The sequence below is a fragment of the Ammoniphilus resinae genome (assembly GCF_017873965.1).
Lineage (GTDB): Bacteria > Bacillota > Bacilli > Aneurinibacillales > RAOX-1 > Ammoniphilus_A > Ammoniphilus_A resinae.
Genome location: NZ_JAGGKT010000024.1, coordinates 1 through 48,186 on the forward strand (window position 1 = coordinate 1; position 48,186 = coordinate 48,186).

Annotated in this window: 55 protein-coding genes and 1 pseudogene; 18 read left to right on the top strand and 38 right to left on the bottom strand. The window is 41.7% G+C overall.

What is annotated here, in order from left to right:
- Nucleotides 1-114 precede the first annotated feature (114 nt).
- Together J2Z37_RS22605 and J2Z37_RS22610 are read right to left on the bottom strand one after the other, a co-directional pair.
- Entirely contained in the window at nt 115-384 is a 270-nt protein-coding gene (locus J2Z37_RS22605; protein WP_209812599.1) for a YuzB family protein, read from the bottom strand.
- Between the two features lie 12 nt (nt 385-396).
- A complete protein-coding gene (locus J2Z37_RS22610) occupies nt 397-723 on the bottom strand; it encodes a DUF1462 family protein (RefSeq protein ID WP_342453870.1) in 327 nt (108 codons plus the stop codon).
- A gap of 127 nt (nt 724-850) precedes the next feature.
- On the opposite strand from J2Z37_RS22610, the gene J2Z37_RS22615 reads away from it, so the two are divergent.
- Nucleotides 851-1,087, top strand: coding sequence for a NifU family protein (locus tag J2Z37_RS22615; RefSeq protein WP_209812600.1), 237 nt, complete (start codon nt 851-853; stop codon nt 1,085-1,087).
- A 44-nt stretch (nt 1,088-1,131) separates the two neighbouring features.
- Here the strand turns inward: J2Z37_RS22615 and J2Z37_RS22620 are convergent, their stop codons facing one another.
- The 6 genes from J2Z37_RS22620 to J2Z37_RS22645 all read right to left on the bottom strand — a co-directional run bounded on the left by J2Z37_RS22620 (nt 1,132) and on the right by J2Z37_RS22645 (nt 5,698).
- The gene (locus tag J2Z37_RS22620) at nt 1,132-2,181 is read right to left on the bottom strand and encodes a protein kinase family protein (RefSeq protein ID WP_209812601.1); all 1,050 of its coding nucleotides are present in this window, start codon (nt 2,179-2,181) and stop codon (nt 1,132-1,134) included.
- A gap of 39 nt (nt 2,182-2,220) precedes the next feature.
- Nucleotides 2,221-2,706 (bottom strand): NUDIX domain-containing protein, encoded by a 486-nt coding sequence (locus tag J2Z37_RS22625; protein WP_209812602.1) that lies wholly within the window; start codon nt 2,704-2,706, stop codon nt 2,221-2,223.
- Between the two features lie 152 nt (nt 2,707-2,858).
- A complete protein-coding gene (locus J2Z37_RS22630; protein ID WP_209812603.1) occupies nt 2,859-3,602 on the bottom strand; it encodes an HAD family hydrolase in 744 nt (247 codons plus the stop codon).
- Between the two features lie 73 nt (nt 3,603-3,675).
- Entirely contained in the window at nt 3,676-4,446 is a 771-nt protein-coding gene (locus tag J2Z37_RS22635) for a TIGR01457 family HAD-type hydrolase (protein ID WP_209812604.1), read from the bottom strand.
- A gap of 40 nt (nt 4,447-4,486) precedes the next feature.
- A complete protein-coding gene (locus tag J2Z37_RS22640; protein WP_209812650.1) occupies nt 4,487-5,122 on the bottom strand; it encodes a helix-turn-helix transcriptional regulator in 636 nt (211 codons plus the stop codon).
- Nucleotides 5,123-5,260: 138 nt separating this feature from the next.
- Nucleotides 5,261-5,698, bottom strand: coding sequence for a DUF86 domain-containing protein (locus tag J2Z37_RS22645; protein ID WP_209812605.1), 438 nt, complete (start codon nt 5,696-5,698; stop codon nt 5,261-5,263).
- Nucleotides 5,699-5,913: 215 nt separating this feature from the next.
- Between J2Z37_RS22645 and J2Z37_RS22650 the strand changes: the two genes are divergently transcribed.
- A complete protein-coding gene (locus tag J2Z37_RS22650) occupies nt 5,914-6,183 on the top strand; it encodes a DUF3055 domain-containing protein (protein ID WP_209812606.1) in 270 nt (89 codons plus the stop codon).
- Nucleotides 6,184-6,202: 19 nt separating this feature from the next.
- On the opposite strand, the gene J2Z37_RS22655 is transcribed toward J2Z37_RS22650, so the two are convergent.
- Nucleotides 6,203-6,526, bottom strand: coding sequence for a YutD family protein (locus J2Z37_RS22655; protein WP_209812607.1), 324 nt, complete (start codon nt 6,524-6,526; stop codon nt 6,203-6,205).
- A 131-nt stretch (nt 6,527-6,657) separates the two neighbouring features.
- Here J2Z37_RS22655 and J2Z37_RS22660 point away from each other — a divergent pair, with 131 nt between their 5' ends.
- Nucleotides 6,658-7,371, top strand: a complete 714-nt coding sequence (locus J2Z37_RS22660; protein WP_209812608.1) for a YhcN/YlaJ family sporulation lipoprotein — start codon at nt 6,658-6,660, stop codon at nt 7,369-7,371.
- Nucleotides 7,372-7,571: 200 nt separating this feature from the next.
- Here the strand turns inward: J2Z37_RS22660 and lipA are convergent, their stop codons facing one another.
- Complete coding sequence (gene lipA / locus J2Z37_RS22665) at nt 7,572-8,435, bottom strand: lipoyl synthase (RefSeq protein ID WP_209812609.1); 864 nt, start codon at nt 8,433-8,435, stop codon at nt 7,572-7,574.
- Between the two features lie 151 nt (nt 8,436-8,586).
- Here lipA and J2Z37_RS22670 point away from each other — a divergent pair, with 151 nt between their 5' ends.
- Both J2Z37_RS22670 and larE read left to right on the top strand, forming a co-directional pair.
- Nucleotides 8,587-9,786 carry an ornithine cyclodeaminase, nickel-pincer nucleotide-dependent gene (locus tag J2Z37_RS22670; RefSeq protein ID WP_209812610.1) on the top strand — a complete coding sequence of 400 codons (1,200 nt, stop codon included), beginning with the start codon at nt 8,587-8,589 and terminating at the stop codon, nt 9,784-9,786.
- Nucleotides 9,787-9,815: 29 nt separating this feature from the next.
- Nucleotides 9,816-10,643, top strand: coding sequence for an ATP-dependent sacrificial sulfur transferase LarE (larE, locus tag J2Z37_RS22675; protein WP_209812611.1), 828 nt, complete (start codon nt 9,816-9,818; stop codon nt 10,641-10,643).
- 42 nt (nt 10,644-10,685) lie between these two features.
- Here larE and larC2 read toward each other — a convergent pair whose 3' ends face one another.
- Nucleotides 10,686-11,177, bottom strand: coding sequence for a nickel pincer cofactor biosynthesis protein LarC2 (larC2, locus tag J2Z37_RS22680; RefSeq protein WP_209812612.1), 492 nt, complete (start codon nt 11,175-11,177; stop codon nt 10,686-10,688).
- A 79-nt stretch (nt 11,178-11,256) separates the two neighbouring features.
- On the opposite strand from larC2, the gene J2Z37_RS22685 reads away from it, so the two are divergent.
- Complete coding sequence (locus J2Z37_RS22685) at nt 11,257-12,276, top strand: M23 family metallopeptidase (protein ID WP_425340346.1); 1,020 nt, start codon at nt 11,257-11,259, stop codon at nt 12,274-12,276.
- Between the two features lie 14 nt (nt 12,277-12,290).
- Here the strand turns inward: J2Z37_RS22685 and yunB are convergent, their stop codons facing one another.
- The 3 genes from yunB to J2Z37_RS22700 all read right to left on the bottom strand — a co-directional run bounded on the left by yunB (nt 12,291) and on the right by J2Z37_RS22700 (nt 14,416).
- Nucleotides 12,291-13,007 carry a sporulation protein YunB gene (gene yunB / locus J2Z37_RS22690; protein ID WP_209812613.1) on the bottom strand — a complete coding sequence of 239 codons (717 nt, stop codon included), beginning with the start codon at nt 13,005-13,007 and terminating at the stop codon, nt 12,291-12,293.
- A gap of 135 nt (nt 13,008-13,142) precedes the next feature.
- A complete protein-coding gene (locus tag J2Z37_RS22695; RefSeq protein ID WP_209812614.1) occupies nt 13,143-13,625 on the bottom strand; it encodes a dihydrofolate reductase in 483 nt (160 codons plus the stop codon).
- Nucleotides 13,622-14,416, bottom strand: a complete 795-nt coding sequence (locus J2Z37_RS22700) for a thymidylate synthase (RefSeq protein ID WP_209812615.1) — start codon at nt 14,414-14,416, stop codon at nt 13,622-13,624. Before J2Z37_RS22700 ends, J2Z37_RS22695 begins: the two co-directional genes overlap by 4 nt.
- A 562-nt stretch (nt 14,417-14,978) precedes the next feature.
- On the opposite strand from J2Z37_RS22700, the gene J2Z37_RS22705 reads away from it, so the two are divergent.
- Nucleotides 14,979-16,463: an aldehyde dehydrogenase family protein gene (locus J2Z37_RS22705; RefSeq protein WP_209812616.1), complete on the top strand. Its 1,485-nt coding sequence runs from the start codon at nt 14,979-14,981 to the stop codon at nt 16,461-16,463.
- A 43-nt stretch (nt 16,464-16,506) separates the two neighbouring features.
- Nucleotides 16,507-17,649, top strand: coding sequence for a saccharopine dehydrogenase family protein (locus J2Z37_RS22710; RefSeq protein ID WP_209812617.1), 1,143 nt, complete (start codon nt 16,507-16,509; stop codon nt 17,647-17,649).
- A gap of 45 nt (nt 17,650-17,694) precedes the next feature.
- Here J2Z37_RS22710 and J2Z37_RS22715 read toward each other — a convergent pair whose 3' ends face one another.
- The 8 genes from J2Z37_RS22715 to sufC all read right to left on the bottom strand — a co-directional run bounded on the left by J2Z37_RS22715 (nt 17,695) and on the right by sufC (nt 25,107).
- Entirely contained in the window at nt 17,695-17,997 is a 303-nt protein-coding gene (locus tag J2Z37_RS22715) for a YunC family protein (RefSeq protein ID WP_209812618.1), read from the bottom strand.
- Nucleotides 17,998-18,068: 71 nt separating this feature from the next.
- Entirely contained in the window at nt 18,069-18,329 is a 261-nt protein-coding gene (locus J2Z37_RS22720) for a DUF6154 family protein (protein WP_209812619.1), read from the bottom strand.
- Nucleotides 18,330-18,353: 24 nt separating this feature from the next.
- Nucleotides 18,354-19,784 (bottom strand): bifunctional metallophosphatase/5'-nucleotidase, encoded by a 1,431-nt coding sequence (locus J2Z37_RS22725; protein ID WP_209812620.1) that lies wholly within the window; start codon nt 19,782-19,784, stop codon nt 18,354-18,356.
- Nucleotides 19,785-19,934: 150 nt separating this feature from the next.
- A complete protein-coding gene (sufB, locus tag J2Z37_RS22730) occupies nt 19,935-21,332 on the bottom strand; it encodes a Fe-S cluster assembly protein SufB (RefSeq protein WP_209812621.1) in 1,398 nt (465 codons plus the stop codon).
- 19 nt (nt 21,333-21,351) lie between these two features.
- Nucleotides 21,352-21,786 (bottom strand): Fe-S cluster assembly sulfur transfer protein SufU, encoded by a 435-nt coding sequence (sufU, locus tag J2Z37_RS22735; RefSeq protein ID WP_209812622.1) that lies wholly within the window; start codon nt 21,784-21,786, stop codon nt 21,352-21,354.
- The gene (locus J2Z37_RS22740) at nt 21,770-22,996 is read right to left on the bottom strand and encodes a cysteine desulfurase (RefSeq protein ID WP_209812623.1); all 1,227 of its coding nucleotides are present in this window, start codon (nt 22,994-22,996) and stop codon (nt 21,770-21,772) included. Before J2Z37_RS22740 ends, sufU begins: the two co-directional genes overlap by 17 nt.
- Entirely contained in the window at nt 22,996-24,303 is a 1,308-nt protein-coding gene (gene sufD / locus J2Z37_RS22745) for a Fe-S cluster assembly protein SufD (RefSeq protein ID WP_209812624.1), read from the bottom strand. The genes J2Z37_RS22740 and sufD overlap by 1 nt, the downstream gene beginning before the upstream one ends.
- Nucleotides 24,304-24,318: 15 nt before the next feature.
- The gene (sufC, locus tag J2Z37_RS22750) at nt 24,319-25,107 is read right to left on the bottom strand and encodes a Fe-S cluster assembly ATPase SufC (protein ID WP_209812625.1); all 789 of its coding nucleotides are present in this window, start codon (nt 25,105-25,107) and stop codon (nt 24,319-24,321) included.
- A gap of 302 nt (nt 25,108-25,409) precedes the next feature.
- Here sufC and J2Z37_RS22755 point away from each other — a divergent pair.
- Both J2Z37_RS22755 and J2Z37_RS22760 read left to right on the top strand, forming a co-directional pair.
- A pseudogene (locus J2Z37_RS22755) lies at nt 25,410-25,711 on the top strand (4a-hydroxytetrahydrobiopterin dehydratase).
- A 15-nt stretch (nt 25,712-25,726) separates the two neighbouring features.
- Nucleotides 25,727-27,463 (top strand): aromatic amino acid hydroxylase, encoded by a 1,737-nt coding sequence (locus J2Z37_RS22760; RefSeq protein ID WP_245204148.1) that lies wholly within the window; start codon nt 25,727-25,729, stop codon nt 27,461-27,463.
- Nucleotides 27,464-27,567: 104 nt separating this feature from the next.
- Here the strand turns inward: J2Z37_RS22760 and pckA are convergent, their stop codons facing one another.
- The 10 genes from pckA to cyoE form a co-directional block, all read right to left on the bottom strand.
- Nucleotides 27,568-29,145: a phosphoenolpyruvate carboxykinase (ATP) gene (gene pckA, locus J2Z37_RS22765; protein ID WP_209812626.1), complete on the bottom strand. Its 1,578-nt coding sequence runs from the start codon at nt 29,143-29,145 to the stop codon at nt 27,568-27,570.
- 174 nt (nt 29,146-29,319) lie between these two features.
- A complete protein-coding gene (locus J2Z37_RS22770; protein WP_209812627.1) occupies nt 29,320-30,603 on the bottom strand; it encodes an anti-sigma factor domain-containing protein in 1,284 nt (427 codons plus the stop codon).
- Nucleotides 30,600-31,379 (bottom strand): RNA polymerase sigma-I factor, encoded by a 780-nt coding sequence (gene sigI, locus J2Z37_RS22775; RefSeq protein ID WP_209812628.1) that lies wholly within the window; start codon nt 31,377-31,379, stop codon nt 30,600-30,602. The genes J2Z37_RS22770 and sigI overlap by 4 nt, the downstream gene beginning before the upstream one ends.
- A 158-nt stretch (nt 31,380-31,537) precedes the next feature.
- Nucleotides 31,538-31,954: a hypothetical protein gene (locus tag J2Z37_RS22780; RefSeq protein WP_209812629.1), complete on the bottom strand. Its 417-nt coding sequence runs from the start codon at nt 31,952-31,954 to the stop codon at nt 31,538-31,540.
- Nucleotides 31,955-32,102: 148 nt separating this feature from the next.
- Complete coding sequence (locus tag J2Z37_RS22785) at nt 32,103-32,342, bottom strand: DUF2553 family protein (RefSeq protein WP_209812630.1); 240 nt, start codon at nt 32,340-32,342, stop codon at nt 32,103-32,105.
- A 33-nt stretch (nt 32,343-32,375) separates the two neighbouring features.
- A complete protein-coding gene (gene gcvH / locus J2Z37_RS22790) occupies nt 32,376-32,759 on the bottom strand; it encodes a glycine cleavage system protein GcvH (protein ID WP_209812631.1) in 384 nt (127 codons plus the stop codon).
- 66 nt (nt 32,760-32,825) lie between these two features.
- On the bottom strand, nt 32,826-33,614 hold the full coding sequence (locus J2Z37_RS22795; RefSeq protein ID WP_209812632.1) for a DUF2797 domain-containing protein: 789 nt from the start codon (nt 33,612-33,614) through the stop codon (nt 32,826-32,828).
- 27 nt (nt 33,615-33,641) lie between these two features.
- Nucleotides 33,642-34,373 carry an amino acid ABC transporter ATP-binding protein gene (locus J2Z37_RS22800; protein WP_245204145.1) on the bottom strand — a complete coding sequence of 244 codons (732 nt, stop codon included), beginning with the start codon at nt 34,371-34,373 and terminating at the stop codon, nt 33,642-33,644.
- A gap of 78 nt (nt 34,374-34,451) precedes the next feature.
- Complete coding sequence (locus tag J2Z37_RS22805) at nt 34,452-35,597, bottom strand: MFS transporter (protein WP_209812633.1); 1,146 nt, start codon at nt 35,595-35,597, stop codon at nt 34,452-34,454.
- 84 nt (nt 35,598-35,681) lie between these two features.
- Entirely contained in the window at nt 35,682-36,602 is a 921-nt protein-coding gene (gene cyoE / locus J2Z37_RS22810) for a heme o synthase (protein ID WP_209812634.1), read from the bottom strand.
- A 484-nt stretch (nt 36,603-37,086) separates the two neighbouring features.
- Here cyoE and proB point away from each other — a divergent pair, with 484 nt between their 5' ends.
- From proB to J2Z37_RS22840, 6 genes are all read left to right on the top strand, one after another.
- Entirely contained in the window at nt 37,087-38,229 is a 1,143-nt protein-coding gene (proB, locus tag J2Z37_RS22815) for a glutamate 5-kinase (protein ID WP_209812635.1), read from the top strand.
- A complete protein-coding gene (locus tag J2Z37_RS22820) occupies nt 38,226-39,473 on the top strand; it encodes a glutamate-5-semialdehyde dehydrogenase (RefSeq protein ID WP_209812636.1) in 1,248 nt (415 codons plus the stop codon). Before proB ends, J2Z37_RS22820 begins: the two co-directional genes overlap by 4 nt.
- A 12-nt stretch (nt 39,474-39,485) precedes the next feature.
- Nucleotides 39,486-40,328 carry a pyrroline-5-carboxylate reductase gene (proC, locus tag J2Z37_RS22825; RefSeq protein WP_209812637.1) on the top strand — a complete coding sequence of 281 codons (843 nt, stop codon included), beginning with the start codon at nt 39,486-39,488 and terminating at the stop codon, nt 40,326-40,328.
- A 13-nt stretch (nt 40,329-40,341) separates the two neighbouring features.
- Nucleotides 40,342-41,172 carry an AAA family ATPase gene (locus J2Z37_RS22830; protein ID WP_209812638.1) on the top strand — a complete coding sequence of 277 codons (831 nt, stop codon included), beginning with the start codon at nt 40,342-40,344 and terminating at the stop codon, nt 41,170-41,172.
- Nucleotides 41,173-41,285: 113 nt separating this feature from the next.
- On the top strand, nt 41,286-41,564 hold the full coding sequence (locus tag J2Z37_RS22835; protein WP_342453871.1) for a hypothetical protein: 279 nt from the start codon (nt 41,286-41,288) through the stop codon (nt 41,562-41,564).
- A gap of 15 nt (nt 41,565-41,579) precedes the next feature.
- Nucleotides 41,580-41,927, top strand: coding sequence for a spore coat protein (locus J2Z37_RS22840; RefSeq protein ID WP_209812640.1), 348 nt, complete (start codon nt 41,580-41,582; stop codon nt 41,925-41,927).
- A gap of 65 nt (nt 41,928-41,992) precedes the next feature.
- Here J2Z37_RS22840 and J2Z37_RS22845 read toward each other — a convergent pair whose 3' ends face one another.
- Nucleotides 41,993-42,286, bottom strand: coding sequence for a DUF2573 family protein (locus tag J2Z37_RS22845; RefSeq protein ID WP_209812641.1), 294 nt, complete (start codon nt 42,284-42,286; stop codon nt 41,993-41,995).
- Between the two features lie 151 nt (nt 42,287-42,437).
- On the opposite strand from J2Z37_RS22845, the gene J2Z37_RS22850 reads away from it, so the two are divergent.
- On the top strand, nt 42,438-42,749 hold the full coding sequence (locus J2Z37_RS22850) for a DUF1811 family protein (RefSeq protein WP_209812642.1): 312 nt from the start codon (nt 42,438-42,440) through the stop codon (nt 42,747-42,749).
- A gap of 80 nt (nt 42,750-42,829) precedes the next feature.
- Here the strand turns inward: J2Z37_RS22850 and J2Z37_RS22855 are convergent, their stop codons facing one another.
- From J2Z37_RS22855 to pepF, 4 genes are all read right to left on the bottom strand, one after another.
- Complete coding sequence (locus J2Z37_RS22855) at nt 42,830-43,774, bottom strand: 4-hydroxy-3-methylbut-2-enyl diphosphate reductase (RefSeq protein WP_209812643.1); 945 nt, start codon at nt 43,772-43,774, stop codon at nt 42,830-42,832.
- Nucleotides 43,775-43,878: 104 nt separating this feature from the next.
- The gene (locus J2Z37_RS22860) at nt 43,879-44,031 is read right to left on the bottom strand and encodes a DUF2759 family protein (protein ID WP_209812644.1); all 153 of its coding nucleotides are present in this window, start codon (nt 44,029-44,031) and stop codon (nt 43,879-43,881) included.
- 122 nt (nt 44,032-44,153) lie between these two features.
- A complete protein-coding gene (locus tag J2Z37_RS22865; protein WP_209812645.1) occupies nt 44,154-44,816 on the bottom strand; it encodes a YigZ family protein in 663 nt (220 codons plus the stop codon).
- Between the two features lie 66 nt (nt 44,817-44,882).
- Nucleotides 44,883-46,784, bottom strand: coding sequence for an oligoendopeptidase F (pepF, locus tag J2Z37_RS22870; RefSeq protein WP_209812646.1), 1,902 nt, complete (start codon nt 46,782-46,784; stop codon nt 44,883-44,885).
- Nucleotides 46,785-46,889: 105 nt separating this feature from the next.
- Between pepF and J2Z37_RS22875 the strand changes: the two genes are divergently transcribed.
- Nucleotides 46,890-47,222 carry an ASCH domain-containing protein gene (locus tag J2Z37_RS22875; protein ID WP_209812647.1) on the top strand — a complete coding sequence of 111 codons (333 nt, stop codon included), beginning with the start codon at nt 46,890-46,892 and terminating at the stop codon, nt 47,220-47,222.
- Nucleotides 47,223-47,370: 148 nt separating this feature from the next.
- Here the strand turns inward: J2Z37_RS22875 and J2Z37_RS22880 are convergent, their stop codons facing one another.
- Nucleotides 47,371-47,991, bottom strand: a complete 621-nt coding sequence (locus J2Z37_RS22880) for an NUDIX hydrolase (protein WP_209812648.1) — start codon at nt 47,989-47,991, stop codon at nt 47,371-47,373.
- Nucleotides 47,992-48,186: the final 195 nt, after the last annotated feature.

Here is a 48,186-nt window from a genome sequence, read left to right on the forward strand (position 1 = left end):
GTTTAAAAAAGATGACCCCTGTTCAATTCAGAGATCATCTTCTTAGAGCTGCCTAGACTTTTTTATAGCGTCCTTTACAAAGGGTACATTTTATTTTTTGGGATAGCCTTTTATTCAGAAGCCAAGCTTTTTCCACATTTCGTCTTCTTCTTCCTTTTTCTTCACAGCCTCGAGAATCTTTTCGTATAGGTCATCAGGATTTTCCCCAACAACCACTTCCCCACCCACAAGGGCATAAGGGTGAAGCAAACAAAGTTCACAATGGCTTAAACAGCCATATTCCATGACTTCCACATCGATTTCAGGGTTTTCCAGCAAGCGAAGTCTTACTTCCTCTGTACCCGCTGAAAGGTTGCTTTCGCAAAATTCTACCATTACACTCATTTGTTGGGTCACCTACTCGATTCGAGAAAGGCCTAATTCATCCAGCTTTCGATATATGTCCTTTAAATTAGGATTTCCTTCTGTAATAATTAAGTCATTAATGACTACGACGGGATACCAAAGATCTTCCTCTATCACCCTCATGGAAAATAACTTGTCCTCTTTCGTTTGAGGTTCTTTTATATCGATATAAACAACCTCAAAGTTGCCACCATTATATACCCGACGCAAGGCGGCATCAAGCCAGCTTGCTGTTTCTATAGAGGATGGGGCATTTATGCAACTGGCACAAAGATCGTCTGTACCGTACACTTTTATTGTAACCATGATTTCATTCACTCCATTACAGGTGTTCATTATATATTTTACCATGTTTATTTGTGGAATCGGCATTACAATGTGTCTTGCTCATGGAATTATTCCTAAAAGGATATTATAATAGAAGTATGAAAGGGGTGCAAAAGCGATGGAAAATGAGAACCTTTTTGAAGAAGTTGAGGACGTTCTAAATAAACTTCGTCCGTTTTTACAACGTGATGGAGGAGATTGTGAACTCGTTGATGTTGAAGACGGAGTGGTAAAACTTCGCTTAATGGGAGCCTGTGGAAGTTGCCCAAGTTCCACGATTACACTAAAAGCTGGTATTGAACGAGCACTCATGGAAGAAATTCCAGAAATCACTGAAGTCCAGCAAGTATTCTAATTTTCTCCAAAAAAGATCCCTATTATTAGGGATCTTTTTTATTCCTAAAAAGTAACAGTTGGAATCACAACCCCGAAAGCATCTTCCACAAAACCTGGAAACTCCCTCAGTAAAACATCGTTTCTTTTCAATTCCCTATAAGCGCTATACGGCGTCAAAATTTCTGTTTCCTCTCGGAACAGTTCAACCTCGGGATTGTCGCCTATAATTGAGGATGGTTGATAATATAATGCTTCATATTTTTTTATCATTCGACCAGGTAGTAAGAACATGGCATACATAATAGCAAATTCCTCCGGGAGCAGTGGGGAGCGTTGATGGTAAGCTGATAAAAACGGGTAAACTCGTCTTGGGTCCCAACCGTTTTCCCGGACATCAGCTTTTATCCATTGCCCGATATCCCTTACTCGCATGTCATCTATCCAAGAGAGCATATCTGCAAAGTAGAACCTGCCCTGAACACTTACAAATTGATCGGGGCCAAAATGAACGTAAGTCAACCTGCCATATTTTTTCGTCTCTTTACATACGAGAGGATAATTAGAATCCTGCAAGTAAGCCAAGGCTGACAACCCGCTATGATATAAGTACTTAAAGTTTTCTAGAAAGAATTGATCAAAATCGTCAGCTTCGTTTCTTTCTGCACGATTTGCGGCCACTCTTTCAAAATTGGGAAGAAGACTCACCCTCTTTTTCCAATCTCTCGGCCAAGTATTCCAACCTCTATATTTATTGTCAAAACGTTTGATCCGCTTTGCTGAGGTTAAATGAAAAGACGCTAACGAATGGCCCAGTAAGGCGTAATCTATTCGCTCATCTTCTGTGTAAGGCCAATAGGTCACAAGACCACCTTGCTCACCTAGCTGTGCAATGATTCTACCCTCTTGATCCACAGGGATGGGTAGCAAAAGACGGGAATTCATCTGCTCATACATACTTGCTACATAGTTATCTTTACCCCTAAAAGCTAAGGGAACGGGGTATAAAAAATAGGTTCCTTTACTGGTTTCTAACCAAAATCCTTTTGGCCTTTCTTCGTAGCGATATACCACCACCTGATATTGCCGCTGAAATTCTTGAATCCACCCGTTCACGTGTAGTCAACTCCCGCCCATAGAAATACTTACTTCATCCTATGTGCGATGAATGGATTGGGTTCCCTTTAGGATTTTCTGGATTTCTATAAAAACCTGATCCTGCATGATTGGACTAAACCCTGGCTGCATGGGATTGATAGGTATTGTAAAGAGACTGCTGTCTGTTGTTTCAAACCCCTCAGGGCGTTTGTCCAGGCGTAGCACCTTGGCAAACATAATCGCTTTACAGAACTGTTCTTGACTTTTCGCTCTTACCCGATACTCACCAACATGTTCCAGCTCGGCTATTTTTGCCCCTGTTTCCTCCCAGACCTCACGAATAGCAGCCTGATAGATCGTTTCACCCGCTTCAACTTTTCCTCCTGGCAGCTCCCACCCTCTAGTTTGATGGCGTGTCAAAAGTAATTTCCCCTGGTAAATAGGTACGACGAGGACATGCCTAGGATCTTCAGAAAATGAGTGTGAATCAAAGGTGAGAAAGATATCTTGCCCCCTGCTATTTGAAAAGGAACTATTTAACATACTCTTAACATCCCCTTTTCTCAAGCTATCGGATCACCTTACCTTGCTTTTCCGTATAGCCTTTCAAAACCTTTTTATTTTAACACGATTAAGAATTTAAAACATCCTTCAAAAGAAAAAAGAGAAGCAGAATGATGCTTCTCGGGAACCAGTTAAGTAACTTGATATATCTCCTTTTGGATTGCCTCTGGAACGTGGCATAAAGATTCTAATTTTAAAAATGCCCCTTTTGGTTGTATATCCATTTTACTAAAATCGATCTTATTATATTCCCATTCCACCTGTGCAGGAATGTAGATCACATTTATCCCATGTATCAAGCCTGGCACAATATCCGTTCTTAATGAATTCCCGATCATCCATGTACGATCCCGGTCAAATTTCATTTTCTTTAAGATTTTCTGTAAGGCTTCATCATCTTTATGATTGGAGACGAAAACCCGATTTTCAAAATACTCGGCTAGTTCCAATTGAATAATCTTTCTGCGTTGATTTTCTTCATCCCCACCGGTATGAATATACAGCTCATGGCCTTCATTTTTTAGCTGCTCAAGCGTTTCATGCATGCAGGGTAACGCTTCTACCTCCATTTCAAAAACGCTTTTGCCTAACATTCTTAAACCCTCTATTTCTTCTTCATGCTTTTTCTTTCCTGTCTCGTTTACAAAGTGTAAATAAGTATGAACAAATGATTCTGGAAAGCGCTCAGAGGATAATCCATGTCGATCAATAGCAGCCAAATCAATTTCCAACTGTTTCTTGCGAAACTCTTCAAGTGGAACATCGGGAAACCATTTTCCCATTTGGTTTGTAAATTGGTTTATGACTTGAGAAAAATATTTATTGCAATGAATAAGTGTGTCGTCCAAGTTAAAAAGAATAAATTGCTTTTGCATTTTCTTCTCCCTTTTAAAATGGCTTGATTTCATGTATTTTTTATTATGCCATTAATAAAAAGGTCTATGACACCTAGGCAAATTTCCACTCCTGCAGATGGTTAGCCTCATAGGTAGGAAGAATTTTACTCCCCGTCAAATCTTCCTTGGTTGTAATTCCCGTATAAACCAATAGTGTATCAACATTCGCCCTCACACCAGCTGCAATATCGGTATGTAAATTATCGCCGACGAGCAAGACTTCTTCAGCAGAACAGCCTAGTTTTTGCAAGGCCAACTCGACAATCAATGGTTCCGGTTTCCCGACAAATTGCGGCTCCACCCCACTGGCATAGGAAATCGCCATCGTGATCGCTCCGTTTCCTGGCACTAGTCCTCTTTCCGTAGGAATTGCCCGGTCAGGATTGGTGGAAAGGAACAGTGCACCCTTTTGAGCAGCTAAAGAGGCACACGCCAATTTTTCATAACTAATCTTCCTATCAATCCCAACGACAACAATCTCAGGTTCTTCTTCAGTTACAGTTAACTGGTTATCTTGAAGTGCTTGGATTAACCCTGTTTCTCCAATTGTAAAAACTCTCCTTGCTTCAGGTTTTACACGCCTTATATACTCCGCCGCGGCTAGACTTGTTGTATAAACTTCAGCTGGCTCACAGGAAACTCCCATTCCATTTAATTTCTCTGCAATTTGTTCCGGAGTTAAAGAAGAATTATTGGTTAGAAATAAAAAGGGAAGATTCCTTTCTCGAAGTGATTGAATAAATGCAGGTGCCTCTTTAATCACTTGGTTTCCCCTGTACATGGTTCCATCTAGATCAATCAGGTAAGCCTTATACGATTTCATCAATTTCCTCCAAACAAATAAGCAACCGGATGGGGTTGCTCTACTTTTGATCTTCTTGATTTTTAATAATATAAACACATTTATCTTCACCTTTTGAGATGCATTCCCTCTGTTCAATCTCTACATCCAAGACCCGTTTGAAAAGGGACAGTTCACAATCACAGGCATGGGTATATTCCTTGGCAACCTGAGAAATAGGACAATTCATTTCTTTAAAAACGAAATCGCCTGTTTCCGGATCCCTTTCAAATTCCACCATATAACCACGCTGATTTTGCAAAACGGCCAGTTGTTCAACCTTTTGCTCTAACGTTTCCCCCTTCATTTCCTGTTTATACAGTTTGAGCATTCGTTCTTCTCTTCTGCGAAACAAGGAAGAAACCTTATCATTCCCTTCATTTTCCTCAATATCCTGCAAAAAGTCTAAAGCAAAGTCAGAATAATGCTTGGGAAATAAATGCTCCGATTCTTCGGTAAGGGAATAAACATTTGTAGGACGTCCCATAGATTGGCGGACTAAATGTGATTCAATTAAACGATCGCGCTCTAATGTATTTAAATGACGCCGCACAGCCATTTCTGTAATCTTCAGTTCAGCGGCCATTTCACTGACAGTAAGAGATCCGTGTTTTTTCAACATTTGCAAAATTTCATTGCGAGTGGATGAATTTCGCATATTTGCCAAGAGAACTCACCGCCCTTCTTCTTCTATTGTACCCGATTTAAACAGATAAGTAAATTTCTAAACAATATTATATAAAAAATACGAAAAACACGTAAATAGGGAAAAAATATAACCATCAAAGTTTGATGGTTACCATAGCTCTTTTTCCAGATAGCTCCGGATGATTGTTGTATACTGGCGGAAGGTTTGATCGTATTGTTGATATACATCATACAAGCTCTCACTTATGTTGTCAGTATATTGACCAACAAGGGATTTACGAAACAACACAAAACGTTTAAAGATTTCCGCTTGTTCAGGACTATAAACTTTTTCGTCCGCCATAATATCCACAATATCTTCATAGCTTCCTGGGTCGCGCATAATAAAGCCATCGATCAAAAGGTTTCCGATATCTGTCATTGCTTCAATAAAAAGCTGGGAGATTCGCTCCAAGGCAAAACGATCGATCGGGTCGTTTAAGCACTCTTCCCTTGGAATCAACAAGATTTTTTCAACGCCAACGATCAATTCACTGTCTATAAAGTCTAAAAGATGATTAATCTGATTTGTATCCACATTATACATTATAAATCAACCTACTTTTTGTTTTTCTTTATTTTAGCGTAAAGTACTGTAATTCCAAAAGTAAAGACCAAGGCCATTAAAATGACAAGAACATGTCCCGTATTTTCATCCACTTCTTTCACCTTCTTTAGAGCAACGAATTATTCGGCAAGACGATTGCACTTGCGTTTGGTTATGCTAAAATAATGTAAGCAATATTAACGAGGAGGGAAACCTTGGAAGCCGAATTTTTTTATTTATACGATGATACCGAAGACACTAAGACGCGCTTTGTCAGCTTCTCAGGAGATGAAGGCCGCTATGACTTGGCGATAACAATAACCGATCGCTTTTACGGAAAAAAGCTTGTCATTAATCTTCAAAACAACCGTGCAGCCATCATTGGAGAAGATGACCTTAACGAAGAAGGCTATCTAGAATATGCCTTTGGTGTTTCAGAGAAAGAAGCCGAAGAATTAAAGCATTTCTTTAATACAATTGCTTAAGTCCCTTTTGGGGCTTTTTTTATTCGTCTTCTTCCAATTCCTCATCACCTTTTCCTTCCTTCGCTACCTTGTCCTTCACTTTTTTCAGCACAAAATAGGAACACCCAAAATTGCAGTATTCTTCAATATACTCATCGAGAAAACTAATGCGATTATCAAATGTAGCTTTGCGAAAATGGTCATCAAAAAAACCTTTCAATCGAAGCTGTCCGTATCCCCAGTCGCCAACAATATAGTCAAATTTATTTAAAACTTCGCTGTACCGATTTTTGAACGCCTCAGCATTCCAGCCATTCCGATAATTTTCCAGCAGCTCAAAGGTCTGTCCTTGAACACGGAACATATTCCTTCCCCCGTTATCCCTTAGATTTCTAAGAATATATATTACCACATTTCCCTGAAATCCACACGGTGTTTCGTGAAAGATCAGGAACCATTCAGGAAAAGCTACTCACAGGGAGGTGTGTAATCAAGATGAAAAAGTGGAAATCCTTGCTTGCAGTCTCAGCGCTTTCTGTTGGACTTGTTGGATGTACTCCAGCAATGAATGACAATGCCCAAAATAGAAACACGAATCAATATGGCACAACCACTGTTCAAAATACCAATGATTACTGGGCTAACGCCAACCTGAATGATCAAAACCAGGCCAATCCAAGAAACTATGTGCAAAATTCCGTCATTAGAGATGGAAATTATGGCACCCTTTCGCATGGCGCTCCTAATACCCGTGACTTTGGATATGCGACATACAATAAGAGAGACATGCATTTGCAGCAGGCGAATACATTCTATCTTGATCGAAATGTTTTGGCCCGCGCTGTCGGGACAGTAGTTACCTCAATGCCAGGTGTTGAAAAGTCATCTGTTTTGGCAACAGATGAAGAATTATTTGTCGGTGTACCAGGTGTCAAAAATAACAGTACCATCAATAAGGTGAAATTGGCCGCTTGGAGTATGAGCCCACGTTATTACAAAGTCTATGTTTCCGGCGATCAGAAAACGATTGACGAAGTACAGAGTTTAGTGGCCAACACCAAAACAAAGATCGACCACCGAAAATTGGAGAATATCTTAAAGAAAAATTCGGTGGACATGACCGGGACAAATGTCAAAGACAATGGCCAAAACAAAACGAATTACCAGATGGATCGCGTGTTTCCGAATACAAACGGAATGCACCGGTAGCACCGACAATTGGGGGCACTCGTGAAAATAGCAGAAAAGTCTTCCGCTATTTTTGTTGTCCGACGAATTTAGGAAGTAATAACGGAAAACCTTTTCGCTTTTTGTAGTTTCTTTTAAGCATAAAAAGGTGGATTAACGGAATTTTTTTCCGCTATTCCACCTTTCTTTATCCTGTTTCTTGAATAACGGACAGTTTTCCGTTAAATCCGACCAGCTGCCTGCCCTTGCTCATGGGCATGGTAAGAGCTACGCACAAGTGGGCCCGATTCTACATGGTCAAATCCCATTCTCACACCCTCTTCTTTCAACTTGGCAAACTCATCGGGGTGCCAGAATTTCTCAACCTTTAGATGTTTTTTCGTTGGTTGTAGGTATTGTCCAATGGTCAGGATGTTTACATCCACGTTGCGTAAATCCTGCATCGTTTGAAGGATTTCATCGTACGTTTCCCCTACTCCAATCATAATGCTTGATTTCGTAGGGATCTTAGGAGCCATTTGCTTGGAAACCTTTAGCAATTCCAAAGACCGTGGATATTTGGCCTTAGAACGAACACGATCAGATAATCGCTCCACAGTTTCGATATTATGGTTTAAAATATTGGGGTTGGCATCTAAGACAACCTTCAAGGCGCCCCAATTTCCCTGAAAATCGGGAATAAGCACCTCTACACTGCATAAAGGCGTCCGGTTGCGAATCGCCCGAATGGTCTCAGCAAAGACGGAGGCACCTCCATCTTTTAAATCATCTCTCGCTACCGCCGTAACTACAGCGTGCTTTAAACCCATTTGTTCAGCGGTTTCCGCAACTTTTTCTGCTTCCTGCAAATCTAGTTCAGTGGGAAGGCCGGTTGTCACTGCACAAAAACGGCAGCCTCTCGTACAAATACTTCCGTTTATCATAAAGGTGGCCGTCCGATTAGACCAACATTCAAAGATATTTGGACATTTCGCCTCTTCACAAACTGTATGTAAAGTCTTACCCCGCATCATTTTTTTTATGTCTTTAAAGTTTTCGTCGGTCGTCAGTTTTATTTTTAGCCATTCTGGCTTCCGTTGGTGCATTCCGTTCACTCCCTTATGGAACCCTTTACCTCATTTTAGAGGCAAAAAAAATAAATTGCAACAAAGCAAAGACTTTCGGTGCTTGGAGATTTTAACATTTAACTTTATACTATACATTAGGTAGGATAAAAGCAGGAGGGAGCCATTCTCCATGGAACGAATACTTGAGATTAAAGGACACATCATCCGTGATGATATCCTTAAAAAAATTGATACTTCTGTTGAACAATACCACGGGAAATATAAGGTTTTGGAACTCATTGTCGGGGATCGCGTCGATGATGAATCAACGGCGAAGATTTCCATCGATGTTCCAGAAGGAAAAGATGAATGGATTTATAATGAGTTATTGAATCTTGGCTGTACCATCCCTAAAATGAATGAAGAGGCAACGATTAAATATTCCGATAAAAACAAAACGGTTCCCGATGATTTTTATTCGACAACCAATCACCCAACTTTTATTTATTCACAAGGGAAATGGATACGTGTACAGCATCAACGAATGGATGCTTGTATTATCAAACGGGGCGAAGAATTCCATTGCGTAAAGTTGCGCGATATTAAAAAAGGGGATGCCATTGTTTGCGGGCATGCAGGCATTCGAATAGAAGCACCTCAAACACCTGAGTCCAATGATTTTGCCTTTATGGTGAATGATGTAAGTTCAGAACGAAGGGTGCAAATTGGTGTTCAGCGTCTTGCCGAAGAGATGAAAGAAATTAAGGCTAAAAAGGGTAAAATTGTCGTTGTTGCAGGACCTGTTGTGATACATACAGGGGGAATTGATTCGTTATGTAATATGATTCGTGGCGGCTTTGTCCATTGCCTGCTTTCTGGAAACGCTTTAGCAGTACACGATACTGAACGTAGTTTATACGGCACATCGCTTGGGATTGACTTGGAAACCGGTACAGCGATTCAAGGTGGCCATAAGAACCATATGCGCGCGATCAATACTATCAATCGTTCAGGGAGCATTCGACAAGCTGTAGAGGATGGAACCTTAACCTCCGGGATTATGTATGAATGTGTGAAGAATGATGTTTCGTTTGTTCTAGCAGGATCGATCCGTGATGATGGCCCTCTACCGGATACCATTATGGATTTGATAGTTGCCCAGGAAAAATACGCAGAAGCCGTTGCCGATGCAGATCTGGTGATTATGTTATCAACTATGCTCCATGCCATTGGAACGGGAAATATGCTTCCCAGCTGGGTGAAAACGGTATGTGTTGATATTAATCCTGCCGTTGTCGCTAAACTTGTTGACCGGGGCTCTGCGCAAACTCAGGGGCTTGTCACTGATGTTGGTCTATTCTTAAGCATGCTTGATCAAAAATTACAATAAATACGCTTTTTCAGAGGGGAGAAAAGAAAATGATTGACGAAAAATTGGTAAGAAGTAAAGACGAATTACTAGGGGAAATTCTTCGCAGTATGGATAAAACATTAATCGCTTTCTCAGGTGGAGTAGACAGTGCGTTTTTGGCTGTGCGCGCCTATCAAGAATTGGGAGATAAAGCATTATGTGTGATCGCTGCTTCGGAAACCTTTCCTACCAGAGAATTTAATGCAGGGGTAGAATTAGCCAAGGAATGGAATCTGCCGCTCATCCAGACACAGATCACTGAGTTTGCCAATGAAAGTTTCGTCGCAAATAACCCGGATCGGTGTTATCATTGTAAAACCGGATTATATGTTCACTTAATCCCCATGGCCCTGGAAAAAGGGTATGATTATATTCTGAATGGCGCCAACATGGATGACATGGGTGACTACCGCCCTGGGATGAAAGCTGCGAAGGAAAAAGGTGTTCGCAGTCCTCTACAAGAAGCAGGATTTTTTAAAGAAGAGATTCGCTTCCTTTCCAAAGAAATAGGATTAAGAACATGGAATAAACCTTCCTTTGCCTGCTTATCGTCACGGATTCCTTATGGCACACGAATCACTCAGGATAAAATCGATAAATTAGATCTTGCTGAAGAATTTTTAAACACCCTTGGGTTGTATCAAGTTCGCGTACGATATCACGAAAAAATTGCTCGTATTGAAGTAATGCCTGAGGAATTTCCAAAAATCTTAAAACATCATGAACACATTGATGCGAAGTTGAAAGAAATCGGCTTTAGCTATGTTACTCTTGACCTACAGGGCTATCGGACAGGAAGTATGAATGAAGTCTTAGCATCAAAAAAGCAAGCCTAGATAGTGAGCTGAAAGCATAATAGAGGGTTTATTGCCCTGCTATTATGCTTTTTTATTTACTTCCCATTCGGGATATTGATTCCGAAAAGCTTGCTGTACCTGATTAAACACCTGTTTCAAAGGAATTCCGCTATTTCTCGCGATCATTGCACACTCCTCATATTCCGGGGCAATCTGGACAACTACACCGTCCCGCCTTCCAACTTTTACCGATACTTCTCCTAACGGAAGCCTAACTTTTAAAAATTGCCTCTCCAAACGGTGGCACGTCACGGGATAGTAACGAACCCCTAGCGTGGTCGTTTCTTTAAAAAGAAGATCCAGGATCGTGGCTAAATCTTGTTCCTTTGCTAGAACCGATAATTTTTGCGCGGGGCGGTTTTTTTTCATGTAAATAGGCGTATAGAACGCATCCTTCGCACCGGTTTCAAATAGACGGTCCATGACATATCCCATCCATTCCCCGCTCATATCATCCAAATTCGTTTCGATCATGACCATGGAGTCATCCTGATGTTCCTGATCTTGTCCCAATGTTCCTCCTCCTTTCTTTCCCCTTATTTTACCATAGTATCGAAAAATTCCATGCAGCGAAAACTACATCTAGATCCGTATGTTGGAGGTAATCAATGTGTCAAGATTTCTTGTCTTTCTTCTGATCCTAAGTTTGGCATTTTCACCGTCGTCCACAGTTATGGCGCAAGAACCACAAGCTAAAACAAAAACCGCAGACCCTGAACAAGAAAAATTCGAATTATATCAACGCATTGGGACCCTGACTGGCATTCCCTGGTATTTCTTAGCCGGTGTAGATCAATATGAAAGAAATATAAAGAAAAAAGATTCAGAAGCACTCAAAAGACTGATTTCCATCGATATACCCTCGGGAAAATGGGCAGGTTTTCTTAACCCGAACCCGGAAGATCAATGGATCAATTCGATTAGTTTTTTCAATGGAATGGGCAAGGATGGGTCAGGTGATCAGCTTGCTGATCGGCAAAACAACGAGGATATCCTCTATTCTTTTGCTGTATTTTTAGCTAGTTACGGATACACCGAAGATGATATACGGATTGGACTTTGGGAATATTACAAGCGCGACAAAGCCGTTGAAATAATTTCCGAATATGCGCAGATATACCAAACAATGGGGACAACCAAATTAAGCGGAAATGCCTTCCCTCTCCCCTTACATGCTAATTATTCCTATCGCAGTACATGGGGGGACTCACGCGGCTGGGGTGGTAGACGAATTCATGAAGGATGCGATCTTTTCGCGGGTTACGGGACTCCTGTTCGAAGTGTCGCTTATGGTTATGTAGAAGTTAAGGGGTGGAATCGATACGGCGGATGGCGCGTTGGGATACGGGATTTAAACAATGTTTATCATTATTACGCACATTTAGGCGGCTTTAATAAAAGCGTGAAAATTGGCGATGTGGTCAAGCCCGGTGATGTTATTGGCTGGGTTGGCAGTTCCGGATATGGAAATCCAGGGACCTCAGGAAAATTCCCGCCACATCTTCACTATGGTATGTATAAAGACAATGGGCGTACGGAATGGGCGTTTGATCCTTATCCACATCTCCGGAAGTGGGAACGCGAAGAATACCGAAAGAAAAAGAAGAGATGAAGCTTCATCTCTTCTTACTCATTTAACGGGCCAGTATTAAATTGAATAGGAGGCATCACAGGCGCTCCGTCTTTTTCGGGTGAGCCACTGCCTTTAAAATAAAAATTCGGCACATCTCCCATAAACAAGCCTTGTGTGATGGGGATCTTCGAGCGGATAACAGTTGGTTCTGTGGTGAAAGGAATAACCACTTGTACCTTAGCCTGAATGTCTATGTAAACATTGATATGGACCATATTAATTCCAGCTTCTTTAACTTCCGGGATAAGACTAACCTGCACAGAGCCCATCGGGACCATTGTAATCGGAACATCCGGCCCAATCATAGCAAGGATATTACTATCCAGCGCTTGCCCAAGGGGAATTTCCAATGGTACGGATTCTAATTCCTTTAAGGTATTGCTGACCCGATTTGTGGCAACCCCCACTATTCGGGTTTGTTCATTGTAATTAAATAAAATGGCTTTAATTTCCCCATTGCCATCTTCTCGAAAATACACGAGCTCCTTAAAGTCTATCCCTTCTGCAATATGTTTACTAATCGCACCATTAATCGCATCTGCAGCCAACTGCTCTACTTTTGTCTTCGAAATTCGCATCATTGCTGGCTCAAGCTTCTGTTCAATATATAAAAAGGTTTGTATAGATATAAGACTAAAAATGACGAGCGAAGTAATAAAGGCCGTCTTAAAGCTAAGCGGCTTCACTCGTTTCCGGGACCGAAAGGCCATATTCTTCCCCCCTCCTACTTATCCATATGCAGTGAGGAGGAAGGTTAGGAGCAATTCGGACATGTTTTTTGGATTTGGCGGGGTACCTAGATGTGACCTAATTCGAAACAGACAGAGGATCCGCTATAGGCTACCTTATGCCCTCCGTTCGAATACAAAGAATCGGTAGGGATATGGATTTTTCTCATCCGTTATACCCGGCGTTTCTGACACGACCATCCATTCATCCAAGTTTAACTCCGGAAGGAAGGTATCCCCCTCGAATTCATGATCTATCCATGTTAAATGGATGCGATCGGCATCCGGTAGGAATTCCTTTATGATTTCCGCACCACCAATAACGTACAAATCCTCCTCAGCAAAGCGGGTAAGCGCCTCTTCCTTGGAGTGTACGATGGTACAGCCTTCCTGCTGGTAATTAGGATCTCTTGTCATAATTACGTTTTCTCTTCCTGGAAGGGGCCTACCGATGGCTTCATAGGTTTTCCGCCCCATAAGAATGGGATGTCCCATTGTTACCTTTTTAAAATAAGCCAAATCGGCTGGAAGATGCCAAGGCAGTGCGTTATCTTTTCCGATCACGCGATTTTTTGACATCGCTACAACAATCGCAATCATACGGAAACTTCTCCTTTTATGTGTGGATGTGGATCATAATTTAGCAAAGTAAAATCATCAAACGTAAAGTCAAAGATGGATTTAACTTCTTTATTCAGTAACATCGTTGGCAGTGGACGCGGTTCCCTTGAAATCTGAAGTTTCACCTGTTCAACATGATTTTTATAGATATGAACATCACCAAAAGTATGGACAAAATCCCCCGGTTCCAAGTCGCACACTTGTGCAATCATTAAGGTAAGCAACGCGTAGGAGGCAATGTTAAAAGGCACTCCAAGGAATACATCTGCTGACCGTTGATAGAGCTGACAAGAAAGCTTTCCATCTGCCACGTAAAATTGGAAAAGAGTATGACACGGAGCTAGGGCCATTTTCGGGAGATCGGCCACATTCCAAGCACTGACAATCAAACGGCGGGAATCAGGATTTGTCTTAATGTCATGGATTACCTGGGAAATCTGGTCAATTGTTGTTCCGTCAGGACAGGACCAGGATCTCCACTGTTTACCGTAGATCGGACCAAGTTCTCCGTTTTCCCCTGCCCATTCACGCCAAATCCTTACTCCAACATCTTCCAATTCATTGTTATTAGTCGAACCTTTTAGAAACCAAAGCAGTTCATGAATAATCGATTTCAGATGAAGTTTTTTCGTTGTCACCAAAGGAAAACCGGCAGCTAAATCAAATCTCATCTGATGGCCAAATACGCTGATTGTTCCTGTCCCCGTACGATCAGCTTTATAAGTTCCATGGTCTAAAATATGTTGACATAAATCAAGATATTGCTGCATATACTTTCGCCCCTAATTTCGTACTTTTAACTGATTGTACCTAAAAAAAAAGAATATAGAAAGGGTTCCGGACATATCCCGTCGATTTCTGACTAAGTTACCGCTTTTTACCCCTATCCTGTCATAATCGGAGTACTCTTCCTTTGGAAAGCGTTATTATTAAGTCCGATCACAAAATAAAGGGGACCTCAGAACCCCTATTTCTTAACAAATGCTAAAATTCGAGGGTGACCCGGACCCAAAAGCCCTTATTTTGCGGTTAAGCATCAAATATCTTAAGATTTAAAGTAAATAAGGTCTTTTGAGTCCACTTCAGCCAAAAAAAGGAGGTTTTTAGCCAAATAAGGTCTCTCCAGTCCGATTACAAAAGCGAGGAAGTTTTCCCCAAGGGGACAACAGTCCCTTTCGAACAAGACGCAATTCGACTAGTTCAGAAGGAAGCTGATGCTGTCATGCCGATGGGATCCTCTATCATATTCCTCCTACCATATTTCCATCATCCATCGCATATATATTGCCTACACGGGTAAGTAGCATAAAACAGAGGAGGGCTTGGTCAAAAGTGGCGATCCATAGATTACAAAACTACATTGATGGCAAATGGACGGCCGATGGCGTTGTTAACTATGCTGCTGTCATTAATCCTGCCACTGGTGTAAACATTGCTGAAGTACCTTTATCCCCCGGGAACGAAGTTGATAAAGCGGTAGTGGCTGCAAAACAAGCACAAAAGGAATGGGCATTGGTGCCAGCACCGCTACGTGCTGAAATGTTATACCGTGTGGGTTATTTATTAAAAGAACGAAAAGAAAAAATTGCCCAGCTGTTAACCCAGGAAAACGGTAAGGTGATTGAGGAAGCCCGTGGCGAAGTCCAAGAAGGAATCGATATGGCCTTTTATATGGCCGGCGAGGGACGGCGTTTATTCGGGCAAACAACTCCTTCTGAACTAAAGGATAAGTTTGCCATGAGTGTCCGTGCTCCCGTTGGCGTAGTTGGCATCATAACACCTTGGAATTTTCCGATCGCGATTGCTACTTGGAAATCGTTTCCCGCCATTGTGGCAGGAAATGCGGTCGTTTGGAAGCCAGCTACGGAGACGCCCTTGATGGCAAAAGAGCTTGCGCAGATCTTTGAAGAGGCTGGCTTGCCAAAAGGGGTTTTAAATGTCGTATTTGGGTCAGGCTCAATAGTTGGTGAAGCCATGGTTGACCATCCGGATATTCGTGTTATTTCTTTCACAGGCTCTAATGAAGTAGGCAGAAAGATTGCCAGTGCTTGTGGGCAAAACCTGAAAAAGGTCTCACTAGAAATGGGAGGAAAAAACGCTGTCATTGTGATGGAGGATGCTGACATAGAACTTGCTGTGGAAGGGATTTTATGGAGTGCCTTTGGAACGAGCGGGCAAAGATGTACAGCATGCAGCCGGGTCATAGTCCATGAAAAAGTAAAAGAGCAACTGGAAGCTCGATTACTAGCAGAAATGGAAAGGCTAACCATTGGAAATGGTTTGGATGAAAAAATCAAAGTGGGCCCGATCATTAATCAAACTTCCTTACAAAAAATCAAAAACTATGTCGACATTGGCGAAGCAGAAGGAGCTAAACTTTTAGTTGGAGGTAAGATACTTAATGAGGGAGATTATGCTAAAGGCTATTTCTTTGCTCCTACTCTCTTTACAGATGTAAAAGCCAATATGCGCATAGCCCAAGAGGAGATTTTCGGGCCCGTTGTTTCATTAATTCCCGTGAGAAGTTTTGAAGAAGCGATTGCCGTCAATAATGGGGTCTCATTTGGTTTATCAAGCTCAATCTTTACCCGTGATGTTAATCGCGTATTTACAGCCCAGCGTGATCTCGACACAGGAATAGTTTATGTAAATGCAGGGACAACGGGGGCTGAAATCCATTTGCCTTTTGGAGGAACAAAAGGGACCGGAAATGGCCACCGTGACTCTGGGCTTGCCGCACTAGATGTGTTCACAGAATGGAAGTCTATCTATATTGACTACAGCGGAAAACTACAGCGAGCTCAAATTGACGTTTAGAAGCAACGTCCCATGCTAAAAAAACTAGCAAGGGGGAACTATCATGAAAATTGCTGTTTTAGGATCGGGGTTGATGGGAAAAGAGGCAGCCCGAGACCTAGTGCAAAGCGCTGGGGTGACGGAGGTTGGGTTGGCGGATGTAGATCTAAAGAGGGCTGAACAGGTATGCCAACACCTTCATTCTAATAAACTGCGGGCATTTTGTGTAGATGCGAATAATCCTCAACAATTAAAACAATTTATTCAAGGGTATGATGTGGTCATTAATGCACTTTTTTATTCCTTTAATGAATCCGTTTCGAAAGCAGCCATTCAGGTTGGTGTGAATTGTGTGGATCTAGGTGGCCATATTGGCCATATTACCGATAAAGTTTTGCAGTTGGATGCATCAGCACGACATGCAAAAACGACGATTATCCCCGATTTAGGGGTCGCTCCCGGGATGATTAATATTTTGGCTGGGTATGGAGCTAACCAATTGGATCAGGTGAAATCCATCAAGATGTATGTAGGCGGAATCCCGGTTCAACCTGAACCCCCTTTCGAATATAATCATGTTTTCTCGATGGAAGGGCTTCTTGATCATTATACAGATCCTTCCCTGATTATTCGTCAAGGTGTAAAACAAGAAATCCCCTCATTATCTGAAATAGAAAGAATTTATTTTAATCAATTTGGTCCCTTGGAGGCTTTTCATACGTCTGGTGGCACATCCACGTTACCTATGTCCTTCCCTTATCTGGATACGCTAGAATATAAAACGATTCGCTATCCTGGTCACGCGGAGAAATTTAAACTCCTTGTTGATTTAAATTTGACCCGAAATGATTATCAGGTGGAAGTGGGAGGGAGAAAGGTAAAACCGCGCGACGTATTATTGAAGGTACTCGAACCGATCGTAGAATTGAAGGAAAAGGACGATGCCGTTCTGCTTCGTGTCATTGTATCAGGAGTAAAGAATGGGGTAGAGACTTCCTTTAGGTACGAGATGACCACATTCAAGGATCGTGTCAATCAGATTACAGCGATGGCAAGGGCTACTGCCAATACCATTTCGGTTGTTGCACAAATGATCGGGAATGGAACGATTAAAAAGAAGGGCGTATTTCCTCCTGAACAAATTGTCCCCGGTAAGGTGTATATAGAAGAGATGGCAAAACGGGGTATTCATATTATTGAAAATTAACCCACGAATAAGGGACTATTCCAAAAAGGAGTAGTCCCTTATTCATTACAACATCTTTATTATTGCTTCGCGTCCAGTCATACCTGAATATATTCCCAATTCCTCGGCTGTTTTCGTGACGGATTCTAGCGGTGCCTCCAACAGCTGTTCAATCGTTCGAACTCCTAAAGCTCTGCCAGCGATAATATTGCGATCGCTCAGCCTGTCGTTTAACAACTTGACATCCAAGGCTCCACACATGATATAGCCTCGGTCAGTTGTGACCACCAGCAAGGTCGTCTTAGGCAATTGAACAGAAATAGTTATAACAGAATGGCCTTCTATTTCAATTGGTTTGACATCGATCATGTAGGTCCCCTCCAAAGCAAAACAACGGTTTCACTCTATCATATGCAAAGAGGACCCTCTCTGTGCCAGACCTAATGCAATGTATCACTTATTGGGGGTGTATTTAAGGTTGTTTGCCCTACCCCTTCTTCAGCCATTTTTCTCCGCATCAATTCAATGAGGAACAGGCTTAACATCTGAAATAATTCCTCTTCCTTCATGTCCTTCACAAGGGTTACCATGTCTTCTTGTTCTAATTCCTGAAGAGCTCCGAGAACCAATGCAACAGCGTCCTCTTCATCTCCGGTAAGATGGTCGCGGTACAAGTTATATAGATCATCAATAAATTTCAATGCAAGTCACCTCTTCTGCCGGGCTTAAACCTGAATCCAGCGCTTATAGCTGCTTCGTAATAAAGCATCTTTCGATTGAAGTTCTTTAGATAAAATATCTCGAATGAATTCCGGTAAGTAATAGTGTATGTCTTTCGATTCTTTAAAATGTGGGAAGATCCAGCTGAATGTAAACATATCGATGGTGCCAACACTATATAAACGATTCTCTTCTAGCTCTCGGCCATTGATATCAATACGAAGGATTCGCTTTCCCTTGGGGAGATCTTGATTATATTGAATAAACATGCCATCTACACACATCCACCCCAAAACACTTCCACGGAAGCCAAATCCTTTAATCTGTTTATAAATATTCTCTTCGTCGAGAGATTGTTCAAGTACATCTTTCAACACGCTCCCCGGCATCTGTAGTTTACAGGGGTTTATGGGGTGCGGGCAAATTTGCAGTAAATCTTTTTTTGTAACAGGTCCTTTGGGGAGGGAAAATAAAATTTGTCCGGAATTCACCAAGGAAATATCCGCTTCCACCCAATCTCGAATTCCTTTAGCCAGCAAGTTTCCTAAAGGGGATTCCCGCTCCCAATCAATGGGGATCTGCACCTGCAGGTTCGTCACAGGCGGACTTAATATTTTCTCAGCATCCTTTTCTACCTGTTCAATATACCCAGCAATATCTCCTGCTTTGGCAAAATCTGAAGCCGGATAACATCGCCCATGAACCTGGACAATTTTTTTGGATTTCACATCATACTCTAGGGTAGTACTTCCCATATAGTTCCCAAATTTCCCAGCTTGTATAATAAAGGTTTGGTTTACCCTTTCCCCCTCTTCTAGCAAATGATGGGTATGGGCACCCAAAATGAGATCAATCCCATCCATCTCAGATGCCAGCTTACGGTCATAAGACAGCCCTAGATGGGACATTAAAACGATAAAATCAACCTTTTCGCGGATGTTCTTTACTATATTCTTTATTTCAAAAAATGGGTCTAAAACTTCCCAACCAAGTAAATCGTAAAATAATGAATAAGGGGCTGTCATACCGATCCAGCCAACTTTTACATCGCCTATTTGTTGAATATAACTGGTTTCGAGAAAAGCGGGGGGTTTATTGTTCTCTTTATCCCTTAAGTTTCCGCAGATCACTTTAAACTGGGCATTCTTATACAATTCCATTAACTTTTCTTTAGGAAAAGTAATCCCTTCATTGTTTCCTATCGCAGCTAGATCATAACCTATTTGGTTCATAACCTCAATATTTGCCTGTCCCCAAGTAGCCTCAGTGATCACACTCATCCGATCGACATGGTCTCCTATGTCAACGACGACGACCTCTCCATCGGCTGTCAACTTCTCTTTCAGCTTTCTTATCCCATTGGCAAGATACGGTATATTGGCAAAATGGCTGTGAATATCATTGGTGTGAAGAATATGGAGTTTACCAGTCAGCAATGTTTCTCCTCCTCTGTAGAGAAGATTTCCTCTCCCAAGCATCTTGGCTAATAGGATATCTTTATGATACTCGATCTTTTTCGGAAAAAAAAGAATTTCCACCTGAAAAAGGAAAAATCCCGGGAAATCCCAGGATTTTTTCGGTAGGCCTTAACCAATACTGCCTTCCATTTCGAACTTAATCAATCTATTCATTTCAACGGCATACTCCATTGGTAATTCCTTCGTAAATGGTTCGATAAAGCCCATTACAATCATTTGTGTAGCTTCATCTTCAGTTAAGCCACGGCTCATCAGATAAAACAATTGTTCTTCACTTACTTTTGAAACGGTTGCTTCGTGTTCAAGCGTGACATTATCGTTCAGGATCTCGTTATAAGGGATCGTGTCAGAAGTGGAAATATCATCAAGAATCAACGTATCACATTTAATGTTAGACTTTGAACCTTGGGCATTACGGCCAAATTTCGATAATCCCATATAAGTTACTTTCCCGCCATGTTTACTCATACTCTTGGAGACAATCGTCGAAGAGCAATCAGGTGCCATATGAACCATCTTTGCACCTGCGTGCTGGTGCATTCCTTTACCTGCAACGGCAATGGAAATAACAACACCCTTGGCGCGTGGACCAACCATGACAACTGCAGGATATTTCATGGTTAATTTACTTCCAATATTTCCATCGATCCATTCCATCGTTGCATCCGCATAGGCAATTGCTCGTTTTGTTACGAGGTTATATACGTTAACAGACCAGTTCTGGATCGTGGTATAACGGCAGCGCGCACGTTCTTTAACAATGATCTCAACAACCGCACTGTGCAGAGAATCAGTGGAGTAAATTGGCGCTGTACATCCTTCAACATAGTGAACAAAGGAGTCTTCGTCAGCAATAATGAGAGTCCGCTCAAACTGACCCATATTTTCCGAGTTAATACGGAAATAAGCTTGTAACGGCTGCTCACATTTAACACCTTTTGGAACATAGATAAAGCTTCCGCCAGACCATACAGCACTGTTCAATGCAGCAAACTTATTATCTGCTGCCGGAATAACAGTCCCGAAGTATTCTTTTACGATATCAGGATATTCGCGCACAGCTGAATCCATATCTGTGAATAGAATACCTAATTTCTCCAAATCTTCCTGCATGCTGTGGTAGACGACTTCAGATTCATACTGAGCAGATACCCCAGCCAAAAACTTTTGTTCAGCTTCTGGGATCCCAAGTTTATCAAAGGTTGCCTTGATTTCTGCAGGAACTTCTTCCCACGTTTTCCCTTGCTTTTCAGATGGCTTAACATAGTAGGTAATGGAGTCAAAGTCAAGATCCTTTAATTCCCCGCCCCAATTTGGCATTGGCTTTTTGTAAAATATATCGAGTGCTTTTAAACGGTACTCAAGCATCCACTCTGGTTCGTCTTTCATGCGTGAAATCTCTTCTACGATTTCCTTTGTTAATCCTTTTTTCGTTCTAAAAACCGAAACGTCCTTGTCATGAAAACCATATTGATATTCCGACAATTCAGGTGCTTTCTTCGCCATAATTAATCCCTCCTAAAGCCTATTCGGCTGAATCATGAACACCTTGCTGCAAAGCTTTCCAAGCCAAAGTTGCACACTTGATTCTCGCAGGGAATTTAGAAACTCCGGCGAGCGCTTCAATATCGCCTATGTCCAGGTCCTCATCGTCAATTTCTTCTCCTTGCATCAATCTGGAAAATAAATCAGCCATTCTCAAAGCGTCCTCAACCGTTCCGCCTTTTACCGCTTCGGTCATCATTGAGGCGGAAGACATGCTAATCGAGCAACCTTCCCCAATAAACTTCACGTCTTTAATAATCCCGTCTTCCACTTTTAATTGGAGTTGAATCCGATCGCCGCATGTAGGATTATTTAGATTTATTGTTACCGAATCTTGATCCATTTCTCCACGATTCCGCGGTCTTTGGTAGTGGTCCATAATGACACGTCTATATAAATCATCCAAGGAAGACATTACCGAAATACTCCTTTGTTTTTAATAACCCTTTGACTAGTGCATCAATGTCTTCTTCCGTATTGTATATATAGAAGCTTGCACGGGCTGTTGCTGAAACTTGCAGCCACTTCATTAATGGCTGCGCACAGTGATGTCCTGCGCGTACAGCAATGCCGTATGAATCTAACACAGTAGCCAAATCATGTGGATGTACATCACTTAGGTTAAAAGTAACCAATCCACTTCGCTCTTTAGGACCATATATTGTTAGTCCTTCCACAGCGGATAATTGTTCCATAGCATAATGAACTAATTGTTTTTCATGGCGTTCAATTTCATCCATGCCAATGTCCTGCAAAAAGTCAATCGCTGCACCTAATCCTACAGCTCCAGCAATAATTGGGGTGCCCCCCTCAAATTTCCAAGGAAGTTCTTTCCACGTAGAATCATACAATTCAACGAAATCAATCATTTCCCCGCCAAATTCATAAGGGACCATCTTTTCCAAGAAGGAGCGCTTTCCATATAAAACACCAATCCCTGTTGGCCCAGCCATTTTATGACCAGAAAAGGCTAAGAAATCACAATCTAAATCCTGCACATCCACCTTTAGATGTGGTGCCCCTTGCGCAGCATCGACACACATGACCGCTCCATGCGCGTGCGCAATTTCCGCGATTTCCTTAATCGGATGAATTGTCCCTGTCACATTCGATACGTAGGCAATGGAGACTAATTTGGTTTTATCAGTGATCGTTTTCTTCACATCTTCCAAGGAAACTGTTCCATCTGGCTGCAATGGGATGAATTTAAAAGTCGCCCCAGTAACCTTTGCAGCTTGTTGCCAAGGTATGAAGTTGCTATGGTGTTCCATGATCGTCGTGACAATTTCATCACCTTCTTGAAGGAATTCACGTGCATAGCATGTCGCCACCATGTTAAGGGAGGTTGTGGTTCCGCGGGTAAAGATAATTTCTGCCGTTTCCTTGGCATTAACAAATTTACGAACCTTTTCCCTTGCCCCTTCGTAGGCATCTGTTGCCCATGTACCTAACGTATGAACACCACGGTGTACATTAGAATTCATTTTTTTATAATACTCATCAATAGCCTCAATTACCTGGATCGGCTTTTGAGACGTGGCAGCACTGTCCAAATATACTAAAGGGTGACCATTTACTTGTTGACTTAAGATCGGAAATTGAGCTTTGATCTCTTTTATATTCATTAGTAAACTTTCCTCTCAATAGCCTCTTCCAATACCTTCCTAATTTCCTTATTTGGGATGGCATCTACTACTTGGGCAAGGAAACCGTAGATAATGAGGCGTTGGGCTTCTTCTTTAGGAATTCCTCGAGACATCATATAAAAGATTTGCATCGGATTAATTTGTCCCGCGCTTGCTGCGTGACCGGCCTTTACATCATCTTCATCAATCAACAGAATGGGATTTGCATCACCACGAGCTTTGGGGCTAAGCATCAATAATTTTTCTGCTTGTTCCCCATTGGCCTTTGTTGCACCTTTTTCAATGAACGTGATTCCATTTAATATGGCACTCGCTTCGTCTTTTACAACACCCTTTACAAGCATTTGGCTGTCGGAATTCTTCCCAGTGTGTGTCATTTTTGAGACAATATCTGTTTTTTGTGATCCGGAACCAATCGTAATGAGCTTTGAATCGGCGGAAGATCCTTGCCCAACCAAGTGGGTTGTATTTTGTGAAACGGTGTTTCCATCATTCATTTCAGCTAGGAGCCATTCAATTCTTCCGTCTTTTCCTACGGATGCATGGCGGAAAGTATAATCCGTAGCCATATTGTTTAACGTCCTTACTGAATTAAAGCTAACACGTGATCCTTCTCCGACATGGATCTCAACGATTCCATTTTGAATCATGGTCTGTGCATTTTCATTCATATAATTATCAATATAATCAACCGAACTGTTTGATTCCGTCACAATTAATACATGTGGAAAAAGTCCGCTTTCATTTTCTGAGGCATAAAATACTGCCTGAACAGGAACTTTGACTTCAACATTTTTAGGAACGTAGAGAAAGACCCCACCACTCCACGTTGCTGCGTGTAAAGCTGAAATTTTATGGGAATCCACTTTACTATCCAGTTGCATAAAATGTTTTTGAATTAATTCCCCATGTGTTGCCCAAGCATCTTGCAAAGAGGTAAACACAACCCCTTGATTTTTTAACGAATCCGGTAAAGAAGTGTAAACAACAGAAGCATCCTTTTGCACAAGGACAGCTTTATCCACGTTATCCTCTGCCGCCAAGACCTTCTGCACCTCTTCAGGAAGCTCCTGAATAGCTGTTACGCTTGGTTGTGTACGAAAAGGAACTACCCCATCGATATTCCATTTGTCAATTTTCGTCTTATCTAGTTTTGGCAATGGAAGCTGTTGATACTGGTCATAACCTTCCAAACGAAGGTTAAGCATCCATTCAGGTTCAGCGGATTGTTTGGAAAACTGGATGATGGCTTCACGATCAAACTGTAATTTCATCTCTATACTCATCCTAGTACCTCCCCTTTACACTTCACTGCCAACGGTTTCGTCTACGATACCTAGTTCTTTTTTAATCCAATCATAGCCTTCCGCTTCTAGTTTTTCAGCCAATTCAGGTCCGCCAGACTTCACAATTCGTCCCTGCATCATGACATGGACAAAATCTGGCTTGATATAATTCAACAAACGCTGATAGTGGGTAATAACCAAAACGCCAAGCTCAGGACTTAACATATTGTTAACGCCTTGGGACACAATCTTCAATGCATCGATATCCAATCCTGAGTCGATTTCATCCATAATTGCAATACGCGGGTTTAACATGGACATTTGAAGAATTTCGTTACGTTTTTTCTCCCCGCCGGAGAACCCTTCATTCAAATAGCGGTGCATAAAGGCCTCGTCCATCTCCAAAACCTTCATCTTTTTATCCATTTCACGAATGAATTTCATCAGAGAAATTTCTTTCCCTTCTTCCATCCGCGCATTGATTGCACTTCTTAAAAAGTCCGCATTGGTAACTCCGCTAATTTCACTCGGATATTGCATGGCTAAGAACAACCCTTTGCGTGCCCGTTCATCAACTGCCATTTCGAGGACATCTTCACCATCTAGTGTGATAGATCCTCCTGTTACTTCATATTTAGGATGGCCCATAATGGCAGATGACAGAGTACTTTTACCCGTCCCGTTTGGTCCCATAATGGCATGAACCTCACCACCCTTGATTTCTAGGTTCAAACCCTTTAAAATTTCCTTATCCTCAATAGAAACTTTTAGATCCTCTATTTTTAAATGCGGCACTTGTGACATTGTTTCATCCTCCATTCCGTATTAAAACGTATCAATTGAAAATCAACTTTTTCCATTCTCAATTGATTATCATCCTCTTATATTATAGTATAACAAATAATTAAATCAAGGAAACAACATTCTTATATTTTTTATATATTTTTGTTTAAAAAGTGAGTTGGGAAGTAATTATTCCGCATCTACCCTTGGTATTATATCACTCCATTTATGGAAAAGCATTTTAAATTGACTTTATTCAGCCATGGTCTTTTCCATTTGGCAAATCATATTCTTTGGTAAGGTCACATAAATGGGGGGATATGATGAGCAAATTAACTGAGGAGGAGATCCTGAAAAGACTCCTGCAATTAAAGGACTGGCAACTGGAAGGGAAAAAATGGATTATTAAAAAGTATCGTTTCAACAATTTTTAACTGGCATTTCTTTTGTCAAAGAAATAGCCGATTTGTCCGAAGAGGTGAACCACCACCCGTTTATTTCCATAGATTATAAAGTAGTGACTCTAAAGCTTTCCTCGTGGCAAGAGCAAGGAATTACCGAAATTGATTTCGATTTAGCCGCCCAATACGACCAGATCTTCAGCAAAACCACGAGAGCGAAATAAGCGAGGTGACTTATCCTGACAAGTCCAATTTCAAATATACCCGCTCATTTAAAACGTTATGTTGTGAATCAACATTATGAAAAGTACTCACCTATTAATCAAGCCGTATGGCGTTATGTGATGAGGCAAAATTATTACTTCCTAAAGGATGCGGCCCATCCATACTATGTAGATGGATTGCGAAAGTCTGGCATCAAGATTGAATCGATCCCTAAGATAGAAGAAATGAATGCCTGTTTACAACCTTTCGGATGGGGAGCGGTATCCATTGATGGCTTCATTCCCGGGGTTGTTTTTTTTGATTTTCAGTCCCATGGTATTCTCCCCATTGCTGCAGAAATCCGCCAGTTAGAGCATATCGAATACACACCCGCCCCGGACATTATCCACGAAGCAGCCGGGCATGCCCCCATCTTATGCCACCCCCAGTATGCAAACTACGTAAAAATCTTTGGAGAAATAGGCCGGAAGGCTATTGCCACGAAAGAAGAGCATGAAGTGTTTGAAGCTGTACGTACTCTTTCAGCATTAATGGAGAGCAGTAACGCAACAGAAGAGGATATCCAAAAGGCAAAAGAGGATTTAGCAGCAAAACAAAAAGCAGTGACAGAAGTATCTGAGGCTGAACAAATCTCGCGTCTTTATTGGTGGACGGTAGAGTACGGGTTAATCGGAGATTTGCAGCACCCAAAGATTTACGGCGCAGGATTGCTTTCCTCTGTCGGCGAAAGTGCTCATAGCTTAACAGACCAAGTGAAAAAAATCCCCTTTGATTTAGAAACCGCCATTCAGACCGGATTTGATATCACCCAGATGCAGCCCCAATTGTTTGTATGCCAAAGCTTCGAACAGTTAATTTCGGCAGTACAAGAATTTTCGACGAGAATGGCATTTTCCGTCGGTGGAACTGAAAGCCTTTTCAAGGCATTGAGATCATCGAACATTGTGCATGTAACTTATAGTTCTGGATTACAAGCGACAGGAATCGTTTCAAAGGTCCTTTGTGATGATCAAGGAGAGGCGATCTGTTTTCAAACGGATGGCATGACAGCCTTTTCCTATGGGAATCAGCAGCTTGATGGACATTACAAGGAAGCACATCCCGAGGGGATTATAGCTCCGATTGGAAATTTGCAGGGGATGAGTAAACCTATCGAACAATTTAAAGATGATGAACGGAATGAATGGAACATAGCTCCGGATCAAACTTGTCAGCTAGTGTTCGAAGGCGGCCTAGCTATTCGAGGAAAGATCCAACAGATCATTCAGAGAAACGGAAAGATCATTCTTATAAACTTCCATGGGGCTGATATTAGCTATCAAGGTGAGATCCTTAGGGATGTGGATTCTGGTCCTTATACAATGCCAGTTGGAGCCTCTGTAATTTCCGTTGCGGCAGGTGCAGCGGACCCGGAAAGTTATTATTCGGAAGAAGTACCCTCACCATTACAATCAGAATCCATTTCCCAGAGAGAGTGGAGCCCCTTAGAAAAACTGTATGCTGATGTGAGAGCGATTCGGGAGAAAAACAAAGAAAATATGGATCGACTATTAAATGTGGTCCAAGAGTTGGATTCTTCGTTCCCAGGGGATTGGCTGCTGCGGTTAGAGATACTTGAGATAATAGTGGGCCTGAGAGGGAAATGGGCGTCGGTAGAGAAAAAGCTACTACTTCAGCTGGAACAGTTGAAACAAAAGGGCCCAGAGATGACGCGATTGATTACGAATGGACTTAAGTTGATTAGAGGATAGTAGCAATTGGGCTACTGAATGAATGCAGGCAGGACATCCGCTAATAGGCTTTCCGCCTAACAAAAAACGCTTGGATTCTCCCCAAGCGTTTTTCTTAACCTAATCTATTTAACCACAGGACCAGCCTGGGCGATTTCTTTAGCTACTCCGCTAAACTTGCTGAAGTTTCTTTGGAAGCGAGAAGCTAGATCTATGGCTGTCCGGTCGTATTCTTCCTTATCATTCCAAGTATTTCTCGGAGTAAGCACTTCACTCGGAACACCTGGGACTTCTTTTGGAATCTGTAAGCCAAAGATCGAGTCTGTCGTATAGTCCACTTCATCCAATGCGCCGTTAATTGCAGCAGTTACCATTGCACGGGTATAGGACAGATTCATACGTTTTCCTACTCCATATACTCCACCAGACCATCCTGTGTTCACCAAGTATACTTTCGCTTGATGATCGGTGATCTTTTCACCCAACATTTCTGCGTAGACACTTGGGTTCAGCGGCAAGAATGGTGAACCAAAGCAGGTTGAGAAGGTTGCTTCAGGTTCGGTTACCCCGCGTTCTGTTCCGGCAAGCTTGCTTGTATAACCGGAAAGGAAATGGTACATAGCCTGTTCCTTGGTCAACTTGGAAATTGGAGGGAGCACGCCGAATGCATCAGCGGTTAGAAACACAATCACTTTCGGATGTCCTGCTACACCTGGAATCACTGCTCCTGGGATAAAATCGACAGGATAAGCAACACGGGTATTTTCGGTTAATTCAGCGCTGTCATAGTCCGCTTTTCGGGAATCATCAATAACAACATTTTCCAAAACAGAGCCAAATCGAATGGCATTCCAGATTTGAGGTTCTTTTTCTTCTGAGAGGTTGATACATTTGGCATAACAACCACCTTCAATATTAAAGACCCCTTCTTCAGACCATCCATGCTCATCATCGCCAATTAGACCGCGGTTAGGGTCAGTAGATAAAGTGGTTTTTCCAGTACCGGAAAGCCCGAAGAATAAAGCCACATCGCCCTTTTCACCAACGTTTGCCGAACAGTGCATGGAAAGAACACCGGATTCAGGCAAAATGTAATTCATCACACTAAAGATTGATTTCTTCATTTCACCTGCATATTTTGTCCCGCCTATTAAGACGACTTTTCTTTCGAAACTGACTATAATAAATGTTTCTGAGTTGGTTCCGTGAACCTCAGGCTTCGCTTCAAATCCCGGTACAGTGATGACGGTAAATTCCGGCTGAAGATTTTCAAGTTCATTGGTATTAGGTCTTACAAATAATTGGCGTACAAAAAGATTATGCCAAGCGTATTCATTAATAATCCGAATCGGAAGCCGATATTCTGTTGCAGCACCGGCAAATCCGTCAAATACGTAAAGCTCTTTCTGTTCCAAATAGGCTAGAACATCTTCATATAATTTATCAAATTTACTAATATCCATTGGTTGATTGACAGGACCCCAAGCTATCTTGCCTTGTACGGATGGTTCATTTACAATAAACTTATCCTTGGGTGAACGTCCTGTATACTTCCCCGTTTCGGCACTTAATGCCCCCTTATCCGTAAGAATTGCTTCCCCACGGTTTACAGATGCCTCCACCAATTGAGGGACGGAAAGATTATAATGAATCTTGTCTGTTGACAAAATATCTTTTAAATCCATCTTTACTTTCGTATCCATTCAGCCGGCCTCCCAAAATAATTTGCTTTCTATAATCTTAATAAGGCTGTTTATGTCAATTAGTATAACACATTAACCGAATTAGTCCATATTAAATTATAATCTTTTCCGAAGATATTGTGACTAATTGAAAAAAAAGGTGCCAATGCACCTCTTTTTACAAATATAGCCTATTTAGTCCCGATTGCCTTCTTTGGGGTCTTTCTTATCTTTTTCTTTTTTGTCGTTATTTTGCTCTCTATTATTTTTTCCATTCCCCTTGTTGGGATTCGATTGATCCTTCTGATTTTCAACACGATGATCAGCATGGCTCTTTCCATGCTGATCATCGTTCGGTTTATTTACTTTATCTTTTTCCGAGTCTTTTCGGTCATCCCAGGATTTATCATTGGAAGGGGAGTCTTTTGACTTGTCCTGTGAAGCCTTGCCTTTTTCGTCCCTATCGTTCCATCTCAAATTCCCTTGGAACTTTTCTTTTTCCTCTTTTCGTAGTTCTTCAAGTTTTTCTTTGATCTTTTCTTTAAGCTCTTCTCTTTCCTCTTTTCGAAGTTCCTTGAGCTTTTCTTCGATCTGTTCTTTAAGTTTTTCTCTTTCCTCTTTTTGCCCTACTTTCATTTTTTCTTTCAATAACTTATCTTGAACTTTGTCGGCCTTTTTCTCCGTTATTTCTTCCTTCTTCTTCCCATTTGAATGCTCAGGAGCTTTTCCTTGATTGGAGTGAATCACCTTGATTCCAGGTACAGGCGTCTCAAACTTCACTTTCCCCTCTTTAATTTCTTTCTCCTGAATCGTAACTCCTTGCTTTTCAGCCTGTTTCACCATCATATAGGAACCAGTAGGGACCTGTTTTTCCTTAGCTTCCTTCGCCCAATCTTCTTTACCTTCTACAATAACAACAGTGAGATCCTGGTCAACTTGCTCATCTATGTCACCCAGCATTGTTTTCCATTTCTCATCTAGGTTTTCCGGTTCATCTTTATAAAAGGTTGTCGTGATAATGACTTGTTTTTCCTCGTTCATCATCCCATTGTCTTCAGCCGAATCAATAATCGCTACAGTAACTATACTTAAAGCTTTATCCTTCCATTGGATCGACTGCAACAGGATCTTTCCGTCCGGATTCAAGGAATGGGCATCAATGACAAGCGACTGTTCATCAACCTCTAATTCAATACTTGGGTTAATGTCAATTGTCACCGCAGCGTAGGCCTGTGAGCCCCCAAAAAATGGAAAACTTATCAATAAAAGCAGTAGGCAGGCAGCAACCATCGAGCCCGTTCGTAGTGTGAAAGGTTTCCACTTTCTTTTTGTATTAAAGCTACTCACGGTAGTCGGTCGAAAAAAAACTTCTTCCCCCACAATGTGTGAAGCCTCGAAGGGGATTTTACAAAATTCTCCATCTGGAGTTAATACTACCGTCCATTTTTTTTGTGATTCTATAATAACTCCTTTTTTCAAGATGGCTGCACCACCCTTTCTGTTTCTACCTGTAAATAGCTGTGAAGATATTGATAATCCTCCAAAAGAAGAATGATAATGGCGACAATATAATTCCGATTTCTCTCAACTGTTTTTCGACTTACCGAAACCTCGGCCATCAGATCCTTCATAGGCAACTTCCGTTTCTCCATAAAGAGCTGACATAATCTGCTATTGTTCACCACTGTCCGAGCTACCTCCATGGCATTTTGCCTTGCATCCACATGTTTTGGGGAAATGTCTGGCAGTTCCATAAGGTCTATTTTAAATTCTTTTAATTTTTCTTTGTAGTGGTTTATCTCTTCTCTTCGCAAACTTGCATCATAATCTAGCTGATATTGTTGAATGGAGACCTGTGTTTCAATCGCTGTTTGATCTGTTTCCTCCTCACCATCTCCAGTATGTTCAAAGGAAAGTTGGCCTCGATGTTTAGCCTCTTTTCGTATAAAATCAATCACACGTCTGCGAATAACCAAATCTGCAAATGACAAAAAAGAGCTTCCTTTACCGAACGTATACTTCGATATGGCTTCATCGAAAGCTTCCATGGCCACACTAAATTCATCATCCTTCGAAGGGTCAATGAATCTTTTGCATACCTTTGAGGTGACTTGGGATATAAACGGTATATAGTTCTTTATTAAATCATTGCGAACGTCCAAGTCCCCTTGTTGAGCCAAGGTCACATCTTTTTCAAGTTCGACCCTTGCTGAAGGGAAATGTGAAGAACGCTTTCCTAGGAAGCGGCTTAACATGTTTTCACCTCGCAATACACTTTTCGTAAGCTATTTCTTCCTTATGACGCTTTTCTGATCCCTAAAAAATAAAACCGATCCATTTTTTCGGCGGATCGGTTTTGAATTCCAATCTTCCTATGTATCACAGGAAACTTAGGATTTCTAAATGGAATTCTTTATCGTTGCTTTTGACTTTTCCATTTGCTTAATCGTTCGCTCAATTTATTAAGACGAACCTTTAATATTTCTTCCCACTCTTTATCCTTAATGTGTTTGGCAACGAGCAATAAATCCAACGCATTATCAATTTGTTGCTTGAATACTTCATCTATTCTGCCTTCATCAATAACGGCGCAGTTTTCGAAAATTTGCGCCAAAGACTCGTTGTTGATATATTCCTTGAAATCAACTTCCGGTGTATCATCAGCTTGAGCATATTCAGAAAGAATTTCGTATTCTTCCTGAATCTTTGGATGAACATCAATTCGGTTACAGACTGGGCAATGCAGGATGGGAACGTTATTAATATATGTTCTGTGATTACGCAAGCTTCCTAAAGCCCCTATCATACTAGCACCACAGCAAAAGCTCATCGTCTCTCCCTACCTTTCAGCAACGGTGTCACATCTGACGTGTACGGCCGAAACTTTAGTCATTTATATTCTATTTTAATAGGGAGTATTCCTCTTTCCTAGGCATAAATTTTGGGTTGAATGGCATAAAAAGAGAAAAGGCTGGTGCTTAGCACCAGCCGTGGCCATCTTGGCCATCACAGTCAACATATTGACCAGGGGGTTTTAGATCAGCATTTTCCAAGCGGAAAATCTTTTGATCATCAACGACAAATCCATCATCCATCTGGACACAGGAGGCATCAAAAGGAACATACCCAATGGGGACACCGTTATAAGTTAACATCATCGTGTTATCCTTTAACTCTCCACGGATTCTCCCTGTAATATCGATGCGAGCATCTGACATGGGTAAAATCATCTCCTTAGGAAGAGGTTACGTTTAGTCTTCCTTAACGAGATTTTCGTATTCATCAGCTGACAGCAATGAGTCAACCTGTGACGGATCATCCATCTCCACAACAATCATCCATCCCTGCTCATAGGGTGCGCTGTTCACCAATTCTGGGGAGTCCTCTAATTCACTATTTACTTCCACGACTTTTCCGGAAACTGGGGCATAAAGTTCTGAAACAGTTTTAACAGATTCTACACTGCCAAAAGAATTGTCTTGTACGATTTCATCCCCTACAGAAGGAAGTTCAACAAAAACAATATCTCCTAATTCGGACTGAGCAAAATCAGAAATACCAATATGCGCCTTGTTTCCTTCCACACGAACCCACTCATGTTCCTTACTGTACTTTAAACTGGATGGTAAATTCACAGAGGCATCCTCCTTTATATGTATGATCGAGATTATTTTACCACAATCCTTCTTAGGAAGGAAAAATTATGCAGAAATTTCAATTTTGTATCCTGTAAACTTCTTAATATTAAGAACCCCTTGTTCAAAGATTAAATATTGTCCTTTAATTCCAATCAGTCGATCAGCAATCTCAGGCTGTTTATCCAAATTATACGTTTTTATTTTTTCTGTGGATTCCAAAATGGGATACACAAATTCAGCCCACTCTTCTTCCTTTAGTAAATATGGCTTAAATTCTTCTGGAAAATAGGAATAAACTTCCTCACGTAAACCCAAAAGATCAACTTGCTCCACTTCACCTTTTAGCATCTTACGCCAATTTGTTTTATCAGGCAAATGCTCTGCTAACGCTACTTCTAGCTCTCCTGCTTTTTTGCGGTTTGGCAACTCAGCAATTGGAATTGCCTGGATGGCCCCCTGATCCACCCAACGCTTCCATTGATTATGTTTTCTTGTGAGCCCAACCTTCACTCCGCTGCTGACGGCTAAATACACATAATGTGGAATCATACAATATTCATCGCCGAACCCAGGATCACGGCAAGTGCCCAAATGATAGTGGCATTCATGCGGTTTGACAATGCAGAGGTCCGTCTCCGGTAGAGAAATGACACATGGATAGCAATACCCCGTATTATAAGTTTTCTTAATTCGCCTTCCACAATTGGTGCACTGCATTTCTCCTAGAAAACGAAGATGAACGGTTTTCCCCAGCCATTCATTAAGTGTTGCTGATTGTTCTCCCAATGGGAGATGATATACAACTGGATTTACATAGGTATGACTAAGCCCTTTCAGGAATCCGGTATACATTCTTTCCTCTCCTTTATAACCTTATCTTTAGTGGGCAAGAACTTTCCCCAAAAATTCTTTTGTTCTATCATTTTTCGGATGACTAAACAATTCTTCCGGTGTTCCTTCTTCTTGAATGATTCCTTTGTCCATAAAAACGACCCTGTCCGCAACCTCACGAGCAAAACCCATTTCATGGGTAACCACAACCATTGTCATCCCCTCTTTGGCGAGGTCTTTCATTACGGCTAAAACCTCACCGACTAGTTCTGGGTCAAGTGCCGAAGTCGGTTCATCAAACAGGATAATTTTTGGATTCATGGCCAAAGCCCGGGCAATCGCTACACGCTGCATTTGACCCCCGGAAAGTTTTTCCGGATATACGTCCGCTTTATCTTTCAAACCAACCTTAGCTAACAGATTTAATGCTTTTTCTTTTGCTTCCTCCTCAGTAACCTTCAACACTTTCATCGGCGCCAACATGACGTTTTGAATGACTGTTTTGTGCGGGAACAGATTAAAACGTTGGAAAACCATCCCTACCTCTGTCCGAACTTTATTGATATCCACCTTGGGATCAACCAAATCGTGTCCATTAATAATGACATGTCCACTTGTAATCTCCTCCAAGGCATTCAAGCAGCGTAAAAATGTACTTTTCCCTGATCCTGATGGACCAATGACACAAACCACTTCCCCTTCGGAAACAGTATAGTTAATCCCTTTGAGAACTTCCAAATTTCCATAATATTTATGAAGGTCCTTAACCTGGATAATCAAACTTCAGTCACCCTTTCGAAACACTCTATAATTTTATTAAACCATATTTGGTTATGGAATGCATATTTAGAGACATTGTTATTTAAGCTGTGTCTTATAGCTATAGTTTGCTACAAATCCAGCAACAAAAAATGCTCCTAGTAGTATTGTAAACAAATAAAACAGGCTGTTAGGATGGATATACTGAATCCCCAAACCCGCCAGCCAAGGTCCGCTCATACTTCCCAAACTAAACAATAAAGAAGCTAAAACATTTGCAGTGGGAAGAAAGGAAGGTGGCATAATGTCTGCTACATAGGCTAGCCCTAATGAGAAAAAGGAACCCGTACAACAACCACTAATGACAAATAAAATGGTCATTAAAAAAACCCGTTGACCAACCCATGGTACAAGGAAAAAACTGATGGCCGCAATTCCCGCCGTCATCATCAGAACCTTTTTACGTCCTATTCGGTCACTTAAAATACCCAAGGGTAGTTGTGTTAATAACGCCCCCCCAAAAAAGGCAAAGAGGACGATAGAAAGATCCGTTTCATGCAGGCCAATGCGAAGTGTATAAATTGGAACGATGCCATTCAATACTGCCTCCAGGTACCCATACAAAAAGGCAGGGATTAAGGCATACCATCCCAGGCGAAACGTTTTCCCATAAGAGGCCTTTTCACCATTTTCATAGGTCGTGGGGAATTCGTTGGATAACTTGCTAACCAATAAAAGGGCAACAAAGTAAAACAGGGCTACCAGCAAAAACGGAATCCATATTCCATATTGTAATAAATTTACCCCGAAAGGTCCGATGCTAAATCCAGCCCCATAGGAAAATCCATAAATCGATATTCGTCGCCCTCTTTCTTGTGGGGGACAAGACGAGGTAATCCACAGCTGTGTCGCATAATGAATCGAACTATCCCCAACCCCGATCAACATACGTAGAAAAAACCACCAGGTAAATTGAAGCCATAAAGGAATAAGTAAGGAAGAAAGCAAAACAATGGCGATTCCGCACACGATTAGAGGTTTATAGCCAAATCTTCTAGCGGGTTTCTCGATAAATAAGGAAGTGATAAACATTCCAATATACAGGGCTGAAGCATTCCATCCATTCATCGAAGAAGGGACATCCGCTTTTTCAAGCAGGATCGAGAGTAATGGCAGGGTTAACCCTTGGCTCATCCCCGCAATCCCGATCGCCAAGATCAATATGGGAAATCGGTAGGTTTTCATACGCTTGTTTCTCCTCAACAAAAAAGATAGCCCCCACCCGTCTTGGCTAGGCTATCTTTATTTTTACCTTAAATTTTAAAGGGATTAAACCGCGCTTACCATCATGATAATACTTAGAGCGGTTAGATGAATCAACGAGTAAAAAAACATTTGCTTGGCCCATTTTAAATCGTCCTTAACGAAAAATCCTTTGATTGCAAGAGCCAACCATCCAAGACCAAGAAGCGCTGCAGAAACGTAGTAGAAGATTCCTACCACTCCTGCTCCATATAAAAATAAGGAGACTGGAAGTAAGGCGGCTGTCCACAAAAGCATTTGCCTTTTCGTTTCTAAGTTCCCTTTTACAACAGGAAGCATTTGATAGCCAGCTGTTTGATAGTCCTTCGCTTTCATCATAGCCAGGGCAAGAAAATGCGGAATCTGCCACAAAAAAAGGAATGCGAATAACACCCACGCACCGTGTTCTAAATTGCCCGTCACTGCCGCCCAACCAATCATTGGAGGAACAGCCCCAGATATCGCACCCACAACGGTATTGAGATGTGTTGTTCTCTTCATCCAAGCCGTATAGACAACCACGTAAACAAAAGCCCCGATCAATCCAAGCAAACCGGCAAGGGCATTTGCTCCTAAGCTTAATAAGGTAATTCCAGCAATCATTAGCGCCATTCCGTAAGATAAGGCAAATTTAGCCGACATTCTCCCCGCAGCCACTGGTCGTCTTTTTGTCCGGGCCATCTTAATATCCAAATCCCGGTCCAAATAGTTATTTAAAACACAAGAACCTCCCATGACAAGTGTGCTTCCTAAGACCGTAACAAGCAATAACCACACACTAAAGGAATCTTTCCATTCTGAAGCGAGCCAAAAGCCTGCTAAAACAACCAACAAATTGGATAGAACAATCCCCGGCTTTGTAACCTGAACAAAGTCTCTCCAAGTTAAGGACTGCGTTGTAATCGCTGAGTCCTCTTCTGTGGTGTTATATGTAACCGACGTTTCCATATCAAAACTCCTCCGTTCTTCCTATTCAAGCACCTTTTTAAGGTGATCATATTTCTTACCATAGTCAACATATTAATTCTATTTTTATCGGATTCGAGTGTCAAGGAACGTTCCGTGAACATTTGCTAAAATAGCAGATGATTTAAACCACAATCTTCTTGACTCTCTTTTGTTTTTATTCCATAATTATATATTAATGAATAAGTATAAAACCCCTTAGGGATAAAATAAAGCTATGAAAGGAAACCAGTAAGAACCATGCGCGAATAGAGAGGGATGGCCCAGGCTGCAAGCCATCTGCGTTATGCCTTATTGGCCCCACCCTTGAGCTTCCAGACAAAAACTGGACGGGGAGCACCCTGTTATCAATGTGAAGTGGGCATTTATTGCCAATAAAGGTGGTACCGCGGAAGAACCCTTTCGTCCTTTACAAGGATGAAAGGGTTCTTTTATTTTGTTAAATAGCAATAAGGAGCATATCAACATGAACCTGTATGATTTAGATAAAAAAAAGTTTAGGATTGTCGTCAAAATTGGAAGTAGCTCTTTAACGGAAGAAGAGGGCGGCCTTTCCCAGAATAAATTGTTGGACCACGTATCCGCTTTGGCTTTTCTTCGCGACCAAGGGCATGAAGTTCTTTTAGTCTCATCTGGTGCAGTAGCCGCAGGATTCACTTCTTTAGGTTTTCACAGCCGGCCTACTACAATAGAGATGAAGCAAGCCTCAGCAGCTGTAGGGCAAGGATTGCTGATCCAATCCTATTCGCAATTATTTTCTAATTTTGGTTATACAGTAGCACAAATTTTGTTAACCAAAAGGGATTTTTCCCAGCGAAAGCTTTATATTAATGCCCATAACACGATGTCCGCTCTTCTACAGAAAGGAGTGATTCCGATCATTAACGAGAATGATACAATTTCTGTGGATGAGCTAACCTTCGGCGACAATGATATGCTTTCCGCTCTTGTAGCTGGATTTTTGCACGCCGATTTACTGATCATTCTCACGGATACGGATGGGTTGTATGATTCAAACCCACGTACAAATCCCCAGGCAAAGAAACTTGCACACGTTTCAAAGATCACACCTGAAATCGAGCAGATGGCCTCAGGTGCAGGAAGTAAAGTTGGGACCGGGGGAATGCGTTCCAAGGTATTGGCAGCCAAAACCGCCTTGTCATTTGGCGTGAAGGTTTTCGTGGGTTGTGGGTTGGGTGAAGATAAACTGGATCAAATTATCATGGGTAGAGGGCAAGGCACCTACTTTGGTTCAGAAAATTTGTCTTCCATGAGAAACAAAAAACAGTGGATTGCTTTTCACGCAGATGTAGAAGGAAGCGTCATTGTGGATCAAGGAGCAAGACACGCTTTACTTGAGCAGGGAAAAAGTTTACTCCCATCTGGTGTTACGGCCATTCATGGGGAATTTAACAAAGGGGACGTTGTAGAAGTCCTGACCGCTGATGGGGAATTGATTGGCAAGGGGGTTGTGAATTACCCCTCTAACGCCATCCAATTAATAAAAGGAAGCTCCTCAGATTATGCAATGTCTGTTACAGGATCCGTGAAGCCCGAAGTGATCCATAGGGATGAATGGGTATCTTATGAATGGAGGGATTTAACATGAATGAATTGATTACTAAAGGAAAATCTGCAAAAAAGGCAGCAAAGGAATTGGCAAAACTGTCTACGGAACAAAAAAATCAAGTTCTGTCAGCAATGGCTGACAAACTAATTAGCCAAACAGGCTTTCTTCTCCAAGAGAATGAAAAAGATATGGAAGCGGGTAGGAAACATGGCACTCCTACTGCCATTCTTGATCGTTTAGCCCTAAATCCACAAAGGATTCTAGATATGGCCGAAGGAATCAGGCAGATTATTGAACTAACAGATCCCATCGGTGAAACAATAGAGAGCTTCTCTCGTCCAAATGGCTTACAAATAGAGAAAGTCCGAGTTCCCCTTGGTGTCGTTGGGATTATCTATGAAGCGAGACCAAATGTAACAGTTGATGCTGCTGCACTCTGTCTCAAAACAGGGAATGCCGCTTTTCTACGGGGAAGTTCCTCTGCCATTCATTCCAACATGGCGATTACCAGGCTCATACAGAGTGTCCTAGAAAATCATCAACTCCCAGTGGGATGCGTACAGTTGCTTGAGGATACCTCACGGGAAACATCCGATCAAATGCTTCGTTTAAACGAGTATCTTGATGTTTTAATCCCACGCGGCGGTGCTGGATTAATCTCTCACGTCGTGCAGAATGCGTCCGTACCTGTCCTGGAAACCGGAGCTGGAAATTGTCATGTATATATCGATGACAAAGCCGATCTGGATAAAGCGATTCGCATCACAATCAATGCCAAGACACAGCGCCCTTCCGTTTGTAATACAATCGAAACCCTCTTGATTCATCAAGACTGGGCAAATCGTCATCTGAAGGAGATTGTTTCCGCATTAGAAGAGCACAAGGTACAAATTAAGGCATCTGAAAAGGCTAGAACACAACTTCCTCATTTGGCAGCAGCGACGGAAGAAGACTGGGCAACAGAATTTTTGGACTTGATTATTGCCTTGAGAGTCGTGAAAAATCTTGATGAGGCGATTGAACATATTGAACAATACGGCAGCGGACATTCAGAATGTATCATTACCGAGAACCAAGTAGCAGCCCAAAGATTTTTGCGTGAAATTGATGCGGCCGCCGTCTATCATAACGCTTCTACTCGTTTTACAGACGGATTTGAATTTGGCTTTGGTGCGGAAATAGGAATTAGCACACAAAAACTGCATGCTCGCGGGCCTATGGGACTAACAGCTTTAACTTCCTATAAATATTTATTGCATGGACAGGGGCAAATACGCGGGTAGAGGTGACAGAAAATGTATTTAAGAGATAAAAAAATATGCTTTATTGGTGCTGGTTCAATGGCTGAAGCCATCCTCGCGGGGATGTTTAATCAAAAGATCATAACTCCACGTAATGTAAGCATTACGAATCGAGCGAACCGTTTTCGTCTGAACGAACTTTTCACCAAATTTGGTGTTGTTGCCGATGCGGATTACAGAGAGCAGTCCATTCAGGAAGCAGATATTCTAATATTGGCGATGAAGCCTAAGGATGTAGGGAGTGCTTTAAGTGAATTAAAGCATTTAACTAATCCGAGGCAATTGATTGTTTCCGTTGTGGCAGGTATTACAACAGATTTCATCACAAATATCCTTGGTCATTCTGCCCCAGTTATTCGTACCATGCCAAATACGTCTGCAACAATCGGATTATCTGCAACAGCCATTTCAAGTGGGATCACGGCTACGGACGAGCACATTCTAATAGCGAAGGAAATTTTTGAATCGATTGGCTCTGTCGTCATTGTCGAGGAAAATCAGTTGGATGCAGTGACAGGGGTCTCAGGAAGTGGTCCTGCTTATATTTATCTCCTGGTTGAGGCCATGCAGAAGGGGGCTGTCCAAGCTGGATTACCGGCAGGGATGTCTCGCGAGCTGATTTTGCAAACCATTATTGGGGCAGCGGAAATGCTGAAAGAAACAGGCGAAGATCCAGCTGTTTTGCGGGAAAAAGTAACCTCACCAGGTGGAACCACCCAGGCCGGGCTCGAAGTGCTACGTTCTCTTGGGTTCGAGCAGGCCTTAGTAGCCTGTATTTTGCGGGCAACAGAAAGATCGAAGGAATTAGGAGCCATTCTCTCCGAATCTAAAACATAAGGTGGAACAATCGGTGGAAATTTACGCACTATACGGTCCAAGTGGAACAGGCAAGAGTACGAGTGCTTTAGCCCTCGCCCATCGTTTCAAAATATCGGCCATTATCGATGATGGTATTTTGATTTTTCAAGGGAGGAAGGTTGCCGGACAGTCTGCCAAATATGAGAAAACAACCATTCAGGCAGTTAAACGAGCAATCTTTCTGGATGAGAGTCATCGTAAAGAGGTTATACAAGCATTAAAGGAAAATCCCATAGAACGTTTGTTGATTCTTGGAACCTCCCAGAAGATGATTAAACGGATCCAGGATGCTTTGGAGTTGCCTACGATTGAACATTTTGTTCATATCTCAGACATTCGCTCTTCGTCAGAAATCAAGGCGGCTTTGTTCGAACGCGAAACCAAAGGACGTCATGCTATTCCGATCCCTCGCCTGCAGGTTGAGCAAGACTTTATAAGCCGTTTAATCTCCAGGGTGGAAAAGATTATTCTTTCCTCCAAGAAAGAGGAATATGGGGAAACAACAATAGTACATCCTCAATTTCATGCGGGTCAAATCCATGTTTCTGAGGCTGTTCTGAAAAAGTTAGTGCTGAAAAGCTGCAGGGATCTTCCCTTTGTTCATGAGATTAGCAAAATCAAAGTAGAGATGTCCGCAGAGCCAGTTATTACTTTGCATTTAAGCTTAAAACTTGCATCTGGCGAAAGTATTCAAAATCTTTCTCATCAAATTCAAAAGAGTATTTATCAGGAATTTCTTGAACATCTGAATCTTGAAGTCGGTGAAATCGACCTCTTGATTACAACAGTGCAGTGGAAAATGCAAAGTCCCGTCACCTCGTGACAGGACTTTTTTTCTTCCATCTTTCTTCTGTCATACCACCACTCCTAATTGGGAAAACCATCTATAGTGAAGCCGTTCGGCTTCAGAATATCTTCTTATGAAGGAGGGCTATGATGCAAACAATGATGCAAAGTAATCAACAACAACAACCCATTATGATGACACCACCTGAGGTTGTGACTACCAAAGACATTCTCTATTTGAAAGATGCCATGTCCTGGGCATTGCTCGCAGCCAAAAAATGCTCCCATTTCTCCGGGGAAATCGGGTGCAACCAGTCCAAACAATTGATTGACCAAATCGGGCAAATGCACCAGCGGCACTATAACATGCTTCTAAAACATTGCCAGACGAATAACATGCAGCAGATGGCGCAAATTCCTCAACAATAAAGGAGGTATCTATAGATGCAGCAGAATCAAAACCCAAATACCATCAAGAATCCCAAGCCTGCAAATGAACCTCAGGTGAAGGGTCCACAAATGAACGATCGCGACTACCTAAACGATATTCTTGCAACACAGAAATATATGACAGACAGCTTTAATACCGCTGTACGTGAAGCAAGTCATCAATCTTTACACCAGGACCTGCTTACAATTTTGATGGAAAACCATCAGGCACAAAGGGATCTTTTCAATTTAATGTTCCAAAAAGGCTGGTACAAGTTGGAGGCAGAACAGCAACAAAAGCTAGACCAAGCCTACCAGCAGTTTAGTAATTATTCCACACAGTTTCCGTACCCGTTACAATAAGAGAATTTGTTCACTTTACCTTTTCTATGCCGTATGTGGTGAAGAGTGCCCTCTGGGCACTCCTCTTAATGTGACTGTTGGTTTAGCTCGCTCTGATGTTCCCTTATTTTCCCCTTATTTTCTTCATTCAGGCGCTGGATTTCTTCGAAAATTTCCCGAATTTGTTTTTTTGCATCCTGGTGATCTTCCACTGAATTCCAGTGTTTTACAAGTGGCGGCATTACCTTTAAAATATGATTATACATACACCAAATTTTGACCATCTCCACTCGCTCTTCGGTTGCTTCTCCAGTCAGGAGCTCGGTAAATTTAGAGATTAAATGATCAAATTCGGGTATTAAACTCTTATCGGATTTCATGTTTTGCACTCCATTCTACAAATTTCACTTAACCAACATAACAATAGAACTAATACTATTCTTCCAAGTAACTTCAGCTTTGTCAATGCGAATATTGAAATCCAACTAAATTCACTTATATAATAGACAAAAAAGGATCGAGGATATTGAAATGGAAAAGCGCTTTAGTGAAATGACCAAAGAAGAACTTGAACAAGCTTTAATCAAATTCAAAGAGGGGGCTATGAAAAAACATCAAGCTGGATTTTTTTCAGAGGCCGCCATTCTAGAACAGAAGTTTTACACCGCTAAATCTTATTTAATGAACCCAGAGGATTTCTACCCGGAAACGGCATACACTGTGATCGGGTATGAACAACCCTTTAAAATCACCTATCTAAATGGAATTATGGCATGGGGCGTCTTTAAAGACCAGGAAGAAGAAGTCGCTTTTCCCATCTCCCGGCTTCAAGCGGTAGAATAGTCAGGTTTCAAGACATTCGTGCGCAACCAATTGTGCTGAAAAAAATCCTCCACCGTGGTGAAGGATTTTTTCCATTATTTCTATGCTCTTTCTTTAACAGTTGGCAATATTTTAGCCAAATTAACCGTTCGCTTCGTTTCCCAAGTTTCCGGATTGTTCTCGTCAAACTGCTCAAGATAATGAATGACTTCCCGGGTGATCGGAGTTGGTGTAGATGCCCCTGAAGTAACGGCGACATTTTTCCTGCCGATCAGCCATTCCTTTTTGATTTCCGTAACATCTCCTACACGGTGGGCCTCGGTATGCGCAATATCTTCAGATACCTGCGCCAGCCGGTTAGAGTTATTGCTTTTTGGATCCCCTACCACAATTAACAAATCTGCGCTTTTTGCCTGATTGGCTACTGCTTCTTGACGGAGCTGTGTGGCGAGACATATTTCATTATGAACTTCAGCATGTGGATATTTTTCTTTGCATTTATCCATCACATGCTTAATATCCCATTGGCTCATAGTTGTCTGGTTAGTGATAATCAATTTTTCATTCGTTAAATTTAGATTTTCAATGTCAGCGACACTTTCGATTAGATGGACTTTATCTGGGGCATTCCCCATGGCTCCTTCAGGCTCTGGGTGTCCTTTTTTTCCAATGTAGATTACATCGTAGCCTTCTGTAACCTTTTCCTTAATCAAATCATGTGTTCTCGTAACATCCGGGCAAGTTGCATCCAATACGGTTAACCCTTTGTCTCGGGCACTTTGTTTGACTTGTGGGGATACTCCATGCGCTGTAAAAATGACGGTACCATGTTCGATTTGTTCCAGCATAGTCAACCGATCGGGACCATCGATAGTAATGATTCCTTCTTTCTCAAAAGCCTCAACGATATGGCTGTTATGAACGATCATTCCTAAAATATAAATTGGACGCGGATAATTTGGATTATTTGCAGCATGCTGAGCTAGAACCATCGCATCCACAACGCCGTAGCAATATCCGCGGGGACTTAATTTTATGACTTCCATTATTTTTCCCTCCCATGTTTTGTCCGTTAACAATCCACCCGCACTCATTATACCCTAACAGATAGAATTCAGCACAAAAAAAATCGCCCCCAATGGGGACGACTTCAAATGGTTAGTGCAAGTCCTGTACATAACAGGAAAACTAAAAATGCAACGGTGGAAAATGCCAGTCCGAAAACATTGCCTTGTCTTTTCGTCTGTACAATACCGTAGGCAGTGACTAAAGTAAGTAGAACCAAAATTAAAAGCATCACCATTACAATCACACTCCTATCTCAATATGTAGATACATGAACCCTAAACACACATATCTATTTTAATGACTTTATCTCAAAGAGTAAACCATTTTTATTTTTTACTCTTTCCAAAAATATACGAGTTATGCCTCATCTTCCTGTAATTCCTTACCGAAAGGGAATTCCACGTAGTGGTTATCTCCTTTCGTCACCACAGCTTGGCCGCTCGTTAAATCAGTCATCCACTCAACAAAAGTGGAATCCTTGCCTTTGGGGACTAAAACATGGACTGTTACAGCATCAGTATAGGCAATTTCTTCGAGGATAACCTCCTGCTGGGAGCGAAGCGCATTTTCTACTTTTCCTAGAAAAGTATAATCAATTCGAATGCTAAGCCGATCATGAAGTACTCGCTCCACGACCTGTCCCGCCCGCAAAGCTGCAGATGCCCCTTTTCCATATGCGCGGATCAGTCCACCTGCCCCCAGCTTGATGCCCCCGAAGTACCTGGTAACAACCACGACACAGTCTTTTACGTGATTTTTTTTAAGTACTTCGAGGATTGGCTTTCCTGCGGTTCCACTCGGCTCCCCATCATCATCAGCCTTCTGGATGTGGTCTGTTTCGCCAATCAGATAAGCGGAGCAGTTATGCGTGGCATCCCAATGTTTTTTCTTGATGCCAGCAATAAAGGATTGCGCCATTTCTTCTGTTTCCGCCCGCTCAACATAACAGATGAATCTGGATCGATTGATCTCAATTTCCGTTTCCCCATAGCCTTTTATCGTCAAGTAACGATCTAGCACATCCGTCACCTCCTATTTCCCTCATTATAACAAATCTCTTTGGATTCTTTTAGGAATAGAAAGGATTTATGTATTCAAGAGTGCCTGCAATTCTTTTAAGGTCTCCTCAAATCCCTTTAATGCCTGCTTAACAACGCGCGGTGAAGTCATATCAATCCCGGCATCCTTCAATACCTCGATGGGATCCTTCGAATCACCGGCAGATAAAAATTTCTTGATATAGTCGTTCACCGCCGGCTCCCCATCATCAATGATCCTTTGGGCAAATGCATTCGCTGCGGCGAAGCCTGTCGCATACTGATATACATAGTAATTTCGATAAAAATGTGGGATTCGCGCCCAACCAAGTGAGGCAAAATGGTCAACTAGAAGACTTTCTCCATAATATTTCCGCATCAGATCGCCATAGATGGTACTGAGAGTGTCTGCAGTTAAAGCTTCTCCTTGTTCTGCCTTAACATGAATGGCTTTCTCAAATTCCGCGAACATGGTTTGTAGAAACAAGGTCCCCATATAATCCTCTAAGCGTTGATTCAAAATGGAGATTTTTTCTTCCTTTGTCTTTGCCTGCCGATACATTTCTCTGAACAATAAGGCCTCATTCGTTGTCGAAGCCACCTCTGCCGTAAAGATTGGATAACTTGCATACAGATAATCCTGGCTTCGGTTAGAGAAGTAAGAATGACCGGCATGGCCTAATTCGTGGGCGATTGTAAAAATATCGTCCATATCCCCTTGATAGTTCAAAAGGATGTATGGATGACTGTCATAAGCCCCCCACTGATAGGCCCCTGTCCTTTTCCCTTTTGTATAATAGACATCCATCCATCTTTCCTGAAAAGCTCGACCTAATAGCTGAGAATATTCCTCTCCAAGGACTGCCAAACCGTTTTTCACCATCTCAGTGGCTTTATCATAGGGTATATACGTTGTGTTTTCCGTTTGATTAAATCCCCTATATAGGTCATACAAATGCATTTCTTTCAATCCTGCAGCTTCCTTTTTCAGAGTGATATACTGATGAAGAAGAGGTAATTGCTTATGGATTGTTGAAATCAAATTATCATAGACAGAACTTGGAATATTGTTCGCTTCCAGGCTTGCATCTAAGGATGAAGGATATTTTCTCACATCAGAATAAAAGATGTTTTTCTTCACTTCAGATTGCAATATCTGGGCAAATGTATCTTTGAACTGGTCCACTGTCTTGTAGTAAGCATCATAGGCTTTTTTTCGAACTTCCCGATTATTGCTTTTTATATAGCTGCCATAATTGGCTGGCGTTAGTTTGACTTCTTTACCTGTCTCATCCTTTATCGTAGGGTAGATCATATCTTTCGTCAGCATCCCAAAAATACTTTCCGGTGCATTTGCAATGGAGCTGCTTTTAGCCAGTACCTGCTCCATCTCTTTAGGAAGGGTATGCTCCCTGTCACGAATTTGGACGCTAATCCAACGTTGGTATTTTTCCATCTCCGGTTGCTTCATAAATTGCTGCAGCTTTTCCCCCGGAATTTGCAAAAGCTCAGGGATAAAAAAGGATATTTTTTCCCCTACCTTCATGGACAAGTCATCTACCTGATTCGACATTGCCTGGTAGTCCGGGTTGGATTTATTCGTATCAAGAGAGAGCTTTGCATAAGCATACACTTTTTCAAAGGTGCGATTTAAAGCTGTATAAATTTCTAAGGATTTCTTCAGGTGTTCTGCACCTTGACCTAGTTTCCCTGCCTGGTTTCCCAGCTGTGCTGCCAATTTCTCAACTTTTCGAATGTCCTCTTCCCAAGTCTTCTTGTCTTCATAAAGATCTTTCATTTGCCATTTGTACTGCTCAGGTATCTGTCCACGACTTTCATAGTGCGGCCTCTTTGCTTCACCGTTTTCTTTTCCAAAGCCTGAAGTTGTTATGAAGGTTGTTAAACAGATTGAAACGAGAAGCATCATGAAGATTTTACCTTTATTCTGCAAAACATGGTCCTCCTTCTATTTTTATGGTTGTTAGCTTGGATTTGGAATTTACGTGATATATAATAAGAAAAGACATTTTCGAAATGCAAGGAAAGGGGAATCACCATGTCTCAAACGCTACCACCTAAAACCTGTTCCATCGAACGTATGGTTACAATGGATCAGGATGTACAACTCGTCCTAGAAGGTAAGAAAACAGCCACTCGCCGTAATGGACGTTATGCCGATCCTGGCGAAGTGATGGAGCTTGATGGTCGTAAATTTGAAGTGACTAAAGTTTATCAGCAATCTCTTGGAGAAATGACTGATGAAGATGCCCAAAAAGAGGGGTATACTTCAATGGAAGATTATAAAAATTATATTTTGTCACTCCATCCAGGAATGCCGTTTTTACCGCACATGACCGTTTGGGTTCATGAATTTAATGAAGTGAAATAAAAGTAGAGCTATTGCTCTACTTTTTGTTTTTGTACCTCATATTCCCGATTCCCTTCTTCCTTCTCCATTCTAATATGTACGGTTGTCTGCCATTTTAATACAGAATGAAAAAAGGTTTCCCCATCACATTGGAGAAACCTAAACATATCTAATCCAATTGCTTTTTCAGTTTTTCCAGAAAGTCATGAAGAATCCTCGCTGTAATCCCCCAAATCACTTTGTCCCTGTAACGGTAAAAATACTCTGGAATTTGCGCTTTTCTCCATTTGTAGTACTTACCATTGGGAATTAAATCAAACGGAAAATCCTCTGGAGGCTTCATTTCAATTGGCACAAGATGTAAATCAGGTTGATTGTCGACCAGAAATTCAAGCGGCACCGTAAACAATTCTGCTACCTCATCCGGATCGGGATGGAGTGGGGTTCCTTCTTTTAAAAGGGACAAATAAGGATAAATAATCGTATGTGGGGTGACAAACACATCTAATTGGCCGATGATTTCCAGATCATTGGCACTTACCCCAAGCTCCTCACAGGTTTCACGAATCGCAGCGGCTTCTTCATTGAGATCTTCCTCTTCGATTCGCCCACCCGGAAAACAGATTTCACCCGGTTGATGCCTTAATTTGTGACCTCTTACTTCAAACAATACAGACAGTCCATCATTTTCCTTGATTAAAGAAAGCATCACGGAAGCCCTTCGAACGTCACCCTGTCCTAGAATACGAGGTGTTCGATTTTTATAGACGGCTTCAATTTCCCTCAGCATAAAAAACACCCCTTCACCCAGATTCTTCCTCTATCATACCCTTTTCTGGGAAAAGCTTCAATTGATCGGTGTATGGAGCGTGATCGAATATGGTCGGCGAAATAGTTACAATGAACGAAACCGACTACCACAATGTTTTACGTAGGTTGAATTTGGAAATGACTGAGATAGTTTAAAAACCCAGCAAAACCAAAA

Excerpts from the sequence above, each read along its gene's own strand:
- J2Z37_RS22605 (WP_209812599.1), bottom strand. The coding sequence starts at position 384 with ATGAGTGTAATGGTAGAATTTTGCGAAAGCAACCTTTCAGCGGGTACA.
- J2Z37_RS22615 (WP_209812600.1), top strand. The coding sequence starts at position 851 with ATGGAAAATGAGAACCTTTTTGAAGAAGTTGAGGACGTTCTAAATAAA.
- J2Z37_RS22625 (WP_209812602.1), bottom strand. The coding sequence starts at position 2,706 with ATGTTAAATAGTTCCTTTTCAAATAGCAGGGGGCAAGATATCTTTCTC.
- J2Z37_RS22630 (WP_209812603.1), bottom strand. The coding sequence starts at position 3,602 with ATGCAAAAGCAATTTATTCTTTTTAACTTGGACGACACACTTATTCAT.
- J2Z37_RS22635 (WP_209812604.1), bottom strand. The coding sequence starts at position 4,446 with ATGAAATCGTATAAGGCTTACCTGATTGATCTAGATGGAACCATGTAC.
- J2Z37_RS22640 (WP_209812650.1), bottom strand. The coding sequence starts at position 5,122 with ATGCGAAATTCATCCACTCGCAATGAAATTTTGCAAATGTTGAAAAAA.
- J2Z37_RS22645 (WP_209812605.1), bottom strand. The coding sequence starts at position 5,698 with ATGTATAATGTGGATACAAATCAGATTAATCATCTTTTAGACTTTATA.
- J2Z37_RS22655 (WP_209812607.1), bottom strand. The coding sequence starts at position 6,526 with ATGTTCCGTGTTCAAGGACAGACCTTTGAGCTGCTGGAAAATTATCGG.
- J2Z37_RS22660 (WP_209812608.1), top strand. The coding sequence starts at position 6,658 with ATGAAAAAGTGGAAATCCTTGCTTGCAGTCTCAGCGCTTTCTGTTGGA.
- lipA (WP_209812609.1), bottom strand. The coding sequence starts at position 8,435 with ATGCACCAACGGAAGCCAGAATGGCTAAAAATAAAACTGACGACCGAC.
- J2Z37_RS22670 (WP_209812610.1), top strand. The coding sequence starts at position 8,587 with ATGGAACGAATACTTGAGATTAAAGGACACATCATCCGTGATGATATC.
- larE (WP_209812611.1), top strand. The coding sequence starts at position 9,816 with ATGATTGACGAAAAATTGGTAAGAAGTAAAGACGAATTACTAGGGGAA.
- J2Z37_RS22685 (WP_425340346.1), top strand. The coding sequence starts at position 11,257 with ATGTTGGAGGTAATCAATGTGTCAAGATTTCTTGTCTTTCTTCTGATC.
- yunB (WP_209812613.1), bottom strand. The coding sequence starts at position 13,007 with ATGGCCTTTCGGTCCCGGAAACGAGTGAAGCCGCTTAGCTTTAAGACG.
- J2Z37_RS22695 (WP_209812614.1), bottom strand. The coding sequence starts at position 13,625 with ATGATTGCGATTGTTGTAGCGATGTCAAAAAATCGCGTGATCGGAAAA.
- J2Z37_RS22700 (WP_209812615.1), bottom strand. The coding sequence starts at position 14,416 with ATGCAGCAATATCTTGATTTATGTCAACATATTTTAGACCATGGAACT.
- J2Z37_RS22710 (WP_209812617.1), top strand. The coding sequence starts at position 16,507 with ATGAAAATTGCTGTTTTAGGATCGGGGTTGATGGGAAAAGAGGCAGCC.
- J2Z37_RS22715 (WP_209812618.1), bottom strand. The coding sequence starts at position 17,997 with ATGATCGATGTCAAACCAATTGAAATAGAAGGCCATTCTGTTATAACT.
- sufB (WP_209812621.1), bottom strand. The coding sequence starts at position 21,332 with ATGGCGAAGAAAGCACCTGAATTGTCGGAATATCAATATGGTTTTCAT.
- sufU (WP_209812622.1), bottom strand. The coding sequence starts at position 21,786 with ATGTCTTCCTTGGATGATTTATATAGACGTGTCATTATGGACCACTAC.
- J2Z37_RS22740 (WP_209812623.1), bottom strand. The coding sequence starts at position 22,996 with ATGAATATAAAAGAGATCAAAGCTCAATTTCCGATCTTAAGTCAACAA.
- sufD (WP_209812624.1), bottom strand. The coding sequence starts at position 24,303 with ATGAGTATAGAGATGAAATTACAGTTTGATCGTGAAGCCATCATCCAG.
- sufC (WP_209812625.1), bottom strand. The coding sequence starts at position 25,107 with ATGTCACAAGTGCCGCATTTAAAAATAGAGGATCTAAAAGTTTCTATT.
- pckA (WP_209812626.1), bottom strand. The coding sequence starts at position 29,145 with ATGGATACGAAAGTAAAGATGGATTTAAAAGATATTTTGTCAACAGAC.
- sigI (WP_209812628.1), bottom strand. The coding sequence starts at position 31,379 with ATGTTAAGCCGCTTCCTAGGAAAGCGTTCTTCACATTTCCCTTCAGCA.
- J2Z37_RS22780 (WP_209812629.1), bottom strand. The coding sequence starts at position 31,954 with ATGAGCTTTTGCTGTGGTGCTAGTATGATAGGGGCTTTAGGAAGCTTG.
- J2Z37_RS22785 (WP_209812630.1), bottom strand. The coding sequence starts at position 32,342 with ATGTCAGATGCTCGCATCGATATTACAGGGAGAATCCGTGGAGAGTTA.
- J2Z37_RS22795 (WP_209812632.1), bottom strand. The coding sequence starts at position 33,614 with ATGTATACCGGATTCCTGAAAGGGCTTAGTCATACCTATGTAAATCCA.
- J2Z37_RS22805 (WP_209812633.1), bottom strand. The coding sequence starts at position 35,597 with ATGAAAACCTACCGATTTCCCATATTGATCTTGGCGATCGGGATTGCG.
- cyoE (WP_209812634.1), bottom strand. The coding sequence starts at position 36,602 with ATGGAAACGTCGGTTACATATAACACCACAGAAGAGGACTCAGCGATT.
- proB (WP_209812635.1), top strand. The coding sequence starts at position 37,087 with ATGAACCTGTATGATTTAGATAAAAAAAAGTTTAGGATTGTCGTCAAA.
- J2Z37_RS22820 (WP_209812636.1), top strand. The coding sequence starts at position 38,226 with ATGAATGAATTGATTACTAAAGGAAAATCTGCAAAAAAGGCAGCAAAG.
- proC (WP_209812637.1), top strand. The coding sequence starts at position 39,486 with ATGTATTTAAGAGATAAAAAAATATGCTTTATTGGTGCTGGTTCAATG.
- J2Z37_RS22835 (WP_342453871.1), top strand. The coding sequence starts at position 41,286 with ATGCAAACAATGATGCAAAGTAATCAACAACAACAACCCATTATGATG.
- J2Z37_RS22840 (WP_209812640.1), top strand. The coding sequence starts at position 41,580 with ATGCAGCAGAATCAAAACCCAAATACCATCAAGAATCCCAAGCCTGCA.
- J2Z37_RS22845 (WP_209812641.1), bottom strand. The coding sequence starts at position 42,286 with ATGAAATCCGATAAGAGTTTAATACCCGAATTTGATCATTTAATCTCT.
- J2Z37_RS22850 (WP_209812642.1), top strand. The coding sequence starts at position 42,438 with ATGGAAAAGCGCTTTAGTGAAATGACCAAAGAAGAACTTGAACAAGCT.
- J2Z37_RS22855 (WP_209812643.1), bottom strand. The coding sequence starts at position 43,774 with ATGGAAGTCATAAAATTAAGTCCCCGCGGATATTGCTACGGCGTTGTG.
- J2Z37_RS22860 (WP_209812644.1), bottom strand. The coding sequence starts at position 44,031 with ATGGTGATGCTTTTAATTTTGGTTCTACTTACTTTAGTCACTGCCTAC.
- J2Z37_RS22875 (WP_209812647.1), top strand. The coding sequence starts at position 46,890 with ATGTCTCAAACGCTACCACCTAAAACCTGTTCCATCGAACGTATGGTT.
- J2Z37_RS22880 (WP_209812648.1), bottom strand. The coding sequence starts at position 47,991 with ATGCTGAGGGAAATTGAAGCCGTCTATAAAAATCGAACACCTCGTATT.